We start from the raw sequence: 57,671 nt of genomic DNA, 5'->3' as shown, positions 1-57,671 counted from the left end.
CGTTGTTAATCGGCAATGTGTTTTACTTTCTGCCAGGGACAGCTTCAGCTGCATCGGCGATCACCGTTGCACAAGCTATTGCGAAGAACAACAGCGGCGAGACGGCCACGGTGGAAGGTTTTATCGTAGGTGAAGTGTATAATTCAAAGCCCATTTTTTCTAATTTTCAAGATGATCTCAACTTTTTGATTGCGGATACAGCAAGTGAGACAGACAAAACGAAGCTCATCGATGTTCAGATTACGGCTAGTTACCGGAGCCAATACGGTCTGAAGAGCAACCCGACACATGTCGGCAAAAAAGTTCAGGTCACTGGCACACTAACAGCATACAGCGGCATGAACGGCGTGAAAAATCCAACGGGCTTCGTCTTGGATGGGACGCCTGGCGGAGGCGAAAATCCAAATCCGACAGACCCAGGAAGCGAGAACATTGGCATTCCCACAACCCTTCCTGACGGCACTGGCAAAAAAGTTCTGTTCGATCAGTCCCACGCCCAGACTGCCGGAGCATCGGATTGGGTCATTGATGGAGCATTCTCGGATTTCGCAGACGGGCTGAAGGCCGCAGGTTTCCAAGTTGATGCGTTAGAAAGAACGATCCCCTATAGCTCTCAAGCGTATGATACTCCTACAATTACACTAAGCAAGTTGAAAGCGTACAACGTATTTGTCATTGGGGAGGCGAATATTCCTTTCAAATCATCCGAGCAAGAGGCGATGCTACAGTATGTGAAGGAAGGCGGTAGTATCTTCTTTATTTCGGATCACTATAATGCCGATCGTAACCTGAACCGTTGGGATTCATCGGAAGTGATGAACGGATACCGTCGTGGTGCTTATAATAATCCTTCGAAAGGGATGGCTGCTGCGGAAGTTGCCTCCGGAGCGATGCAAGGCGTAACCAGCACCGATTGGCTGGGGCAGAATTTCGGTGTTCGATTCCGCTATAATGCGTTAGGAGATTTTACGAAGACCGATACGGTGAAATACGACCAATCCTTCGGCATTACGGCTGGCGTGAATGATGTCGAAATGCATGCGGGTTCGACGATGGTGGTGCTTGATCCGACACGTGTCAAAGGGCTTGTCTATATTCCGAAGACGACTTCAGGATGGAACAACGCCGTTGAGAAAAGCGATCCAGCGAATTTCCCGAACGGCGGCGTGTATAAAGGCGGCGGGGTAGACGAAGGTCCATTCGCAGCTATTGCCAAGTTACAGAAGGGTAAAGCAGCTTTCATCGGGGATTCTTCTCCCGTTGAAGATGTTACGCCGAGATATGTTCGTGAAGATAACGGTTCGAAGAAGACGACGTATGATGGATTCAAGAGCGAAGGACAGAATAATGTCTTCCTCGTACAGACGGTCAAGTGGTTAGCAGTTCAAGAAGATTATACAACCTTCGAAAATAAAGGCATCACGCTTGATTCCACGACGCCATTACTAGCAAGCGGGTTGGAGAATCCAGCGACTTCGGTAGAAATTGCGGGCACTGAACCTTGGGGGAATCCAGCAGCCGGATACAAGTGGTACGATCCTGCTACATACAAACCGGGTTCTTATGGTACCGGTAAAGGAACGCCCGAAGTACCGATCCCGGATCTGACAACCATCGGTGAAGCTAGAAAAGTCAGCGACAACACGTATGTGACGGTTCAGGGCATTGTCACATCCGAGCCAGGAATCTTCGGTGGTTCGGGGTTCTACATGCAGGATGGGACGGCCGGAATTTATATTTATCCGAGTCAACCAACAGGTTTTCATGCGGGGGACAAAGTAAAAATCACAGCACAGAAGACCGTATTTAATACAGAAATCGAGCTAATAAACGATGCGAAGGTAGAGAAGCTGGATGCGAATGCGAATATCCCGGCTGCTGTTCCTGTCGTCCAGACAACATTAAATGACGACAATCAAGGTACACTCATTACGCTTAAAGATGTCACGATACAAAATTATGCAACGGTGACGAATTCTCTAGAATTCGATTTGGTGAGAGATGGGGTAACAAGCCGTGTCAGGGTAGACAGCAGAACGAATATCATTGCTGACACGTTCAAGCAGTCATTCCCAGCTGGTACGAAGGTGGACATATCAGGGATTTCATCAATTTTTATAGGCACTTATCAATTGAAATTATTAAAGAGCGGGGATGTTCAGCTTGCTTCCCAAGCCAATCAACCGCCGGTATTTAAGGCGATTGAGGCCCAAAGTGTGGTAGAAGGTCAACCGTTAACCTTCCAAGTCGAGGCAACTGATGCGGATGGCGATAATCTAACCTATACAGCACCTACACTCCCAGGGAATGCCACTTTTGATGCGATTAGCCGCCAATTCTCCTGGACACCGCAAACGTCTGGGGATTATACAGCGTCTTTCTACGTAACGGACGGGAAAGGCGGGGAAGCGACAATTAACGTTTCGATTACCGTTACGCCAGCAGCGCATGGCACGAGTAATGCGGCCACGTTGACAGGACCGGCTTCGTCGTATGCAGGCAGTGCTGCGAACTTGACAGTTGGCATGAAGAACGTCACGGATGGCTTTACGGTAGGGAGCATTGTCGTTCAATATGATCCGAACGTATGGGAGTTTGCGACAAAATCGAATGCAGATGGCACCTTAGCGTTAGCTGACATAGCATTAAGTTCAGACTTGGATAATTCAGGAGTGCTGGCTACGGGTGTCAAACCGGATCAAGGCCAAATTCTTGTCATCGTAGGAAGTACGGGAGCGGATCATGTCATAAAAGGTTCAGGCCCGCTCGTCACATTACATGGCACAGTCAAATCGAATGCACCGACAGGTACGACAGCACTTTCAATATCAAGCTTTGATGTATCAAGGGACGGTATAGCCAGTGTGCTGGAAACAACCCAAGCTTCTTGGCATGTCGAAGTGAAGTCAGCTGACAGAGCTGCTTTGATTACAGCGATACATGATGCACAGCAACTCCATGACAACACTGTCGTCGGATCGGCTCCAGGCCAATATCCAGCATCAGCCAAAGCAGCCCTGAAGGATGCAATTACAGCAGCAAGTACGGTTCGAGATAATACATCTTCGACGCAGGAACAGATCAATGCAGCACTTGCAGCCCTGAATACAGCAGTAAACACGTTCAGAAATGTAGTAAATCCATCGACACCAGTGGATAAAGCATCATTAACAGCAGCCATTGCGAATGCGCAAAATCTATTGAACAAAGCTATCACAGGCAATAAAGTCGGTAAGTATCCGGCAGACGCTAAGGTAGCGCTACAAGCAGCAATCACAGCAGCAACAAATGTGTTGAACAATATTTCTGCATCACAGGCCCAAGTGGATACGGCGGTATCGGTATTAAACGGAGCAGCCGTAACATTCCAATCCAAACTCATCACTTTGGTTCCTGGCGCGACGAAGATTACGATCAATGATCTCTCAATTGTTGCGAAATATTTCGGCGTGAAATCGACGGATCCGAATTGGAACAGCATTGCTATCGCAGATGTGTTAGATGAAGGTGAGATTACGATTCGAACGCTGGCAGCCATTGCGCAGCTAGTCGTTGGTGATTGGTACACGAAGAACTAATACGTAAACATACGACCTAGGTTTTCTTTTTCTCAAACCGCCATGCTTCCTTTACGGGACGCCGATGGCGGTTTGTTTTTTTATTTAACATATCATGATGGTTACGCCTATTGTCTTAAAATGCGTTGGTGATATGATGGGAATTGTCGTTATTCGTTAGTAGTGTTAAATCGATTCTGTAACCAAAATGAGACTTCCTCGTATTAAGTGAACAACACCAACGAATTAGCATTAACATAATATACTTTAAATAAAAGATGAGGGAATCCATCATATGAATGTGGCATTTAAAGATCATGCCGATCTAGGGTATCGGCAAGCTGAGGAGAAGGCAGCTCAATATTTTGCATCACTGAAACTGCAGGTTAAGGAAAAGACTTATGTGCCTACCCTCACAGAAGATTTTCACTTGTGGAAGAAGAATCATATTCATCCTGCTTGGCTATCTTTTTTTTCCAAGGGAAAGAAAAAGCCGGATACACGGGATTATAACAGATATATTCAATGGCTGAACGCAACAGGGAAACTAGAAGATTATTTGGATCGAAGTGTTTCATACATGTATATGCGGGATATGGGCAAGTCTTTGAATTCACCCGCGACACAGACTCGTATTCAGCACGTTGTTACCGACATTAAGAATCATTTAATTCATTCTACTTCATCGAATAAGAACAAGGAAGCAGGACTAGAAACGATGAGTCTCGCTGGGTTGTATCGGTGGGGACAGAAGAAAGGGATCGAAACCGATATCATCTGGTTGATTAATAAACTTCGCATGGTCTCTATTCATGTACCTGAGGAAATCAGTGCTGAGCATGCTCAGCGCAAATTAATCAAGATCATTATCGGAGTAGTGCTGCATGTCGTGGAAGACATGGACGATACGCTATCCGCTGCGGAACGTGCCAAGAGGCTGGGTGAAGCCATTCGACTAGGTTATTCTTACGGTCTAACCTATCCTTTCATTGATGATCTACTCGATTCTACGGTCTTAACTCCAACGGAGAAGGAACAGTATTCGCGGATGATCCGCACCTCGTTGCTCACGGGGACCGTACCGAAGCTTAGCGAGTGGTCTGGCAGTAATCAGGAATTGATTCAATATATCCACGCGGAGCTCCGGGAAGCGTTCGAATATATTCGAGACTATCAACGTCCGGACACACAGCGAATATTCTTCGAGCAATCTTATGTATTCTTTCATTCGCAGGAAATCGACCGTGCAAAGGTATTATCGGATTCGACCTATACGAACGAAGAACTCTATATTCCTGTCATTCTCAAATCATCTTCTTCGCGATTGATCGTTCGTTCCATCATTAGTGCGCCTGTCGATGAAGGCTTTGATGATCGAACCTTCTATAACGGCATTTATAATCAGTTGGCTGACGATTTTGCAGATATGTTCGACGATATGAAAGATGGGGCGGTTACACCTTATACCTATTATTTGAAATATCGTGATCAACGTCCCGATCTCATTAACCCTTTTGAAATGTATTGGTCTGTTATCTCTCATTTGATCCATCACGTGCATCACTCGGATCCCAAGACGCGTGAAGTCATCTTAGATCGGGCAATCAATGGGCTCAAACGCTGTAAAGTGCGTGTAGGAACGGAGAAGTACAACGAAATAATGGATATCTTTGCTTCCGGTCATCCTGAATTCAATCGTCTCGTCCAGCATATGGTTCGTAAAGCGGATAACGTAGATTTCTTCGACAAGCTGCTTCGGGACCAGATGGTAACGACGCTCAAAAATGATCGTCAGGAAAAAGACGACTTTCATCAGGCAATCGAAACGATCCGTCAACAGATTAATGACATATTGTCTATTACCAAGCCAAATGATATTTCTCCAATGCAAGAGCCGCTTATTGATGCAGCGAACTATAGTCTTGAAGGGGATGGGAAGCGGATCCGCCCCATCTTGACTTGGATGATGGGTGTGAACGAATACGGGCTAGAAGCATCAGCAATTGTGCCGTTACTCAGATCATTGGAATATATGCACACCGCTTCCTTGATCTTCGATGATCTGCCGTCGCAGGATAATGCTTCGACGCGAAGAGGACGTCCGACCCTGCATCAGGTGCATAACGTTGCCACAGCGGAATTAACCGGCCTGTTCTTGATCCTTCGGGCCATCAATGAACAATCCTCATTGGGGCAATTCAATGCCAAAACGGTTTTAGACTTGATCCATTACTCTGCTCAGAAAACAGAAGAAATGTGTATGGGGCAGGCGATGGATCTTCAGTCGAAAGGAAAAGTGCTAACCCTTGAACAGTTGAACATGATTTGTTTCTACAAAACCGGCATTGCCTTCGAAGCTTCTCTTGTGATGCCGGCGATACTCGCCGAGGCGAATGAATCCGAAATTGCGGCGCTTAAGAAATTCGCTTATCATGCGGGTATTGCTTTTCAGATCAAAGATGATCTGTTGGATTTGGAAGGAGATCTGTTCCTACTCGGCAAACCGACGGGCCAAGATGCAGAGAACAACACTTCGACATTTGTCTCGATCCTAGGTCAGGATAACGCGAAAAAAGAAATGTGGGAACACTATTGCCTAGCCGTGGAAGCACTAAAAGAAATGCCTCGCGATATCGCTTTTCTGAAGCATTTATTGAATTATTTCGTAAGTCGAGATCATTAATAGAACGACAGGAGTCTTCCATTAGGAAGACTTCTTCTTTTTCCAGGGCTTGATAACGGATATGGCGATAATAAAGAGGGTAATTCCGATCTGAACAATGACCGCATATTGTCTAATCTCATGGTTCTGAATAAATGCGGGATTGGTCAATGCTTGAGCATGTAGTGTTTCTATCATCTCCATGTTCGCTACCATGAGCTTATCAACAATAAAGATGCCAATGAGTGTCTGGATGAGGAATAAAACCCATTTCACCGTAATCCAGCGATGCTTGAAGAACCCCCAACTCGTAAATATCCCATATACGAATCCTACAAGCAACGTACCGACGGCCCCAATCCTTACAATTTGATCGCTAATAAGAACCATAGCCTGATAGGAATCTAGCGTCTCCTCGTATTCATGTAGGCTCATTCCGAAGTTTAATGCAACGGAGCTCATAATCCCCCCAAAAAATAATGCGACTAGAATCAGATGGACAATTTTGAGCCATTTCATCGTGGTAGGGTTCCATTTGTTCAAAATTCAATGCCTCCTATGCGTTGTAAGATGCTACCTATGCATTCATCATAACGATCAAATGTTGTAAACTTATGACGATGATGCACGGGTTCTATGAAATTTGCGCTAAATCCTATAAAAGGCTGATGGCTGTGGCATAATGTTGGAGGAGGAGGGGGCGTATGGCGCATAATCTATTAATTGTGGATGATGAACAAAAGGTATTGGATTTCGTGAAGCCTTTTCTAGAGGAAGAGGGATATATCGTATGGACGGCTCGTAATGGGCAGGACGCCTTGCGTATCGTTCAAGATCGTCATCCGAGTCTTGTCGTATTAGATTGGATGATGCCGCAAATGAGTGGAATCGAGGTATGTACGGCACTTCGTAAATCTAGTGATATTGGTATTATTATGTTAACGGCAAGGACCGAAGAGTCGGATACTTTGGTAGGGCTCGAGGTGGGGGCGGATGATTACATCACGAAGCCTTTCTCCTTACGGGAACTCGCCGCCCGAATCCGTTCAGTCCTACGTAGAATCGATATGAAGCACGGCACGGAACAAGCGCAGCCAATTCGTCGAGGAGAACTGACGATTTCACATGCTGAGTACCGTGTCTGGAAACGTGATCAAGAAGTGTTATTAACGCCTACGGAGTTCAAGTTGCTCACGACACTGGCTGACAAGCCTGGCGTCGTATATAGCCGATTGCAGCTGCTCCAATGGGCTTTGCCTGATGATGTACTGAATGATGAGCGTACCGTAGATGCTCATATCAGCCGTCTAAGAAAAAAGATTGAAGATGATCCGGGTCACCCCATTTATATTCATACGGTATATGGTTTTGGGTACCGATTTGCTCTGAAAGAAGAGAAGCCGATATGCGTGTAAGACAGAAAATATTTGTTAGTTATTCCGCGCTCATTCTTCTGATGGGGGGGCTGTTCTTAAGCGGCACTTATGTCGTGGTAAACCAACTGATTCGACATATGGCTGAAGTGAAGCAAGAAGATCGATTGATTGAAGTTAGCCGAGATTTAGACGCAATGTATTCCTTGATCTCCGGATGGCAAGGGCTCGATACGGATGATATTGCTAAGAATTTTGGTCAAGACAGCAGTATCCTCATCAAGGACGAACATCACGATCTTGTAACATCGTGGGGGGAGATGGAAGCGCCGTTAATTGAGAAATTCGGCATCAAGAGAGAGCTGGTAACGGAAGACCGCAAAGTCTGGACCTTGTACTATGCGAACGATGTTATCTATTTCGTGGGTCTGTTCCAATATGCCTTTAGAGATTCACTCATCCTGTTTCTCAGCTTGGCCCTGGTCGTGTTCGGCATATTGAGTATTTTTCTCTCGTATTATTTGGCTAGACATCTGACATCGCCTATTCGACGTATAATTCCCGTAATTGATGCGCTAGCAAAAGGTAATTTTCATATGAAGGTTCCTGTGAATTCAGCGGATGAGTATGGGAAGATCGGTAATGCAATAAATCGTATGTCTGATGATTTAGAACAAGCCGAACAAGTCAGGAAGAACATGACTGCGGATGTCGCACACGAACTGCGTAGCCCCCTCGCGATTGTATCTGGGAAGATGGAATATTTACAACAGCGGAACCAGTCTATAGCACCTGAAGAACTGCTTCCACTTCAAGATGAGCTCATTCGACTACAACGGCTTGTAAATGATCTTCGGGAATTGTCACAAGCGGAAGCGGGGCAATTAAAGCTTCATCAGGAACGTGTGAATATCCATCATCTACTTGCACGCATTGTAGACAAGGTCACCTTTGAAGCAGAGGAACGGGGGGTCACTGTCCATTATAGCGAGCCGCTTCAACCAATTGAAGTGATGCTGGATAAGCACCGGTTGACGCAAGTATGCTTAAATATCCTCATGAATAGCATTCAGTATACGCCTCCAGGCGGTGAAATTCGGGTAGAGGCAAAGATTGAGAACAAGCATATGCTAATAACCGTTAAAGATAATGGGGTAGGCATCGAGCCTGAGCACATACCATTCTTATTCCAACGATTCTACCGAACAGATCAAGCAAGAGACCGGGACCGTGGAGGAACCGGGTTAGGACTTGCCATCGCTGCGGAATACGTACGAGCACACGGTGGAGAAATTACAGTAGAGAGTGAGAAAGATAAGGGGACGATATTTCAATTTCATATCCCAATCGTGAGAGAAGGAAGCTCGTAAGTTCACATTATGATACCGTACGGTAGCTATCGACTTGACTATGATTCATAGCAGCTTCCCAATGCGAACTGGAATAAATTGTTGTTATCTGGTTCAAGCTAGTAATAAAAACACGGGGGAATCCTGCACATGTTTACATTGGAATCAAGACTTGAAAATGTACAAGGTACCTATTGCGACTTAAGCGAATCCTTTTGTAAAATGAATTTTTGTTTAGGCGGCAATTGGGAGTACAAGCAGGGGATATTCGACAAGCATTTGGACGCGGAACGTAAGGTGTGGCTGCGGATTCCGTTTTATGTAATAAGTGGGCATTTGGATGGAGAATGTGACGGCTGCGACGCCATTGTGAAGTTAGGAAAGCCTTTTGTATTAAATCACCTATACAATGAGGGATTGGATGAAGAGGCACATATCTCACTCACCGGTGGGCTGTTCAATCAATTTCAAGCGCCCGTGGATCCGGATGCTAGTGTGAAGTCGAGATGGGTGGATCAAGCCCAGGAAGTACTTCATCAGTTAGAACAATCGATGGTACATTAACATTAATACCCCTTAGAATATTGGATTACCTTTTGGCTCATCCGATGAAATCTAAGGGGTCTTTTATTGAAGGTATGTTATGTGAAGTATTCAATCGTTGCTTCTGGGAAATACGTGTTTATTAGACTTCCGAGCGTATGTTTTATCTCCACTTGCTCGCTATCGGTATAGACATATTTGCCAATCCCATAACGTCCCCACTTCCATTTTCGCTTGGATTCTTCGAGTTCCAATTTGGTCATTGGATAATTCTGTTGGATCACGCGTTTAGCCGGTTTGGTAAATCGATGCTGGATCATTTCGAAAGTTAGATCCTTCCTCGCGGAATCGGCAAGCAATCCTGCGAGATTCTGGAACATTTCTGTATAACCTTCTTGCCAGCCCTCGTGGAGGTAGATCGGAGCGATAATGAAGCCTAGCGGATATCCTGCATTTGCGACCTTAACCGCTGCTTCGATTCTTTCCCCCAGACTAGACGTTCCTGGCTCAAAATTCTTAATTATAAAATCCGCATTAACACTAAACCGAAATCGAGTTCGACCTTGATGCTTGGCGTCGAGTAAATGGTCCACATGAGCGAATTTCGTCACGAATCGCAGCTTACCGAACTCAGATTTGCCAAAATGCTCGATTGTTTTCTTGAGTGTATGGGTTAAATGATCAACACCGACTATATCAGAAGTACATGATGCTTCAAACCGAGTAAATTCTGGTGCCCGTTCTTGCATATATTTATCTGCCGCATCGAAGATATCCTCAAGATTGACATAGGTCCGAATATAAGGTTTGCTTCCCATTGTCGTCTGCAAATAGCAATAATGACAATGCCCCATGCACCCTGTTACGAGTGGAATGGCATATTCCGCAGATGGCTTGGAGGTATCGAACTTAAGCGTTTTACGGACACCTAATACGAATGTGGATTTCGCTATACGATATCGCTGAAAATCATTGTCTCCCGGCAAATTACGAATCTGATTGTGTGAAGTGGTCTGCCGGATTTCAATGCCCATCTGCTCGAATTTATGTACTAACTCTTGACCGAGTGGATATTCCAGTGCACCGGGTTCAACATATACGAGTTGAGGGATGAACGGTTTAACCATAAAAGTCCTCAATTTCAGCAAGACCAAAAGCATCTTGATAAGCCGCTTCGGCTTCATCCCTGGATGCATATACCGCGAACTCTTCGGTTAGAGGGTAATACGTTTCATACAAGAAAAGCGCCATCTGATTTAGATTCTCCGGATGATGGACGACGGCGGCTTGCTGTACGTTCGCGACACTCTGAGAATGTGGGTTGCGAATGATGACGTAGACAATTTGTCCCGGTAAAAAAAGTTCATTATACCCCATGGTTCATCTACCCTTCCCTATTAAAGATAAGCTTCGAGTGAGGAGGGGAAGGGAAATGTCCCCTTCCCTGTCTTCCAACCATCTACCGATGTTCGACTAAGTCTATAGCACCCAAAACCATGTGAGCTAATCCAAACCCTAGGACACCCGTAGCAGCAAGTTTATACTTGCCCCCAAGTAGTGACGCAGCAGAAGCAGTTACCAAAGTTCCAAGAACCACGGGAATCAAACCTTCACGCATCGTTATCACTCCTATAGAATTGTTATGGAAGACACGGGTTATTGTGATCAAGTCTATTTGTATTTATTCACATGAATCGGGCATCATACGGTTTCTATCATGCCAGCAGCTCGTCACCTCATCTTCGATATCCCACCACTGACCAGATTCACCTTAACATCGATCTTTTCGATACTTTCGGGATCAAGTGGGAATTTTCCCTTAGTAGTCAACAACTTGTTCCATTGTTTTGGCATGCTGCGATAAAAAATGCCTGAAAGTCCAAAAACATCCGCATTCATTTCTATACCCTTCCGGTAGGTTGTCATGATTTGATTCTTAATTTCTTTTATCGCCTGCTGTTCCAGCTTTCTCTTATGAAAACTGGTACTTAACTGAGTAATGGAGGCCTGCATAGACACTTTAATATCGAAGACGGGTTGGCCATGGCTCAGCTTTGGATGGATGGAGGATTTGATTTTATTCATAACCAGTATAGCCTTTGCGGTCTTGTTATCTCGGATAACTAGAGGGGTTCTCTTCGTCTTTTTTTCCAGCCATCGAAGTCCTAATAAATCCGGGGTTTGCAGGCAGCCTCTAAATTTCTGATTGTCCAAAAAACAAGCGCCTTCCATGCTGAGGTTGGGAGAAGGCTTGTTATTATCGGTCCAACCATGCACAATATTCAGCGATGGTAACAGAACTGTTTGCCCTTTTTCTTTCCATTTCCATATAAATTTGTAGAGGTACAACGGTGCAATGATTGAACTTTGTTCATACGCTCTCAACGGGCTGTTAAGTTGCGAATAAAGTACCGATAAGTCGAAGATCGAAGGAGTACTGAGCACTTCTTCCATTGGTTCATGCGTAGCCATTGCCCAAACCGTATATCGGAATTCATAATAACGATCCCATACATCCATTACCTGTTGGATAATATTATTTTTGAGAGCCTTGTCGCTAAATACGATGGTTTTCACACTGCTCCAGACAACCCTCTGCGGGCTTGATGCGTACAGGTTGAATATAGCCGTATCGAATGAATCCCCTTTGGCCTTACCGATGAATGTTTTCTGCTCCTGTGCCTGTCCTGATTCCCTCTTTGCAATACCGCTAAAATTAACCATCTGGACATAAATAACGACCTGATCATCCTCATAATCGATCCCCATGGTATTGACGTAAATCATATGTTCAATTTCCCTGGCTCCCCAACACCCCGTAAGCATTGTCGAAAACAGCATGACGACAAGGATGCATCGTATGCATTTCATTGTGGTTTCACCCCTTTTATACCGTGTTCTGTCAAATGACAGGTCGTTATTTTTTCTTTCCCCATGGCATTCTAAAGATAACTTTATACAAGTCCTTGAAATGCTGTGGGGCTAAGGGGGTTAGGTAGTAGGTCCCGAATGAACGCAAATTCACCAGATAGAGAATCATGGCCAACAGACATATTAATGTACCAAACAATCCAAGAAGCCCGCTAATCATGAGCACGGCAATCCGAATCAAGCTGACGACGCTGACCAAGGACTGATTCACTAAAGTAAAGGTGGAAAGTACTGAAATCGCAATAACGACAATCGTTCCTGGACTTGCAATGCCGGCGCTAATGGCTGCCTGTCCGATGATTAACCCGCCCACTACGGATAATGTCTGACCAAATGCGGAAGGCATTCTCATACCCGCTTCCCGGAAAATCTCAAACAAAAACAGCAACACGATTGCTTCCAGCGGAGCGGGAAGAGGCACACCCTGTCTCGAATTCACTAAGGTTGCAAGCAATGTAAAGGGGATTTGATCCGAATGATAAGTAGTAAGCGAGATCCAGAACCCCGGCAAAAACAAGGTAAGCATCACGCCACAAACCCTTAACAGCCTTGTAAAAGCAACGAAGATATTCACCAGATGCGCATCCTCTGAAGTGTTTAGCAAATAATTAAAGCTCACGGGTGCAATGATCACGGTAGGAGAACCTCCTATATTAATGACAAATTTACCATGAAGCAGTGAATTCACGGCGAAATCCGGTCTGCCGGTGTAAGACATCAACGGAAAAAATGAGAAGCCGGTTAGAATTTCTTCTAGCTGCGAGCTGCTCACAAGCCCCTCGATCTGAATATTCGTCAGTTTCGCCTTAATTTCGTTGAGAACATCAGGGTCGATCATGTCCTTGTGGTATAAGAGATGCACTTTAGTTGCCGTTTGAGATCCAATCGTGAATTCTTCGACCGCCAACAAATCGGTCTTGAGCCTCTTTCGAATTAGAGCGATATTGGTAAAGGGTTCTTCCGTAAAACCATCTTTTGGGCCTCTCGTTGATACTTCCGTATTGGGCTCCTCCGGTTGTCTTTTGGGGGGATCTGCCAGAGCCACAGCGAAAAAATGATTCGAAGGCGTAAATAGAAGTAGTAGATCACCATTCAGAACGGTTTCTCGTATCGCATTTTCCATTTGATCTGATTGAATAGGAGTCATGTGAAATGGGACTTTCTGCGGAAGATCCAGTTCATATGATCGGAGGATATTTTCCGGGATATTTTTTAGCTCGGGTATAATGTTTTGCTCCACTTTGTTCACATCGCACAATCCTTGGCAATAAACCAGATGGACTGCACGGTCCGATTTAGACAAAGTAACCGTCATCTTAATGACGTCTGAGCTCGAACCGAATAGTTTCGATAGCGCATCCTCAAACGGGTGAGATTCCTTCTGACCATACCCATTCATGATGTTACTTTCCCCTTTCGATAGGCCAAGCTAATCAGCCCCGTTATTACGACAGAAAAAATCACAATTCCCCAAATAGAGAAGGGGAGAACATAAGAAGAAATCATTTTCAGAAAGAACTGGTCGCTAATAGGAAAGGCTGTGAACAGTACAGCACCTAAAAAAATACATCCGAGCACCCAACCCTTCACCTTTGGGCTCTGAATTTGGAATACATCGAGAAACAGGAACATGGTCAGAGATATTCTTAGAAAGGCCCCACTGAACCACTGGTATACGCTTAAAAAGTCCAAATGCTCTATGTAACGACCAATCGTTAATAATCTCCATTCTTCAAATGCGGGATATCGAAGCTTACCAGCCTCGTCCGCACCAAACTCAGCAATTGCGCCAATGATCGGACCCATGGTGAGACCCAAGATAATCAGGATCATAATCATAAACGACAGATAAGACAGTTGCGACTTGATGTGGTGTTGCAAAAAGAAAAGCATAATGACCTCTACAAAGCCGACTCCTGCATACATGGCCCCTCCCCAAACTGGCTGCATTCCATGCTCAAGTATTGGTTTTAATAAGGAATAATCCTTATGAGGCGTGTTGGATATCATGATAAAAAAGCCCAAAACAACGACAAAGGGCAGCAATATGCTGGCGGTATTGGCGAGAGAATAAATACCCATGTAAGCATTTAGTGCAGAAATCAATAGAAATATGCTGGAAAGTACTAAAATGGGTGTCTCCGGAGCGAAGGTGAGATGGATCCAATAGACGGTGTCTCTGGTCGTAAACAGACATATAACAAGCAGATATACCCCGGCTGCTGCCGCAAGCATGCGGCCCACGAAGGGATGATAAGCTTTGGCCAGCCATTCGAAAAGATGCTGTTTATTGATTTTGGTGATGCCGATGTGCAGAATAAAAATCCAAATCAACGCACATGCGCCTGCCAGCAGCACCGAAATCCAGGCGTCACGTTTAGCTGCGTCCAATATGATAGGAATAATAATGACATGATTTAGAAGGCCTGTACTCAGCATAATGATCATAATGGACTGTATAAATGAAATTTTTGTTTTTATTTTCCTCAACCTCCTAAATAAACCGTGTCGCTTCTCCACATTTATCATGGCATTTTATAGAAGATTTATTCTCCAGCTTTTGTCATATTATCAATGCCATACCGAATGAGAGAGCAACATTTCGAAAATCGCCTTGTGATATAACTGAAATGAAATTCACACAAGGAGATGAGAGAATGAGTAGGTTGAAAGGTAAAGTTGCTTTAGTAACAGGTGCGAGCAGGGGGATAGGAAGAGGTATCGCGCTTCGATTAGCAGAAGAAGGTGCAGTCGTGGCGGTACACTACGGAAGAAGACATTATGAGGCAGCGGAAGTCGTCCAACAAATCGAGCAAAACGGAGGTTCGGCATTCACGATTGGTGCTGATTTGAGCTCAATTAATGGTGTTAATGATTTATATGATAAATTAGATGATGTCCTACGGGAAAGAACAGGTGAACATCGATTTGATATTCTAGTGAATAACGCTGGCATCGGGCAGATTTTAACCATGGAAGAGGCAACGGAAAATTCTTTTGACGAGGTGATGAACATGAATGTCAAAGGGCCGTTTTTTATTACGAAGCAAGCTTTGCCTCGTCTGAAGGATGGTGGGCGTATTATCAATATTTCATCTTTCGTTACACGCGTGGCATCACCGAGTGTTTTCACCTATAGCATGTCCAAAGCTGCAATTGACACGTTAACACTTGCCTTGGCTAAGCAGCTTGGGAGCCGCAAGATTACAGTGAATGCCATTCAACCAGGCATTATCAATACAGAGATGAATGCCGGAACCTTGCAGGATCTAGGCGGTCAGAAATATGCCGCTGGCTTGTCAACCTTCAACAGATGGGGAGAGCCAGAAGATATCGCAGATATCGCAGCCTTTCTTGCATCTGAAGACAGTCGTTGGGTAACCGGTCAATGCATTGATGCAAGTGGTGGATCTCATCTATAATACGGAGGGCTCTATAACCTAGCGTAGACGCTAGGCTTTAGAGCCCTTTGTTTTTTTATTTCCGATGATCAATTCAGCCTGCAGCCCAGACATCCAATTCAATCTTCAACGCTGGTAATCCTAATCCTTGAACGTAAGCAATGGTCATAGAAGGGGGAGTGGGGCCAAATACACGGTTCCAAATGTCATAGAAATGATCCCAATCGATTTGTTCCGTGGCCCAGATGTTAACCTTAACGACGTGATCAGGCGTTAATTGTTGCGAGGCAAGAATATCAACAATATTGTTCATTGTATTGGTGACTTGTAAATTGAACGTCTCGGGGATCTGACCGTCTTTATCGATCCCGATTTGACCGGAAAATACATAGATCTCCGCATTTCGGCTTATTTTCGTTACATGGCTGTAGCTGCCTACAGGTTTGGCAATATTGTCAGGGTTCGAACGTTGTATGATAGGTTGACGATTGTTCATCATGTGAATGTTCTCCTTTTCGCTAGGAAGTAAGCAATGAAGTGACAATCAATCAACCATTCTAGAAAAAGACAGCTGTAGAATACCCAATACCCAAAGACAAGCTTTTAATGGATCTCTTTTTCATTGGGTAACCCTCCTATATCGATAAGAAATTTATAGTAGAACAGGATCATTATACCATAGAACGCTGGTTTTTTAACGCCGTTGTAGTACAATGGTAGCCATGAAAGTATCGGAGGTTATGTTGCCATGATAAATTCCTACATACCAGCATCCATTGATAAGCTTACCATCATGAATGAGCCGGCACATTGGCGTGTTACGAATGATTCTCTACTCATCCAATCGAAACCCGAGACGGATTTCTGGTTAAAAACCCATTACGGCTTTGAGGTGATGAACGGGCATGTCTTGTACGAGTCCGTTACGACGGATTTCATCGCCGAGGTTTCGCTTAGCATGGAGCCTGTGTCAACCTATGATCAAGCGGGACTGTTCGTGATGGTATCGGATTCCTGCTGGTTGAAGACGTCACTTGAGTACATCCCAGATGGTCCGTCACATCTAGGGGCTGTCGTTACCAATCACGGTTATTCGGACTGGTCTACGAGGAACTATGACAATGCACTTGTGAAGCAGCCTTTGGCATTTCGTGTTGAACGGAAAGGTAGCGATTATACCCTATTAACCAAAACCCCAGGTAACCCTGAGGCGTGGGAGCAGATCAGAATCGCTCATTTACACGAAGATCCACATCGTAATCCTGTAAAAGTGGGGATCTACTGCTGCAGCCCAACCGCACAAGGCGGTGGTTTCGAGACGCGCTTCCACTCCTTTACCATTGAAGAGAAATAGGTGAGAAGCTAGCAAGCCGCAACGGGATCAGTAAGCTCCGATATGTTTTTATATGGTATTGAAGCTGCTTAAAGGAGATCATGATGATGGTACAAGAAGATCAAAAGTTTCACACATTAGTTCATCGAATGAATGCAGCGTGGCAGTTGCTACGTACATGGGTGTTAAAAGGCGGGATTTCCGCACAGGTAACGGGGCTTGAAATCTTGCAATCTGATGGACACATCATCAAGTTGATCGTTCGTGAGCATGGCGATCTCGATTTACAACGCAATCCTCATATCGCTGCAGATGAATTCAAGCTCTTGAACCTATTGCATTCCGAGAACGTATCTGTACCAAAGCCTTATCACTTGGTTCCAGATGGAGAGCTATTCCTCAAACCCGCTCTAGTTATAGAATACATTGAGGGTAAGGCGAACTTCGCACCTTCCAATATGAACGAATATACATATCAACTCGCAGTCGCTTTATCACAACTTCATCGTATCGATTGCTCCTGCGTGGACGTATCTTTTCTGCCGCTGCAAATTGAGAATTATAATAAATTGTTAGTAAAAGACTTATTACGCTTGGATAGCTTACTGAATAATTCGGATACGCTCGAAAAGATCCATTCCTTTTTACGATTACCATCATGCAATAAAGTTGCCATCCTCCATGGAGATTTTTGGCCAGGCAATTTATTGTGGAACAATGGCCAGCTAATCTCGTTAATTGACTGGGAAGATGCAGCAGTAGGTGATCCGTTAGCGGATCTAGCCAATGGTCGTCTAGAATTTCTTTTCCATTTCGGAGAGGATGCTATGAATTGCTTCACGAATCATTATCAAGCCATGATGCCGACAGTTGATTATTCGCATTTAGCCTATTGGGATGTATTCGCTGCATTACGGCTATGTAGATTTTCCGAATGGGGCTTAGATGAAGAGACCGTTAAAATGATGCATGATAAACATAGATTTTTTGTTACCCAGGCTATTAATAGGTTAATATCCTAAGAAGAGCTGCCTCCATGGCTGACATGGAGGTGTTTTTATGTAGATTTAGAAAAGTGTGAAATTGGACCTTAGACAATTCAGACTATTCGGGTATACAATATAAGGAATGAAAGAAGCAGGGAGAGAATGCCATATGTACTCGATTCAATCGGATCCATTTGTAAGGAACGAACGTGAACATGCGATAGCTTTAAGATCTGATAAGCTTGCCGAGATATTGGAACAACACGCTTCCTTGCATGATCGTGAAGGGTCATTTCCTTTTGAAAATTTTGAACATTTGAAGGAAGCAGGTTATTTAGCACTAACCGTGCCGCAGGAATTCGGTGGTGAAGAAGCGTCCTTGTATGAGATGATCCTTGCCCAAGAACGGCTTGCCAAGGGGGACGGATCAACGGCGCTCGCTGTAGGCTGGCATGTGAGTCAGGTACTCCAGTTACGTATTAAACAGTCGTGGCCGCGGGAATTGTACGCGGATTTTTGCAGAAGAGCTGTCGAAGACGGGGCGATGATCAACCAGTTTGCGAGTGAACCTGCTACAGGCAGCCCGAGCCGTGGGGGGCGACCGCTGACCACCGCTGTACGAACGGAAAACGGCTATTTATTGTCCGGCCGTAAAACATTCAGTTCACTGATTCCGATTTTGGATCAATTTACTGTCACTGCATTTGTAGAAGATGAAGAACGGACTGGCACGTTTTACGTACGAAAAGGCCCGAGGGTAAGCATCGATGAGACCTGGGATACGTTAGGTATGCGTGGGACTGGAAGTCATGATCTGGTGCTTGATGCCGTATTTGTACCAGTAGAGCATAGAATCGATATCTGTGAGAACGAAGGAGCGGTAGGTGCGGTTATGTCTGATCACGGCGGCGGGCTCCTGCATGTCCCTGCTTGTTATCTTGGGATTGCCTGGTCTGCACGGGATTTTGCGGTGAAGTTTGCAACGGAATATCGTCCCAACAGCTTACCCGGCCCGATTGCGGACCTGCCTCATATCCTGCAGAAAATTGGAGAAATGGAATCTGAACGCATTACAGCGCGCACATTGCTCTATAGTGTTGCCGACCGCTGGGATCAACTACCATCGGAGCGGGCAGCGATGAAACCGGAACTTGGGCTTGCCAAGACAATTGCGACGAACTCCGCTATGCGGATTGTTGATCTAGCGATGCGTATTGTGGGTGGATCAAGTCTATCGCGCAGTTTACCACTGGAACGTATGTACCGCGATGTCCGCGCTGGACTTCATAATCCCCCGATGGATGATACTGTCATAGCGATGTTAGCGCAGCGAGCGATACGCGAAGCGTCGTCTTAACAAAATCGTATCGAAATTGAAACAATAGTAAAGACCCGTCGGTTCAATCCGAAGGGTCTTCTTATTCTAAGTGCTATTCTGCTCTTTCATCAAGATCTTCCGTGTAAGCCAAAATCCCTCGTTTAAAATAATGAAGCTTTTCATCCGTGGTGGTCTCCATTAAATTCGTAATCAGCAGCTCAATACTTTCCTTGTAGCTCTGACTGTTGTAGAGTGCCATGGCGAGAAATACTTGAATGGCTCGGTTCTCTGGGAATTCCTTAGCACCTCTGCGTAGCGTCTCTACCGCTTGTTCGTAGAATCCCCAATAGCGATATGTACTTCCCAAGCCCATGAGACATCTCTCCAAATCCGGTCCCGATAAGCCCAGCTCCAGCGCTCGCTCATAATAGGGTATAGCCTCACGCCCCAAGCCAGAATTGTCATGTGCGATCCCGGTTTGATAGTTGATTTCCGCATCATCGGGATGATCGACAAGAAGTTCTAACAAATCCCTCCGGACCTCACTTAAAATCTCTTGATCTTGCTTAGATCGTCCTTCTTCGCGCCGTTCAATAAGCTTCTTCAAATTGTCTCTAGACATATACTTCCCCCATTCTATTGTTTGGAAGTTAGTTAAGATGAGATCATCTTACCATAGATGGGCATAACCGAGGATATTGACTATCCCAACAACATACTCAACTCGTCTAATGAATATAATGCATCAAATCCTTGTGCGACGAATGAGAAGAGCCATAAATGAGGGTAGAAAGAGCTGGCAGATTGTGTAGAAAATAATCATAAACGATATTAAACCTAGTTATATCATTTGCACCGCTTTAGAATTGAATTAATGCGTGACGGACAATAATATCAACGAACTGATCGAAGGGGGAGGCAGAAATGCAAGAATATCAACATATAACAGAACAACTGGACTTATTGCTGAGTGACTATATGAAACGTGACAGCGCCACTGCTGGCATGGCCGTAGGCATCGTATATCATGGGCAACCGATCTATGTGAAAGGCTTCGGGGTGAAGAGCAAAGAAACAGGGGAACCTGTTGACGGGAACACCTTGTTCCATATGGCTTCAATATCCAAAACATACGTGGCTACTGCTATCATGCAGTTGGTAGAGCAAGGAAAAGTAGATCTTGATGAGAAGGTTCTAACGTACTTGTCTTATTTCTCATTGCAGGACGAGCGTTATCGCGATATTACAGTGAGGGATCTGCTCAGCCACACATCAGGAATGCCGGATGAGGATGATTATGAATGGGATCGCCCGCAGTTCGATGATGGAGCGCTCGAACGTTATGTTCGCGGCATTTCCAACCATCAATTGATGTGGGAACCGGGCATCGGCAAATATGCTTATAGTAATATCGCATTTGAGATCCTTGGCGATCTGATTGCCAAAGTATCCGGCGTCTCTTTTGAGCAATACATGAAAGAGAATATTCTAAATCCACTAGGGATGAACAGCAGCAGCTTTTTCAAGCCAAGTGTCGACGAGCAGTTATTGGCAACGCCGCATATTATGGGGATGAGTCCGCAGTTCGGGGCCAAGGTCAGCCGTGTATTCCCATATAATCGTGCCCATGGTCCAAGCTCAACGCTGTTGACTAGTGCTGCAGAATCCTGCAACTATGCGATGGCTTACTTGAACGGAGGCTGTGCGGACGAGGCGAGGATTTTGCAAGAGTCCAGCGTGAAGAAGGTATGGGAAGAAATTGCACCGGCTGGTGACTTTGGTTACTTCCGTCATATCGGTCTGGGTTGGTTCATGGGGCAGTATAGAGGGTTTGATGCCAAAGCTCATTCAGGGATGGATACTGGTTTTTGCTCCAATTTGGTTATTTTACCTGAGAAGGGGATAGCGGTTACCATCATGTTTAATACGGACTACCTCGGACTCGATTCGGTCAACAATGCGATCCTGGATATATTGTTAGGAGAGCAGATTCGGGTCATTCCACGTTCACTCACCATGCATGTGACTGGTATTTTGGCTGTAGAAGGCATTGCGGCTGCTGTGAACGAGCACAAGTCTAGTATGGATCAACGGACAACTCTGGGGTTTGTCCCAGCGGAAAATGATTATAGCTACCGTTACATCGCTCAGAGCCTCCTTAATCATGGTGACCCAATTCATGCAGCGAAGGTCTTGGAATTAGCTATCCAAATTGATCCGGATGCAGAGGACCTACGGTTGATGTTGAATCAATTGGTTAATCCATCTACGAATACTGCAATGGAACGTAATAAAGGAGTTTAAATCTCCAATTGCACAATACCTAATGAAATCAGAAGGACATCCTTTCTCGTAAGCGGGGAGGTCCTTCTTTTTGCTATTGTTATATCCCTCGAACTAAAGCAACTAACATATTGTATATGGCCAGATCTAACATTTTCGATATCTTCTAATCTTTTATCCATTGATTCATGGAAGCGTTATCATATATCTTGTGAGTGTCCTAATCCAATTCAACAACATAAAAGGAGGTGAGTTTCATGAGAAATCAGCCCGCTGCTGTGACAAGTGAGCTTCAAGTAGAACCGCATGGATCTAAGAATCAAAGTCCATTCCTCCAATCCTTTTGGAGACAAAAGTACTTATATCTCATGGTACTGCCAGGGTTCCTCATCGTGCTCATATTCGCATATTTCCCGATGTACGGCGTGTTAATCGCCTTCAAGGATTATAATGTGGCAAAAGGCATATGGGGAAGCGAATGGGTAGGGTTCAAATATTTTTATGAATTTATTAACAATCCCATTGCAGTACGGACCGTCAAAAATACGTTAATCCTTGGCGTATACAGTCTTTTGTTCGGTTTTCCAGCTCCCATCGTACTCGCACTGCTACTGAATGAAATTCGGGTGCTTGCATTCAAGAAATTCGTACAAACAGTATCGTACTTTCCTCATTTCATTTCGACCGTGATTATTGTAGGCATGCTCAAGGAATTCACCTCGTTGGACGGTATGTTCAACACGATCGCAGGCTGGTTCGGGAAGGAACCCGTCAACTTTATTACGGAATCGCAATATTTCCGCACATTGTTCGTAGGGTCTGGGATTTGGCAGGGCATCGGCTGGGGCACGATTCTGTATCTGGCTGCACTCAGTAATGCCGATCCAACATTGTACGACGTTGCTTCGATCGATGGGGCGAATCGTTGGCAGAAAATGAAACACATCTCACTTCCCGCCATTATGCCGACCACGATTATCTTGTTCATCCTATCCATTGGCGGCATTCTGGGTACCGACTTCATGAAGGTCATGCTGATGTACAACCCAGGGACCTATGAGACGGCCGATGTCATTGGTACATACGTGTACAGAGTTGGTCTAGAGGGAGGACGCTTCGAATACAGCGCTGCCGTCGGATTGATGCTGTCCGTTGTCTCCTTTCTGTTCGTCCTGGCTACGAACCGATTGTCACGCAAATTTTCAGAAACAAGCTTATGGTAGGTGAATGTAGATGGGGTATAAACATAGCTTAGGTTCCCGCTTGTTCGACGTATTCAACTATGGACTCATGCTGCTGCTGATCATCATCACGGTATACCCGCTGTTGCATGTCATATCGATTTCGCTCAGCCATGCGGATTTTATTGCGCTCGGTCAAGTGAGTTTTTTCCCGAAAGGCTTCAATATCAAGGGCTACCAGATCATATTTGAGAAGCGGCTTCTGTATACGAGTTACGCCAATACCATCATGTATGCGACCGTAGGCACGCTGTTGACGCTACTGCTGACTTCGCTCATGGCTTATCCCCTTACGGTATCGAAGTTCCGAATCAAAAAGCCGATTACGATCTTCCTCGCGGTAACGATGTTCTTCAGCGGCGGCATGATTCCGACGTATTTGTTAATGAAAGAGCTGCACCTGCTTAATACGTTTTGGGTGATGGTACTGCCGGGCTGCATCAGTGCTTATAATGTCATCATTTTTCGTACCTTCTTCCAGAACATCCCGAGCGAGCTGCGTGAATCGGCGTATATGGATGGCGCGAATGACCTGACGGTTCTATTTCGAATCTATCTGCCGCTGTCTAAGGCGCTGCTCGCTACATTCGCCTTGTTCACGATTGTCGGGCATTGGAATGAATGGTTCAGCGCACTCATCTATTTGCGGGACGAGAATCGTTATCCGCTCCAAATGTTCTTGCGCAGCATTATTTTCACGCAGCAGGGATATGGCAGCAGCGAACAGGCAACAGAGATGATCCAAAATCGGCAAATCAACCCGAAGAACATTCAAATGGCTGCCGTCGTCATCACAATGGCTCCGATTCTGTGTATTTATCCGTTCGTTCAGAAATATTTCGTTAAAGGCGTTATGGTAGGTTCAATCAAAGGATAGGGGAGAGTTGACATGAAAAAAACGTTAATGGGCATGTTGATGACACTGCTGCTAATTACGACGTATCTTAGCGGCTGCAGCGGAGAATCAGGCACAAGTGAATCGAAATCCGAAGACAAGGGGAGTTCCGACAAGGCCAATGCATTGCATTTGAAGGTTGTGATTCCGCATTTCGGAGGCGATCCGACGGGAACGATTGTTCAGCAGGAATATGAGAAGGAAATCCAGAATTATCTAGGGACTGAAGTTAAAATTGATTGGACGCGTATTCCGTGGGCCGAATATACGGAGAAGACGAAGGTCATGCTGACGAGCGGCGATATTCCAGACGTCATGCTGGTGCGGGGTCAAGATAATATAATCAAATTCGGAGAACAAGGGTTGTTCGTAGACTTGTCACAGCATATAGATAAGATGCCGAATTATAAAACATATATCGATGCGACAGGCAACAACGAGCAATATTTGATGAACGAAAATAAACAGCTGTTCGCATTCTATGACGGCTATACGAATCCGACAGACATTGAGCCAAGCCAATATGCCGCTGCCTATCGCCTCGACGTCTTCCAGAAGCATAATATCAAGGTGCCGACGACACTCGATGAATTGTATGATGCAGCCAAACAGTTGAAAGCATTGTATCCGGATGCCTATCCCGTAGGACAGAGCGAGCAATATTTAGAGTATGACGGCATCCTGAGCGCGAATCATACCGCAGGGAACATTTATTGGAACGGCGAGAAATATGTATACGGTCCAACGGAAGAGGCTTATAAGGAGGCTCTGATATTCCTGAATATGCTGTATAAGGAGAAGCTGCTGGATCCGGCCTATTGGTCCGACAATATGGATGAGGCCAAGACCAAAGCCACCTCAGGCAAATCATTTATCTATCCTCTGCTATGGTCAGGGTATGTAGCTGATTTCAATGCGAACAAGCAGGCTGGCGTGACATGGACGTTAGCCATGGGTGCTGACAATCCGAAATACGGTAAGGCTTGGAAATATGGCAGTGAGCCAAAAGGCAAGGGATTAAGCAACGGCTCGGGTCTAGTGATCTCTGCGAAATCCGAGAATGTGGAGCAGATTGTGAAGCTGCTTGATTATCAGTACAGCGACAAGATGGTCGATTTGCTCATGTGGGGGATGGAGGGCAAATCTTATGAGGTGAAGGACGGGAAGAAGCAGTTCCTGCCCGCTCTGATTCAATCAGATGATTTTGTTGGTGAACTCGCAAAATTAGGCGTATCCGCATCGATGCGCACGAGACCGGGTATCGTATTTACACCACAGGAGCGTATTGCCAAATACACGTCGATCCCGGATGTGATGTTCTACCATGATGGGAAAGCACAGATGGAGAACTACTGGTTCGCCTCAGACAAATACGGGGGCAAAGAATCGATTGCGCCTATGGATCATGCGCCAAAAATGATGTTCACGAAGGATGAAAGCGACCTGAAAGCCAATACGATGACACCGATCGAGACGTATGTCAAAGAAAGCGCCGTAAAATTCATTAAAGGCGAAATGGACTTCTCCGAGTGGGGCAAATTCCAGGATACGATCAAAAAGATGGGCGATTATGAGTCAATTCTTAAATTGTATAACGATAAAGTACAGCAGTAACAGGCTGGCAGATAGAACAATGACAAGCTTCATGGGCGCCGTCTGATCTGATACAGACTGTTTGCCCTATCTGCTAGTAAGACGGATGGGGAGGCTCTATTAAGTGAACAAGTATGATCTTCTATTCGAACAACCGATCGCAAGGTGGGATGAGGCGCTGCCGCTTGGCAATGGATTAACGGGATGTCTCCTATGGGGGAACGGCGCACCGCTCAGATTCAGTCTGGATCGAGGGGATCTATGGGATCTCCGGCTGGCTCCGGAAGTGCATGAGGCGGGGTTCACGTATGCTGAAATGATTGATTGCGTGAAGCGAGGCGATCAAGAGGGGCTATTGAACCGATTCGATCGTATTTATGAAAAATATCCGTATCCGACGAAGCTTCCGGCCGGGCGCTTGGAGCTGAATTTCAGACAACCCGCTGATCAGATCAAAAGTAACCTAGCTCTACAGGAAGCATGCGCGAACATCGAGATGACCTTCGGGGATCGCACCGTTACGGTGTCCAGTTACTTGCATGCCGTGAATGGCCTTGGCTATATTCGAATTGTCGGTGATCCGGAAGCAGCAGGAAGATTGGACATCGTTCCACCGGATTATGTTGGCGCCCAGCAGGATGACAATGCGAACCTCGTATTTCATTCAAGCCTGACTCGGCTTGGTTACCCGGCTGCTTCACAGCATGCGGAAGGTCATATGCGTTGGTTCCATCAACAAACCGCGCATGAACTCGAATACGCTATTGTCGTAGCAGAAGGCCATTCAGCTGCAGGGGAGCGTATAGCTGTATATACGGTTGCGACGAACAACGATGGCGTGGATTGGTTGGAGATAGCGAAACGGAAGACCGCATCCGCTCTGGAGACCGGGTATGATGCCGCGTTCGTCGAGCATGTCGAATGGTGGGCTCGATACTGGGCTCAGAGCTCCATCGCTTTGCCGGATGTGGAAGCGGAGAGGATGTGGGTGCTGAACAATTATCTGTTCGGTTCCTGTTCCCGAAAAGGAGCGCCGCCGATGCCTCTGCAAGGGGTATGGACTGCCGATGAAGGAAAGCTTCCCCCGTGGAAAGGCGATTACCATCATGATCTCAATACGCAGCTTAGCTATTGGCATTATCTGAAGGCTAACCATCTTGAAGAAGGAGAGAGCTTCATCGATTTTCTGTGGAACTTGCGGCCGGAAGCCAGAAGTTTCGCGGAGCGCTTCTATGATGCGCCTGGCATCAATCTCCCTTCGGTGATGACCCTGACTGGCGGGGCGATGGGCGGATGGCCGATGTACAGCTTGAGCATTACGAACCAGATCTGGTTGTGCCAGGCCTTCGATCATTATTGGCTGAGCACGGGGAATCAAGAATTTCTGCGCGATAAAGCTTATGTGTACTTCCGAGAAACGGCGGAATGCGTCCAGCGCTGGCTCGTGCCAGGCGAAGATGGCAAGCTGAGGCTGCCGTTATCAAGCTCGCCGGAGTTCCATGATAACCGGTTAGAGGCATGGCTCGATCCCGTGAGTAACTATGACTTGTCCCTATTAATCTATCTGTTCCGACGGCTGAGAGATATGGCCGGACAGTTAGATTACGACGATGACGCCGAAAAATGGGCAGATGTTCTCGTAAATCTGCCAGAGCTTGCTGTTAACAAGGACGGCGTACTGATGATCAACCCGAAGGAATCATTGACGGAGAGCCATCGTCACTTTTCACATATGATGTCCATATTCCCATTGAAACTGCTCAATCGGAACGCATCGACGCGCGATCGCGACATTATCGATAAGACGATCTCTCATTTGGAAGTGCTAGGCAAAGGCCAATGGGTCGGTTATTCATTTGCATGGGCGGCAGCGATGTATGCATGGCAAGGGAATGGAGAAGCCGCACTCTATCATTTGCAGCAAATGTGGCGTTATACATGCTCACCGAATGGATTCCATTTGAACGGCGATTACAAGCATGCGGGGGTATGCATGTTCCATTACCGCCCTTTTACGTTGGAAGGCAACTTCGCGGCAGTAAGTGCCCTGCAGGATATGCTGCTGCAGGTGGATGAAGGAACGATCCGCGTATTCCCGGCAATTCCAGCAGCATGGGCTGATCGCTCAGCCGGGTTCCGCGATTTCAGGGGCGAAATGGGTGTACTCCTATCGGCAAGGTTAAGTGGAGGTAAGCTAGATTATATCAAGCTGCGTGCAGAACGAGGCGGCTCCTTCCGAGTCCAGAACGATTTTGGCTGTGAAGGTCTGTTGATTATCATCGGGGATCGATCTAATGAGATCAATTGTACGGCTGGTGAAGCGTTCCGTGTTGATCTGCAAGCGGGAGATGAATGTAGGATTACAGGCATCGGATCTCTAATTCCTGTACGGTAATCCTTCATCAATACCAACCATTGAATAAGGCAGTGAAGCTTCAATCGGAGTCTTTACTGCCTTTTTGTATATCCATTTTTTGTAGTACATGTTTCAATACCTGTGTTATATTATTACAACTAGATGTATGCGCATTCATTTCCAGGTGGGAGGGTCCCTATGAAGCATTGGGTCACATCGGTTCCCCGCAAGGCGACAGCCCAAATGAAGAAAAGAACGCTGATTGCCATCTTTATGCGTTTCTTCGTGCTGATTGTGTTGCTCCTCATTTCGTCCAGTATCATTGCCGTTTATTCAAATTATCGAATGGTCGATGACGCACGTGAAGCAAACAGTAACTATTTACGCGCGGCCTCGTCTTCACTCGACGGCTTACTCGACAAAATGAAGGACCAGGGGTACAGCATTTCGTCTGATCCGAGCTATTTGAATTTATTATCCATGAGAGACAAGTCACAAATCCAATACGCTTCAACGGCGTATTTGCTAAGTAGCAAGCTGTATGACCTTTTCGTAAGCGATAGCGCCGTGGACGATTCCTATATTTATTTTTCCAACCTGAACACGATCCTAGCAGGATCCGGCTCCTATGAACCCGCGTTCTACTTAAGTAAGCACTACCGATTCAAGGAATATCCATTAGCGTTCTGGGACGAGCAGTTCAAGCGCGGCATCGTATCAACCATTCTGCCGGCGACGGATGTGTATAGAGAGAGCGGTTCGGGAAGCGAGAAAAAATACAAGACCATTATCCCGCTAGTGCTTAACATAGAGAGCGTGGTCGGATCACGTAGCTATATGGTTGTTAATATTGACGAACAGAAGATCTATCAAATGATCAACAATATGAACATCACCAAAAAAGGCGACATCTATCTAATTGATACGCTCCACAATCGCATCATTAGTGCAACCGATCGCGATAAGCTCGGCGATACGTTCGACATCGGGAAGCTTCAACTCAATGCGACAGGCGGGTTGTCCGAATCAGAAATATCGATTCATGGCGATGATTACATTTTAACTTATCTTCCATCTTCGTGGGACAACCTCGGCTTTCTCGTCGTTACGCCCGAGAAGGTGTTGACGGCTCCGGTCTATCAGTTCCTGTATATGACGATAGGGATCATCGCTTTATTCATGTTGGTTGGGATCGTTGCTTCCGTTGTATTCTCACGTGGCATATATTCGCCGCTCGCTGAGATGGTTCATGTTGTCAAACGCTTTGCCATAGCTCCCTTTGAGAACAACAAATCCGAATACGATTATATCAAAGAGAGCATTACGACATTGCATCAATCCCATCAGGAGTCGATGCCATCTCTGCTGCAGATTTTTTTGTATCGAGCACTTCATCAGCAATTGAACAAGGAAGACATTGAGCGACTGTCGCAGAAATATGAATTTTTTCGCGGAGGCGGCAGCTTTGCGATTGCTGTCGTTAGGTCTGATTTCGCAAGAGATAATCAACTGCAAGCGGCTGAGCTTCATACGCGTATGACTCTACTTCACAAACCCGTCCTGGATTTAACCAGTAATGAGATGGTGTTGTTCTTGCAAGAGCAGGATGATGAATCAATCGATCTTTTCGTGTCACAACAGATGCACCCACTCTTATCCATTTATGAAGAAGAATTGACAGGTGAGATCAGTCTTACGGTTGGCATAAGTAGAGTCTTCGATAAGCTAGAGAATATTCAGCAAGCATATAAGGAAGCGATTGATATACTCGATATGCGCAGCGTGGGGGAGAACCGAATGATTTACCACGCTTCAACCAGTACGCCCGGCGTGATTGGTGCTATTGTCACCTCGGATGTGAAGGAGACAGTGCGCAAATATTTAGAGAATGGCTATGTGGATGGCGCTTCAGAGCTGCTGGATCAGCTGTTCGAAGGTGCGAGAAGCCAGCATATGCGATTTGCGGTATTCCGGCAATTCGTAAGTGATCTGCTCTATTTCGCTGCTGAAACGGTGTATAACCGTCGAATCGACGAGGAAGCAATGTTCGGTATGCCTGCTGGTGAGATGATTGCATATGTCAATGCGCTCAATCAACCACGCCGAATTGAAGAAGCCTGTCGTGCCGTATATGAGCATGTAACCGCTCAGGTCCATTCTCAGCAGCAATCATCTCAGGCCATAACCGGCATGCTGGAGTACATATCCTCTAATCTGGCTGAAGCGAATTTAACGTCAATCTCCGAACGGTTTCATATGAATACGAACTATGTATCGCAATACTTCAAGAAGCATCAGGGCGTCACGTTTACCGATTATATCAACCGCCTACGTATTGACAAGGCGAAGGAACTGCTCCTTAGCACCGATTATACAGCGTCTGATATCGGCAAACTCGTCGGATTCAATAATGCGAATGCGTTCATTCGTATGTTCAAGAAGCTTGAAGGCACCACACCGAATGAATACCGCAAGAGCGCCTTCACCATAAATAACAATTCGTCGTTAGAGGGGGAGTAGAGGGTGTGGATTCGCCGTAGAAAACTGGTTATATGGATCTGTGCCGGCATTCTAGCTGTCTTGTCTGCCGTATGTATGCCTTATGATGAACTCGTGTCTGGCACAACCCCGATAAGCCCGGTCGTTATTCATGCTGCGGTTCCTGCGTTTGATCGCGACCGGAATACGCCAATCGATAAGGAATTCGAACGGAGGATGAATCTGACATTCGATTGGCTGCAGTTTCCTGTCAATGAATATATGAAGCGAATCAATCAAGTACTAACCTCGGCTGGTCAGAAACCGAATATATTTATCGTTAATAAAGATATGGTCCAGCGGTTCGGTCCGATGGGACTGTTGCTAGATTTACGGCCTTACCTCGACGAAATGCCCCATTTAAAGCACTGGATTGAACGGTATCCCCAGATTGTTGAGGATATGATGACCGAAGATGGTAAGCTGTATGGCATAGATGGTCTGAACACGTACGGTCAAATGCCAATCGGTTATATCCTGCGTGAGGATATCTTCTACCGCAATGGCATGCTGCTGCCTAGGACATTCGATGAATTGTACGAGTCGTTGAAACGGCTCAAGCAGATTTATCCCGATTCCAAGCCGATCTCAAGCCGTTCGGGCCCGGCTGATTTGTTCCAGCAATTCTATATGGCTTACCATACCCAGAGTGGTGTTTATTTCGATAATGACGAGATGACGTATACATTCGGTCCCGCCAAGCCTAACTTTAAGAAGGCTGTCATGTTGGCCCGTAAATTTTATCAGGCGGGTCTAATCGATCCTGATTTCGCGACGGTTTCCGAAGCGCAGTTTTATGAAAATGTGATCGGAGGCAAGACGTTTGCCTTATTCGGCGAATATTTTATAGAGATGGATGGCTGGATAGAGAAAGGGGTAAAGAGAGATTCCTTCTATAGCTTGAAAGCAGTGCTGCCACCCATGACAGATCTATGCTTACAGGCGCTACAGCCCGTTCAGTATCCGAATTCTCGCGGTAATTGGGTCATTGCCATCCATGCGAAATCTCCGCATATTCGAGAGCTGATTGCACTGTTGGATGCGCAATATTCCGATGAAATTGTGGAATTGACGAACTGGGGAATCGAAGGCGATACATTCAATCGAGTCAACGGGGAGAATCGATACACGGCTCGATTGCAGACTAAGCTAAATCCATACGGCGAGGTTACGCCACAGGATGCGGGCGTAGACGGACGATCTGGGATATGGGTGCCCTATGATCAGGATGCGGAATACGCGAGAAGATGGGGAGCCGTTGGACTCGAATCCCAACAGTTGTATACCGCGAATGCAGACAAAATCGGGTTCTTCGCTGGCCCCTCCATCCCTTTTACGTCGGATGAATTCATTGAGATTACGAAAATCATGTCGCCAATCAAAAACTTCGTTACGTTGAAAGTGATCCAATTCGTAACGGGAGAACTCGGGATGAATCAAGACTGGGATGACTTTCAAGATGAGCTTACTAAGATGGGGGCAGGGCGCGTGCTTAAGCTCTACCAAGATAAATATGCCAAGCTGCCGGATGAGAGGAAGGTTCTTCATAAGTCGCTTCAGTAGATTTGATTTCACCGATGGCGCCAATGCCACTTGAGCGCCTCTTGTTCGATTTTTTTGACAAAATCATCTTTCCCAACACTATAACCATCAATATCTGTTGGATATTGTTCAGCTAATTTACTTTTCAATTCGCCATACGCTTTGCAGATGTCAGGATTGTGACGAAGATAATCTCAGAACGCGAGATGTCGCTCGATTTCTTGGTAGAAGTGTATTAGGAACTATGAAGGAAGTTACGTTTTTTATTGAAGATGATTTTAGCGACAATATTAAACGATTGAAGTGGTTGAATAGAATAATACATAAACCAATAGATTACAAGAAACCAATAGATTATTTTAAGGAATCAATTAAAGATCATAATAACTACAACACAGTGTGAATATAAACTCAGGAAGGCACTGGCATCGGATAACACCATGTTCGTGCTTCGGGGCATTCGCCCCTCGGTCCGGAAGGAGTTAGGTGTGGGTTCAGAGAAGTATTTGGCAGCAACTAAGAAGCGGACACAGCCGCACCACCTAACCGAATCGCGGCCAGTCGCTACGTTCCTTTAAGAAGGTGGGACGTCATGAACACAACAACGTTATCAGAAATCAATTGCAGGATTATGAGGAGGTTAAATGAAAAAAATTATTGCAATCATACTAATGGTTGGATTGATAATAAGTATGTACTTCAACTATCAAATGAAAGAGTACAAAGACAATCAAAAAGTTGATTATACTATTAAACTAAATCATGGAATTCAAATTGGTATAAAAGAATCAATTCAGAATTTAGATTTTGTGATAAAAAGCTTAGAGGACAATTCTCCGAAGGAAACAGTGATAAACACATTAGGAAATTTGGCAGTATCATTGAAAGTTGGTGAAGAATCATTTGTCTTTCTTGATTCCGATTTCAAGGAAGATAAATTATCATCAACTTATATAATCTATAGTGTATTTAGAGATATGTATTGGTATATAAAAGCAGATATCACAGACGACATTTTATCGAATAAGGTGTCGCTAGAAAAAGAATCGAGAAATCAACTTATTAAGGATATAGGAATTCTTAAACAAGATTTGGAGTATATTGATAGTCGATTTAACGAGGATATTTTGAAAGAACAAAGTCCTCAGTGGATTGAAAATAAATGGAAAGAGTTAATTGGAGAGATTGTAAGTAGAAATACGAATTTTAAGTTATATAAAAGAATTGGAATGAAGTACAATTTGTGAGTCGTGGAAGGCAATTGACTTCTGATAACACACTGTATCTCCTTTAAGCCTCTCAGGTTAGTAGAACAACATACGAAACCATCCACAAATCAATTAATCTAAAGGAGCAAACTGTATGGTCGATATTTCAAAGGTTGCAATAACTGAACCATTAAGGATCATTGTTGGAGCCTCATCACAATCATATCCTGGGTGGATACAGACACAAGAAAATGAGCTAAATTTACTGAATAGAGATGATTGGTATAGGAGCTTCGGAGACAGGAAAATAGATATTATTTTGTGTGAGCACGTATGGGAACATTTAACTTATGAAGAAGGTATAGAAGCCGCTAGGATTTGTTATGACTTTTTAAATTCCGGAGGATATGTTCGTTGCGCTGTTCCTGATGCATTTTTTCGTAATGAATGGTATCAGAACATAGTTAAGGTTGGGGGACCGGGACCATTAGATCATCCTGCTGCTAGCCATAAAATTGTACATAATTATAAGACTTTACGCAGTGTGTTCGAAGAGGCGGGGTTTGAAGTTAATTTATTGGAGTATTGTGATGAGGAAGGTAAGTTTCACTATAATGATTGGAATCCTGAAGGGGGATACATATACAGATCATTACGATTTGATCATAGAAATAAAGAAGAAGAATTGGGTTTCGTTTCACTAGTCATAGATGCAATTAAAAACGTTTTGTAAGTAAATCATAGAAGGTGGATGGCATCGTATAACACGGTATTCATGTTTCGGACTTACGACCTTAGTCTGCAAGATGCATTTCGAGGAAGTCAATTCAGGCAGACAACCCTGCGAGGCTAAGTTAGCTACCCGGAGCTGAAGCTCCTTAAGCCTCTCGGATTCATGAATACTAAAACGTTAGACGAAATCACCTGAAGAAAGAAAGGATGGGAGACAATGAAAAAATTAGAGATTCTAACCGTACCCTCGTTTTGGAAAACCGAAATGAAACAAAAATATTATCAACTTCATGAGGAAAATAGTAAGTTGGTTGTTCTGTTTCCAGGAAAAAACTATCCTTGTGATAAGCCAAGTCTACATTTTGCTGGAACTTCCGCAATTCAAAGTGGTTTTGACTTATTGGTTCTTGAATATGGATATCAATCTGCGAGAACGAATTTGGATATTAATGATCTGCCAAGAGTAATAGAAGATAGCCATGAATCTGTTCGACGAATAATTAACAAGTATAATGAAGTCATTTTTATTAGTAAGAGCATAGGCACTATAGTTGCGGGTGAAGTTCATGGAAAACTTGATATTCCAATAAGACATTTATTTTTGACACCAATTAAAGACACAGTATACTATATCAACAAGTATAATGGACTTGTGGTTTATGGGACAAAGGATGAAGTGTTTAATAATGAACTGGCAAACCAAATTAACATAGACAAAGTCAGAAGGGTAATAGAAATTCCTAATGCAAATCACTCTTTGGAAACCAACAATGTTGAGGAAAGTATCGAGATTCTAGGTAAACTTGTAAGGATATATATGGATTTTCTAAATAAGTAACGATTGTAGGTATAACAAGATGACTTCGTCTAACACATATTCACGCTTCGGGGCATTCGCTCCTCGGTCCGGCAGGAGTCCGATGTGATTCGATGTGGTATTTCACCAACACGGAAGCAGATTCTGCCGGACACACCCGCACCACCTAACTGCATCTCGACCGCTACTTCATGGCTTAAGGAGGTGGGGCATCGTGAATACAAGAACGTTATCTGAAAGTTCTGAAAAAAATAATAGGAGGTCGAAATCATGGTAGCACCAACAATAATTGATAACAAATTTATACCATTAATTACATATACAGAAGAAGCACAAGAAAAGTTTGGGTCTTCAGCTGCTTCTATTGTGATAATTCAGGACAACAAAATTTTAACAGAATGGTATTCTGGAAAGCATCATTTTAAGAATGGATCTCTCGTAGTAACAACTGATTCTATGTTTAACTTGTATTCACTAAGAAAGACGTATGTCGGACTCGCTACAGCAATTGCTGTTGTAGAAAGCAAATTGTCTGTTGATAGTAAAGTTTCTGATGTTCTCACAAAAATGCCTGAATATGAGTTGGGCAATACCACAATAAGAGATTTAGCAACAAAATCAGGTGCTAAATATTTTGGATCAAATCGTATTGAACGCGAGGAAGTAGCGTGTGAACTCATTAAAGAACTTACAGGATATAATATTGCTGAACTAATTACAGATCGAATATTTAAACCAATGAATTTAACTGATACTGAGTGGATTTCGGTACCTAAAGAAAAATTAGTTTGTGATTTTCAAGCTGCAGACGGTTATGCATCCGTTAGAATTGAGTCAAATGAAGGTCATGAAAGAAATTTGTATTCAAGTGCGAGAGACCTGGCAGAGTGGGGAAATTTACATCTAAATAGAGGTTTAATAAATCATAATCAGTTAGTAGTGCCAGTTGAAGTTTTTAAGCTCATTGAAGAATTACGAATTGATACCGAAGATAAGAACCGTATATTTGGATGGTACTATCAGGATAAGTGCTGTTATGCATCAGGTGCAGCAGGTTGTCACTGTGTAATTGTGCCTGAGTTTAATGCGGTAGGAGTTCGAATGTTAAATAAATATACAGAAAACTACACTGAAGATCAGAATTCTTTTAATGAAATATTCTATAACTGCCTTCAAGCATAAGTGAGTAATTCAAGAAGACGGTAACGCTCCTTTAAGCCACTCGGTTTCGTAGATACAAGAACGTTAGCTGAAAGACCGGCCCCAATGACTTATGAGCAGTTCAATCGCAACGTCCTGTTGCTTGATGAAATATTTTCGTCATTTGTGAAGAGTAGAATTCTAAAAACCTAGAATATACAAGAACACTTGTACGTAGATGTAAATAAAGGTAAAATATAACTACAATTGAATCTTAGGTGGGCATGGTTTCCCTTCGAAAGGAAGTGAAGCCATGGAAGTGAAAGATGCATTAACGATTATGTTCCTATTTGGATCATTTATTCTTGCTCTTTTAACTTACAACAATAATAACAACAAGAGAAAGTAAAAACCCACCCTAAGGTTGAGGCCAGAGGTGGGTTTTGTTCCTATACGACTTAGAAGGGAATAAACCATCCAAGCCAATTGTACTGACCAAGTGTTCGCAGCACTTGGTCTTTATTATCTATATAATAACACATGTAAAAACATGTATCAAAACAATATTGAAAAGCGATATGACAATATGTAAGTAATGCAATGGAGGCATCCCCACCATAAAACACTATTTTAACGCCGCGTCGCCACGCTCCTTTAAGCCATTCAAGTTCGTGGATACAAAACGTTAGGAGAAACCTATGCAAATGAAATGTTGCCAAAACTTTTGTGGGACCTCCTTTGTCGATATGGCAAGTTATTAGCAATAATTATGTTTTATTACACTAAATCTTTGATTGTACAGTACCGATGTACTGCTATTTTTGATTTTTACAGTTTCGTATACGCATCCTTCTGTGCAATGGTAGGCATATAAGATGCGAAAGGAGGGATAGCGTTATCAGACATGCTATATGCTTTTCAGTTTTAGTACGGGACAAGATAAGTCGCTTTTGAATGCGTTGATCGCAAGCGGTGAGAAAACGGACAAGAATCATGACGGGAAGTTGACATGATAGACCTTGCAATTGTGGCCAAAGCGCGATAGGAGGATATGTATGAACTTATTAAGAAGAATTGCTAGTCCAATATTAGCATTTACTCTGGTATATAGCCCGCTTTCAGATATGGGGTCCATATCCAAAGTACATGCTCTTGAAGCTACTGCCAAGGCATTCTATATAGCCAAAAACGGCAATGACGCAAATAGCGGTACAATGGATGCTCCTTTTGCAACGTTGGAAAAAGCAAGAGATGCGATCCGCGAGTTAAAGAGTACTTCCGGATTACCAGATGGGGGAGTTACCGTTTATCTCAAAGAAGGTGTATATAACCGTACGGCATCATTTGCGTTAACAGACCAGGATTCGGGCACATCAAGTTCTCCAATAACCTATAGGGCATATGGAAATGATAAGGTTTCTATCATGGGTGGATATAACATAGATACAGCAGCTTTTACACCTGTAACAGACCAAGCCATCTTGAGCAGGCTTCCGCAAGAAGCTAAAGATAAAGTCAGACAGATTGATTTAAAAGCGCAGGGCATTACGGAATATGGTCAAATATCAAAGGCTGGATACGGTTGGCCTAAAGCTGCACCAGCACCTGAACTATTTGTAAATGGTAAATCCATGACATTAGCACGTTATCCGAATACAGGCTTTTTAACGACAGGATCAGTAGTTCAGCAAGGATTTATCCCGCGTGATCATATGTCGGATATGCCGGCAGGAAATCCGAGCCATCCTGACTATGTCCCACCGGATCAATGGATTACCAAACCAGGGCCAATCTTTAAATACAGCGATTCTCATATCGACAACTGGGCACAGGAAAGCGATCCATGGCTCTTTGGTTACTGGAGATGGGACTGGGCAGATGATAATTTACATATTAAATCGATTGACACGGTCAATAAAACAATTGAGGCATCCCATCCAAGCATGTATGGTGCCATTAGCGGACAGCGTTATTATGCCTATAATTTGTTAAGTGAAATAGACATACCAGGTGAATGGTATCTAGATCGAACCAGCGGTATTCTCTATCTATATCCGGAAAAGGACGTAAACGATAGTGAAATGCAGCTTTCCGTTCTTGATACACCGTTAGTGGATATGAAAAAGACTGATTTTACAAACTTCATGGATATTACGTTTGAGGTTTCCCGCGGACACGGCATTAAGATGGTTGATAGTTCCAACAATCGTATCGTGCATTGTACGTTTAGACGTCTTGGGCAAAAGGCGATCATGATTGGGGACGAGGAGGCTTTAGCTAATGATCCGGGTAATGTTAAATTTAACAGCGGCTACACGGGAGGAAGCAATAACGGGGTTATAAGCTGTGACATTTATGATACCGGACAAGGCGGTATTTACATGCTCGGGGGCAACAGATCAACACTTACGCCTGGAGGACACTATGCGGAAAATAACCATATTTATCGATATGCTCGTATCCTAAGAACATATACGCCGGCTATTTCCTTAAATGGTGTAGGAATCAGGGCTACCAATAATCTGATCCATGACGCGCCCCATATGGCGATTCAATTTAAAGGAAATGACCATGTTATTGAATTCAATGAAATCTATGATGTATGTCAGGAAACCAGTGATGCCGGAGTAATCTACTCATTACGTGATTGGACCTACCGCGGCAATATGATTAAAAACAATTACATCCATGATATAACAAATCTTGGAGGGCTTGGTTCGTATGCTGTTTATCTTGACGATTTATTGAGCAGTGCAGAAATAACAGGAAATGTATTTTACAACGTTTCTAATAGCGCATTTTTGCTAGGCGGTGGCCGTGACAATACGGTTAAATACAATATTATGATTGACAGCGGCAAATTTATGAGCCTGGATAACCGTGGAGAAGGCTGGGCTGCTTACCATGCTGAAGCACCGAATGGAACAGCCTATAAAAATTTAATGAGTGTTCCCTATAAGCAGGAGCCTTGGGCAAGTAAATATCCGCAACTTGTAAATCTATGGGAAGATAGCCCTAAGATTCCTAAGGGGAATGTTGTAAAGGATAATGTGCTCTATAACACAGCAGAGGGGAGTATTGCAGACAGCGCAAAAACATATGGCACGATCGGAAATAATTTAAAACTGACAGCGAATGAGGATGCTGGGTTTGTAGATAAGGCAAACAGGAATTTTAAGCTGAAAGATAGTTCGATCATTTATCAGCAAATTCCTGACTTCCCCAAAATTCCATTCGATAAGATGGGGCTCAAGCTAGATGAATACCGTACAAGTATCGATGCAAATATTGGGGATTTCCATTTGACTACCCCTGCCAACCATTCAACTAATCTTGACCCCATGAATGTTGTCTTCGAATGGCAGAAGGCTGATGGCGGAGAGGGTTATGAACTGATTGTCGCAGAAGACGAAGCATTTACCAAGATAATAAGTGATGTTAAATTGAATGGGACTCGCAAGGCAATCGATGGGTTAGAGGCAAATAAAACGTATTATTGGAAAGTAAAAGCATATGTACTTGCGAATTCTGTTACCGGAGGCAAGTGGAGTTCTGAGGTATATACATTTACGACAGGGGCATCCAGTACTTTTACAGAAGACTTCGAGAATGGATTTGCAGGATGGACGGCAGAGAAAGGAACACCTAGTACAAGTAGTGCACAAGCACATAGCGGGACAAAGAGCTATGTAAAAGATGAAAATGTTGATGCTATTTCAAAAACATTTTCTAACTACTACAATGGTTTCGTTACCGTCTGGTATTATGACAACATGTCTGGCGCTACGAAGCAACTGGTAAATGTTGAAGGCGGAAAGTGGATCGCTCTAGGTGTCGATACAACGAAAACGGCAAGCAGCGGCGGAGCAAAGTATCAGATCCGTATCGATGGTGATTTCACTTCTTCGGGTGTCGATCGAACAAAAGGTTGGCATAAGTTTACCTGGGATTATACATCTGGAGACCATGTTGATTTGTATATTGACGACCAGAAAGTCGCAACGGCGGATTCCAAATCATTTAATAAAATCGCCATGGGAGACTTCTGGGGAGCGGCTGGCATTGGATATTTTGACGATATTAAAATAGAGAATTTAAGAGTAGCCGTGAAGGGTGTAGCGCTAAGCAAGCCAAGTATGGAATTGGAAGCAGGAGGCACGGAATCAATAACAGCAACAGTAACGCCTAATGCTGCTGCGAACAAAAATGTTACCTGGAAGTCTAGCAACGATGCCATCGTATCTGTAGATCAGAATGGCGTGATGACAGCCCATGCGGAAGGAACAGCTACCATTACGGTAACGACGGCTGACGGGGGATACACGGCAGACTGCACGGTTACAGTGAAACAATCGATGCCGAGAGCGGCATTAACCGGTCCTAAGACGGTGAACTCCGGCCAAACACTGGATGTCACGATGGGATTGAGCGGTGTTACCCAAAATGTATACCAGCAAATGTATGGCCAAGATTTGACGCTTACCTATGATCCGGTGAATCTGCAATTCGAATCCGTCACTTCGGTTAGAGACGGGTTTCAAGTCATCGATCACAAGGAGTCGGTGCCAGGACAAATCCGGATAGTGGCTGCCAGCGTGGGTACGAACGTGTCGGCTCAAGGCGATTTGTTGCTAATGAGGTTTAAGACAAAGTCTGTAACTCAGGCAACCTATACGACAATATCAATAGACCGTGCGGTGATTGCTAATGGACAGGGGGATGAACTGCAGGTCGGTGGAGCATCCCATGAGGTACAAATACAGATATCTAATATACCGGTAGATAAGTCGCTATTGAATGCGTTGATCGCAAGCGCTCAGGCGAAATATGCTGCAGCAGTGGAAGGCAGCGAGGACGGTCAGTATATAACAGGATCCAAAGGGCAATTGCAGTCGGCGATCGATACAGCCCGTGTGACAGCAAACGATCCGAATGCTACTCAGCAGCAGGTGGATCGTGCGAAAGAAGCATTGGAAGCAGCCATTCACGAGTTTGACACCAAGCGGATAACCGCAGATATCAATGGTGATGGAATTATCTCGATTGGTGACTTGGCTATCGTGGCAGGGGCCTATGGCAAACAACAAAGCCAGACGGGTTGGAATGCGAAAACGGATGTGAATCATGACGGGAAAGTTGACATTGTAGACCTTGCCATTGTGGCCAAGGCGATCTTGAAATAGAATAGCTGTGCAAAATGCTTGCAGGGAAGGAAAAAAGGGGAGAATCATTCTCCCCTTTTTTATTTTTACAGGCTTTTTGTCGTGTCCATTACTTTTTGCTTGAAAAATAGTACGAGTCAGCATATTGTAATCAATAATGATTTATATATGCTAAAATTTAGAAATGGGGTTGTAGTTCATGATGATTGATACACATCAGCACTACTGGAGACTAGATCGGGGAGATTATGGCTGGTTGACACCATCTTCTGGTCCCCTACTATTTCAGGACTATATGCCAGACCTGTTAAAAGATGAATTACACCATAACGGGTTTCAGGGGGCCATTGTTGTACAAGCGGCGCCGACGATGGAAGAGACGACATTTCTTCTTCAATTGTGTGATAAAGAAGATACCTTGATGGGTGTCGTGGGCTGGCTTGATATCAACGCTTCAGATTTTGAACAGCACTATCTTCGTTTTCGAAGCCATCCGCGTTTTGTAGGAATTCGTCCAACTTTTCCGGATATTTCGGATGGAGAGTGGGGGCATCACAAGCAGCTTATACATAATTTATCCATACTTGCTGAGGACGATTGTCCTGTTGACTTGTTGGTTCGTCCACCTGGTTTGGCAAAAATGGCAAAGCTACTCTCGTATGTGCCTAACCTGCCTGCCGTTGTCGATCACCTAGGTAAGCCGGATTTGTCAGGGAAAAGTGATCAACTATGGGCGGACGGATTACGCGCCATTGCGAAATTTGAACGTACCTCCTGTAAGGTGTCTGGACTCGCGACAGAGGGGGAGTTTGGTAATCGCACAGCCCAAGTGATACAGCCTTATATTCAGCATGCCATTCAGGTGTTCGGTTCTTCAAGGCTGATGTTTGGCAGCGACTGGCCGATTTGTCTGCAAGCAGGTCGTTTTACGGAGATGAGGTCTATGATTGAGGAGGCATTGTCCCATTATTTATCCACTGAAGAGATCGATCATGTATTTGGTCATAATGCCGTTAGGATATACGGTTTACAATAGGAGGGAACCATGAAGATTCTTCCGAAGTATAGATCTAGAAAATATCTTTTCCGATTGCTCCTCTCCATTTCGATCGTTACGGTAATTTTTCTGACGATTAGTTCTTCACTCCTGTACTATATATCCGAGAATAAGATGCTCCAAATGCAGCAGCAAGCAGATTTGAAAGTGCTTTCACAAATTAAATATAACATCGATAACTTGAATGAAACGGTTAAAAATATAACAGTTTCCACTTCTATGGATTCGGATGTTGTCTATTTATTGAATACGTCCGTGATGGATAAAGGTGAACTCGCACAAAAGCTGAACAGACTGGAAAAAATGGTCTCAGGGTCTATGTTCCTGCAAAGCGTTACGATTTATAACGCCAATACGGGATGCTACTATTCAACCCAGAGCAGCATAAATTGCGCGGACGATGGCATGAATGGTTCACTGTCCAAGTATATAAAGTCGCATAAAGATATCCCAAGGCTGAAGTTCATCCCTATTTCAGGCGTACAAGAAAAGTCACCGGTGTTCTCGATGTTTATCTATGACGAAGTAACTGACAGCAAGCTGATTGTAACATTAAAGCCGTCCTGGCTTTTTGATAATATCAGTAACTTGAATCATGTGGACAGTGAACAGCAGGGCACGATTTTTGTTACAGACAAGTCTGGTACGCCGCTTCTGGAAACTACGATGAATACTCAGGTTCCTTTGGATGAATACCGAGAGGTGATTCGAAATCGTGCCGAGGCCGGTGTAGATCAGGATTATCTCGTCTACGAGAGCGACAGCAACAAGTTTATACTTAGCTTCATGTCATCGAGTCAGAGTGACTGGATCATCGCGAGCGTACAGCCTTATCAAGTTGTTCTCGGGAAGCTCCACGAGATGCGCAAGATTTCCTTGATCATTATCAGCGTAGTTCTCGTGTTGTCCATAGCAGTTTCCTTTATTATTGCCTATCGACTCTATCGTCCGATTGAAAATATGCTGCAGCAGATGTTGGGGAAGCGGACTAGCAGTGGAGCGGAAAAACGTTCGGATCTCGATGAGCTTAAGCTTATTACCAACGAATATCAAGACGCGATGCACAAGTTAGTCAACCTGGAAAGGGAAGAATATTCCCAGAGGGATCAACTCAAAACCTTTGCACTACGTAGACTCATCTCCGACGCCAGCCTGTTAACGCCACAGGAGATCCAGCAAATTCAGTGGGATATCGATCTCCATCAAAAGCTGCGCCTTTGCGTGCTTCTCATTGATGATATAGAGGAATTCGAAGGGCAATCCAGCGATTCCGATAAACGTCTCTATAAATTTGCGATTGCCAATATTACGAAGGAAATATTAGCAAGAGATTTGCACTGTGAAATTGTACCGATGCAAAACGATCATTTTGTGCTGCTGCTTGGTGAAGCCCAGGAAGGTTCCAGCATGCGGTTAGAGAACCTGAAAGGAATCTTACAAGAACTGCAGCAAACGATCATTGCCTATTATCGAATTTCGCTATCCATTGCAATTGGAGATGAAACGCAGGAATACAGCCAGCTTTCTCGCCAATATGGTCAGGTTCTGGAGAATGCATCCTACCGCATCGTTCATGGGAAGTCTTGTATCATTACATCTGAGATTGTCGAACGGAATAAAGAAAATAATGGTCCCTTTCAGTTCCCAACAGAAGCGGAGAAAAAAATATTGGAATCCATCAAGTCTGGTCAAAGCACGAAATTCCGTGAACAGCTCGAAGGTTTGTTTCATCAATTGGAAAGCTTACATTTCAACAACATCATGTATTCTGTGTTTCATCTGCTCGCCATTCTGAATCAAGCAGTGGGGGAAATGAACAGTAACTCCGTTAGACAGGTGAATCTCGATTTCAAATATCAATACCAGCAGCTACTCAAACAAGAATCACTGCAGGCCATGTTCAACATGTTCTTGAATATTTTTGAAGAAATTCATGGGCAGCGCTCACAGGACTTCAAAACGCAATCCAATCGGATATTGATTGAGACGATTAAGGAAATCATTGAGGAGCAGTATGAAGATGCCAATCTAAGCCTGTCGAGTGTAGCGAGCACCATGAAATTATCATCCGCTCATGTCAGCAAGCAATTCAGGCAGCAAGAATCGATGTCGGTCAGTGAATATATCAATGAAGTTCGTCTGCGAAATGCGCTCGCTCTTCTTGAGAATAATGACTACAGTATCTCACGTATTATGGACATGGTAGGTTACAGTAACGAGAGTTATTTTTTCAAGCTCTTCAAGAAGAAGTTTGGCACAACGCCCAAAGAATATCGTTTTAAAAAAGTTCTTGATGAATAATTCACATGGTCAGCCGCTCCACAAGCCGTTTCAGAGTTTACACGCTGAAACGATGCTACCGGGGCGGTTTTTGTGTTATGGACGTAAAACTACAGTGTTTTAGCGTTTTTACCTGCAAAAAGTAGAGTGTTTTTTATTAATTACAGTATTCCTTTTGCTTGTTTTCACGGGATAATAGGGGCACAGCAGTCGCTTGCGGCAATGAAAAGGAGGAGCAGAAATGATTAAAAAAGAGTGGAGGCACTTTAAGCGAAACCGGGAATTGTTCGTCATGTCACTACCGGCGATCGTGTATAAGTTATTACTTAGCTATCTGCCGATGCTCGGTTTGGTTATCGCATTCAAACAGTATCGATACGATCTTGGTGTATTTGGAAGCGAATGGGTGGGATTTAAGAACTTCAAGTTTTTCTTCAATTCGGATACAGCACTCATCGTTACTCGCAACACCATACTTTATAATCTTGCTTTTATTGTACTCACCATCTTGATAGCGCTTACACTGGCTATTTTATTGAATGAACTCTCAAGAAAGTGGATCAAGGTACATCAAACGGTGCTATTTTTGCCTTATTTCCTATCTTGGGTTGTCGTCGGATATGTGGTATTGGCATTCCTCGATCATAAAAACGGCTTTTTAAATGTCATTTTAGGACTGTTCGGCCAAGATGCGATCAAATGGTATGAGCAGGCAAAGTATTGGCCGGTGATCATTGTCATTACTCAGCTCTGGAAGTCTGTGGGCTTTTCAACGCTCATCTATTATGCAGGAATGCTGTCCATAGACTCCAGTTATTATGAAGCGGCAAAAATTGATGGCGCTAACCGATGGCAAATGATTCGTAAAATTACGATACCGACTTTAATGCCATTGATCGTGATTCTGTTCATTATCGATGTAGGGAAAATATTCAGGGCGGACTTTGGATTGTTCTATTTTATTCCGAATGACTCGAGCTTTCTCTACAGTACGACGGATGTTATTGATACCTATGTATACCGATCACTTCGGGTTGTCGGGGATATTGGAATGTCCACCGCGATTGGATTATACCAGTCCGTCGTCGGGTTTATTCTGGTACTTCTGGCCAACTGGGTTGTTAAAAAAATAAACTCGGATAACGCGCTCTGGTAAGGAGGGATGCAAAATGTCTACGATACAAGTTACGATAAACAAGAAAGCTGCAAAAAACTCTTTGGCAAGTAAAAAATCGAGCTGGAGCTCCCGGATTATTAATCTTTTCTTCTGTGCGTTATCCATCCTGTTAATCATCCCTATGATTCTGGTCATCTCCATCTCGTTCACTGATGAGAAAACACTTCTACAACACGGTTACCATTTGCTCCCGGAGAAGTTTAGTCTTGAGGCGTATTCCTTAATATTTAAATCCCCTGGCGTATTATTGAATGCCTACGGTATTACCATTCTGGTGACCGTGATTGGGACGGTTATTGGATTATTTCTAACTAGTTTGACCGCATACACGATCTCACGCAAAGATTATCGGTATCGTAAACCGATGACCTTATATGTATTCTTTACCACCTTATTTAGCGGCGGGCTCGTCCCGTTTTATATTATGGTCACCCAGTATTTGCATCTAAAAGATACGATGTGGGCATTGATTGTCCCGTATTTGCTAAGTCCATTTTACATTCTGGTGATGAAAGGGTTTCTGGATAAAATTCCGATTGAAGTCATTGAGTCCGGCAAGATCGATGGAGCAAGCGAATGGCGTATTTTCTTTACCATCGTGCTGCCGCTCTCCTTGCCAGCGCTAGTTACCATCGGGCTGTTCATCTCGTTCCAGTATTGGAATGATTGGTGGCTGGGCTTACTGTTCATCGACGACCAGAAGTTGGTTCCACTTCAATTAATGTTGTATCGCGTAATGAGCACCATCGAATATTTGTCCAACAATATGTCAACCGTTAACGTGAGTATCGACATGACGCAATTTCCGAGCTTGTCAGCAAGAATGGCCATGGCGGTGCTTGCAGCGGGACCGATGATGATCGTTTTCCCGATGCTGCAACGATTTTTCATTAGCGGCCTAACCGTAGGTTCTGTCAAAGGCTAGTCGAATGAACGGCTATCAAATTGCTTGGTACAGCGGGTTCATCTTCCCGTTCGTACGAGCAGTTGATATAAATATCATAATATACTTAGGGGGAAAGATGGGATGAAGAAGCAATGGCTCAAATTGTTTGCAGGTGTGATCAGTTTCGTATTGGTATTGACGGCATGTGGAGGTGCCAAGGAAGAGCAGAAAGCCGCAGAGGGTAAGCAAAATGAAGAATTGCCACCCGTAGAGTTAGTATGGAATTTCCCATTAAGCGCAATTCCGCAAGACTTAGCAACCGTTCAGGAAGCGGTGAACAAGATTACCAAAGAGAAAATCAATGCAACGGTAAAGATGCAAGCGCACACATTTGCCGATTACAATCAAAAAATGAACACGATCGTTGCATCCGGTGAAAAGTATGATGTTGCTTGGGTGGCCAACTGGAACTGGGACTATCTGCAAAACCAATCGAAGGGTGCTTTTCTGGAGCTGGATGATTTGATTCAACAGAACGCGCCGGATTTACTCAAATCGATGCCTGACTTCGTCTGGGATGCAGCCAAAATCCAAGGTAAAATCTATGCCATTCCCAACTATCAGACGGTAACGAAAAAAGAAGGTTTTGTCATTCAAAAGCGTTTTGCAGACAAATACAAGCTGGATGTCAGCTCCATTAAGAAGTTTGAAGATATCGAACCATTTCTGAAACAAATTAAAGAAGGCGAATCACAGGACGTGGTTCCATTTCTGAATGATAAGAGTGGAAGATTCAGTCTAATGTACCAAAGTCAAGGGTTAGAAGCGATTAACAATGTCGTGGGTGTGGAGCTTCAGAATCCTGACAAACCTATTAATTTGTTCGAGACACCACAATATAAGCATTACCTGGATGTGATGAGAGACTGGTATACCAAAGGCTATATTAACGAAAATGCGGCAACGCTCAAGAACAAAAACGATATTATCAAAACGGGCAACGCAGCCGTTCAATTCCATAATGTGCTGAAGCCGGGCGGTGAAGTGGAAGCCAAAGCAGCCAACGGCGGAAATGATGTCATTTACGTGCCAATTACGGATGCGTACGCTTCCACAGGCACGGTTATTACAACGATGCAATCCATCAGCAAAAACTCCAAAAATCCTGAACGCGCAATGATGTTTATCAATCTGTTAAACACAGATAAAGAACTTTATAATACTATCAGTTACGGCGTTGAAGGTAAACATTACAAGAAAGTGTCCGATAACGTCGTTCAAATCAATAAAGATGGCGGTTATGCACCTAACGCGAACTGGGTATTCGGAAACACATTTAACGCTTATTTGGTTGAAGGGATGGATCCTTCCGTCATGGAGCAGACCAAGAAAGAGAATGAAACGGCGCAGAAGTCCCCATTAATGGGTTTCAAGTTCGATAACACGCCAGTTATGGCGGAAATAGCCAATTTGGTTACGGTGATCGATGAACATCTGCCGGGACTCGATACAGGTACGGTTGATCCAAATACGAATCTGAAAGTTTTCCAGGATAAGTTGAAGCAAGCTGGCATCGATAAGGTCATTGAAGAAATGGCAAAACAAATTGAGGCCTGGAAGCAGACGAAGTAATTGGTAGATACGTACCGTGACGGAGTGGGTCACGGTACGTATCTTTCCTATGGCGTTAAACGGCTATCATTTCACTAAGTCTTCACGATGGAGGTAACTGTATTGATCAATCAACTGACACTCAAGCAGTTTAAACAGGCCTTGGAGGAGACGGACTGTCCCTCACAGATTCTTTTCGCAGAAGCAGTCTCCCCCGAGTATTGGCATAGGATCAGAGAAGGGGCGAAATACGCAGAAATTTGGGAGCAGCTTGAGGCAAAAGCGGAAGAACTGCTCGCGATGACGCCGGCGCCCCCCTCATTCTCGGACTTTATTTTATTTGGCAGCACTGGTGATCGGACCATTTATCAGAGCAAGCGGGATCAGCTCTACTCAGGGTTGCATACATTCAGTCTGCTTGCCATGGCAGACAGCCGCCCGGAATGGATCACAGGGTTGGAAAATGCAATTTGGAACATTTGTAATGAGTTTACGTGGGTACTGCCTGCGCATGTGGGGCTCTACCATAACCAATATCCGAATCAAATTTGGGACCAGCCAAAGATGCCTCGCGAAACGGTTGATTTAGCGGCTGCACACATCGGATTTACACTGGCTGAAATCATTCATTTGATGGGGGATCGCATGCATCCGTGGGTTGTCGAACGTGCCAAGGCAGAGATACATCGGCGAATTTTTGAGGTGTATTTCCATGATCCGGTCCCTCAGAACTGGGAGCTCAAAACGAACAATTGGCCCGCAGTCTGCGCTTCTTCCATTGGAGCGGCAGCGATTTATCTGGAACAGGACAGTGAAAAGCTAAGCGGCATGCTGTGGCGAGTCATCAATGTCCTCCGCGCTTACCTATCCGGCTTTGATGAGCAAGGGGCCACGCCGGAGGGACCGGCCTACTGGCAGTATGGATTCTCGCATTTTGTCTATTTTGCGGAGTTGTTAAAGGAGAGAACGCAAGGGCGAATCTCCCTTCTGGAAGACAAGAAAATCGAGCAGATTTCCCTGTTTCCGCAATTTTGCATGCTGGGCGGTGGAAAAGTTGTCAATTTCTCCGATTCCGCCGAGCAGGTGAAATGGAATACGGGCGTGATTCATCGCTTGCAGAGCTATGCACCGGCCCTTCAAATGCCGGAATCAACGACCTGGCTGACGCCGACTTCGAACAGCTGGTTGGACAATGCAAGACTTATGCTGTGGTCTCCTGATCGGACTGAATCCCAGACAGAGACCCGGCGAGATTCGGGACGGATTGAAGAGAGGATTTTCGAAGGGAATCAGTGGGCCATTTCGAAGGTCACCGATGCCAAGGGCCGCATGATCGCTTTTGCAGCCAAAGGCGGTTATAACGAAGAGCCGCACAATCACAATGATTTAGGGCATTTTATTCTCCATGTTGATGGTAGAAGTGTGCTGGCAGATATGGGACTCGGCGTATATACAAGGCAATACTTTCAGCCAGAGTATCGTTATGCGCAGTTGAATGCAGGCTCGCATGGCCACTCGGTGCCGATCGTGGATGGCTGCACACAGGGCTTCGGTAGACAGTTTAACACCGAAATGACCGGGCACTATCAAACGAATGAAGAAATGGCTGTGACACTGGATCTGACGAAAGCGTATGCATGTACCTCATTGAGACAGCTTACACGCCAATTTGTATGGAAACGCACTTTGAACGAAACGCCGTATCTCGTCATTCGTGATCAGGTTTCTTTTTCCAATCAACCGACTTCCTTTCAAGAGGTATTCATTAGTAGTGTTCAGCCAATGAAGACGGTTCCAGGTCAATTAGAATTGAGCGATGTTACCCTTTTCTACGAAGAGAGTGAGTGGTCTGCTGAAATAGGGTCCGTGACGCTAGATTCCGATACGGAGAAGGGAAAGAGATTTTATCGGATCATCCTTCATCATCATCATCCGGTATCCGACATGGAGATAGCGTTTCGGTTCGTGATTAGCTAAGGTTAGCAGCATTGTGCTCGAAAAAGAATAAAGGAGCGGGCCACGATGGAATATGCCATATTAGGAAAAACAGGGTTTAAAGTATCCAAAATCGGCCTTGGCGGGGCACCACTTGGTGGTGATTACGGCGGGACAACGGATGAAATTGTGACTCGAGTCATTGATCATGCACTGGATTTAGGCATGAATTTCATAGATACAGCCCCTTTATACGGTCGCGGGGAAAGCGAACGAAGAATCGGAAAAGCGCTGAAAGGCAAACGCAGTGATGTGATTATCGCCTCCAAAGCAGTTATGCGAGGAGAGCCTTACACGTACGAGAATACGATAAAGTCAGTTGAAGACAGCTTGCGCAGACTACAAACGGATTATATTGATTTGATTCAGCTCCATGAATTGGAGCAGACCACCTTTGAACAGGCGATAAACGAAACGCTGCCTGCTTTCCGTAAGCTGAAGGAGCAGGGGAAAGTAAGAGCGATTGGTGTGAATGCAGGTCGTCTAGATTTGTTGATGCCATTCCTTCAGGAGGAATTGGTCGATACGATTCAGACTTATGCGAAATATACCTTGATAGACTATTCGGCAAAAGACGAGCTACTGCCCTTAGCGAAGGAGAAACAGATCGGCGTGATTCATGGCAGTCCGCTTGCGATGGGAATTTTGGCGGATCATCCGGCTCCTTTTTTGCAGAACAATGCGGTCCTGCTAGAAGAAGCCGCTCGAAGAATGACACAGCTTGATTTTCTAAGGAATACTGCACCAAATGGTCTTGTTGAGCCGGCGCTTCGTTTCAGTCTGACTTGCCCGGATATCGCCATAACACTCGTTGGAACAACCTCGATTCAATCACTAACGTTGAATGCCAGCTTTTGTGATGGTAGAGGCTTATCTGATGATGAGATGACAAAAGTGTTCAGCTTATTCCAAGGGCAGCGATTGTTATAAATGGTTCTGACGAACAGGAGGTTTCAAGATGGCCATCACAGAAAACCCGTTATCTTATTTGAATAAACTCGCAACAGCGGACCCTATTTCCGATCTGATAAAAATTTTTACATCTCGTAAAACACAGGTTTCTATAAAGCAAACTATGGTACGAAGAGAGCATTATCTGGATTTTGCCGAAGGTCGTGTACGTGCCTTTTTACCCTATATGAATGAGCAAGGGGCTATTCTCGATCCGACAGACGGTAAGGAACATGAATATGCAACGGCATCCTTTGTCAAGGCAGGCGCAGTACTTCTTCAATCGGGTCGATGCCGGGATTTGCAAGAATTCATTCTGAAGGCAATGGATTGGGCCAGTTATTGTCTGGGCGCAAATCAGGTGCCGGACGATCATGCTGACTTTACATCTCATATGCTGGTACTGGGGTATGAGCAATTGTCCAGCCTTGCTGATCCTGACAGAGTAGATTGCTGGCGCTCGAATTTGCAGCGGGTTGAGCCGGAGCTTACCTATTCGCAAACCGAGCGGAATTTCCCGGATATTCGGCAAATTCGCAATTGGGCAACGTATGCGATGCACGGAGAGATGATGAGGTTGCGCGCCGGGCTGACGGATTCCACTGCTTTTATCGATAAGTACCTGCCGTATCAGCTGACCCGGTTTACGCCGGAGGGGCTCTATCGAGACCCGAATTTGCCAGCTGCCTACGATTTGGCCGCAAGAGACCAGTTAAGCGGTGTGCTGGAGGCGGGCTACGAGGGAGCAGCCGCTGAACTGCTCAAGGTTCTTCTTCATCGGGGAGCCAAAACCATGCTGTTCACCCAATCGACAACTGGCGCCACGAGCTGCGGCGGTCGCAGTAATCAGCTGCTGTGGAATGAGCTCTCCTTCGTGCATATTTGTGAGAGAGAAGCTGCCTATTACCTGCGGCATGGGGAATTGTTGTGGGCAGGAACGTTCAAACGTGCCGCGCATCTAGCCTATCAATCGATTCTTCGATGGGTGGAGGATCCGACTGAATTTCGATTATTCAAAAATCGCTTTCCGATCGCGGATCGTGTGGGTTATGAGTTTTATGCCTATCATTCGACGTACAGCTTGTATGCCGCACAGATCGCCGTTTCATGCTATTTGGATGCAGATGATTCGATTGAAGAAACAGCTGCCCCCGCCGATGTTGGGGGATTTGTGCTGCATTTGCCTTCATTCCACCGCATTTATGCAACAACCGGTTTGATGCAGGGCGGCTATCATATGACAATCGATACTGCTGCCCAGATGGGTCAGGACGCAACCGGATTTGTTCGACTGCACCGGGCAGGGATCCCAGAAGAAACGGCATTGTCGACCGGAATCGCTGGTCTGGAGGGAGAGATTCCTTGGATATTTTATCGCCCAAAGCAGACGATTCCCGCACCGCTCTTTCCGGCAGCCATTGGTCCAATATGGCGGGATGAACATGGAACTTGGCATAGGCTGGCAAATTACGGCCGAAGACAGCATGAAGTTTTTCATGCTTTGGATGCGGAGGGACAACCGCTGAATGCCGAACAGCTATCGTGGTTATGTGAATTATCAATATCGGAGCCTGAAGGTCAAGAGAACAATATAAGTTTTGCCTTAACCTATGATGCAAATCCGCAGCCGAAGGCTTACCTTCTTGACCCGAAAACGCCCGGTGCCAACGTGAATGAAGTATACCGCAGGGCGGTAAGCGATGTTTTGCCGAGACCGGGGAATGGCAGTGCGGAGCGTATTGAGGAACATTATCGAATAGGCGTGGATGGAGTAACGGTTACCTGGAAGTTTGATGCAGCTGAAGCAGCTGAGTTGAATGGAGTTGGCGTGACGGTTCCGCTGCTGGTGACGAATGGGACGGATCAATCGTCGATCTCCTGTGAGGGGAATAAAGTTACGGTGAAATACGGTCATGCTACATATACCGTGTGGGCGGATGAAGCGGAGACAAATATTGAACTAGAATTGCTGCCGGGAAGAATGCCGAACCGGAATGGTCATTACCAGCTGGCACAATGGACGCGGAAGGATAAACAGGAAGTCAGACTGCACTTTTCACTGACGAATGAACAATAAGGCTTCGGGCCAGAAGGGGGTAGAGATGATGAATATTGAGCCACAGACTGAGTCGTCTAGTCTTCTTTGGTTAGATCAGACTTGGAGCAAGATTCAGAGAAAGGTCGAGAACATGTGCGAGTCGATCGGTGCTGACTTCCCATACGCCTCATATCATGGCAAATATAATCGGGAGGAGGCGGATTGGTGGACCAACGGTTTCTGGCCCGGACTTCTATGGCTGGTTTATCGTGAGACCAAGAATGATCGTTTAAGAGAAATTGCCGCGCTTACGGAAACGAAAATGGATCTGGTTCTGCATGACTTTTACCCGCTCCATCACGACGTAGGCTTTATGTGGAGCCCGTCTTCTGTTGCGCAATATAAACTCCTTGGCAGCGATGATTCCAGGCGGAGGGCTTTGACTGCAGCGAGTCACTTGGCAGGACGATTCAACCCGATGGGCCAGTTCATTCGGGCTTGGAATCAACCGGAGCGTGTCGGTTGGGCGATTATCGATTGTATGATGAATTTGCCTTTATTGTACTGGGCCAGTGAGGAAACAAATGATCCGCGTTTTCACCATATCGCCAAACTGCACGCAGATACCACGCTGCGCGAATTTCTTCGTGCTGACGGGTCGGCTCACCATATTGTCTGCTTTGATCCAGAGACGGGAGAACGCCAGGAAGCACTTGGCGGACAGGGCTATTCACCGGACTCCGCCTGGTCACGGGGTACTGCGTGGGCCATTTATGGCATGGCTTTGAGCGCTCGTTATACCGGTGATGTCCTTTATATCGATGCGGCAAAGCGTTCGACCCATTTTTTTCTCGCGAATCTTCCAGAGGATGGGCTGCCGCCATGGGATTTCCGTGCGCCCTGGGAAGAAGGAATGGCCATGGATTCCACGGCCTCAGCTTGTGCGGCAAGCGGCATGCTGGAGCTAAGTTTGCTAGTGCCGCCAAGTGAAGCTTCCTTATACAGAAATGCTGCTGAGAAGCTGCTTCAGAAGCTGGACGACAAATGTTCGACCTGGAATGACCCTCATGAAGAAGCGATTCTTCGGTTCGGTACAGCCAATAGTCCCCGAAAAACGCATGTCAACGTGCCCATTATTTATGGTGATTATTTTTTTGCGGAAGCCATTAGCAAGCTGCGCGGGATGAAAGACACGTTCTGGTAAGAGGGGATGTTTCCAATGAGACGTTTATTGTATTACTCCCAGCTTCGGCGGGACTCCGAAAGCGAGTTCCGCCGCACGGTGAGTGCAGAAATTGAGTCACTTCGAAGCGATTGGGCTGATCAGGGACTATCAGATGTATCTATCTTTGTATCACAATTATATGTGTTTATTTATGCGGAAACCGCTCATTCTTCGGCACAAACAGAGTGGTGCTGGCCTCTTCATTACAGCCGATTGTTGGAGTCGTGGCCAGCGGATCCGCTAAGCTCATTAGAGCTTGAGAACATGTCCAGGTTGGCGGTGCCAGTAATTGATATTTTTCATGATGGAGTTCCTGAGCGGTATGACTCGTGGAGAGAACATCGTCAAGTTGATGAGCGAATCGGATCGATCGCTTGTTTACGACCAGAAATGACAGCAAGTTATATCTATTACCACTTTCAAAAGCAGGAAGAATCGGCGTCCAGCTTCAATGAAACCTATATTATCGGATTGTTCGGCACGCTGATCTTCTCGTATCATGAATTGCCAAGCTTTATTAGCGAACACAAACGTCAGGGATGTCTGAATTCACGGCAAACACCAGCAAATTGGCATGAAGTGATGCAGCCGCATTTTAGGTCTTGGAAAGATGAAGCGGGTAAAGATTTACTATGGATGCGGATGGAGAGAATTCATGGAAGCATATGAACAAGGTATGGCTTACAATTGATCACTGGGTCTGACGACAAGAACATCAAGACATTGAATGCCGCATAAATTGCGGCTTTTTTGTTTTACGATTAGATTCCCTCGATTTTGTAGGGGAAAGCGATCAGCTCAAAATGCAGCCCGCCCCCTAAGAGAGAACGGACTGCATCTCAAATCGTACAGCATGTTTTAATGGTCACTTTTTTATTCAGAGGTGTCAGATTTCATGGCTTCTAACACTTGTGAACGGAATTCTTTTTCCTGGTTAATTACCGATTCTAGAAGCGGGAGCAACGATTCTCTTTGCTCATGAAGCTGTTTCCCGCTATTCAGGAGATACATATACATAAGCATCAAAGCGGAATAATTATCGACGTAGGTTATGGCTTTTCCACCGGCTCCACCTGCCCCACCCGTTGCAGAAGCGTTAATAGAATTAAGCTTCTCTTCCAGGGGACTGAGAGATTCTTTAATGTCGCTCATATATCATCATTCCTTTCTTAGTCATCTACGGCAATTGCACCACCATTTCCACCATTGCCCCCATTAGCTGATGCTGTGCTGCTCGCATTTCCGCCATTTCCGCCATTTGCACCGGTAATTGTAGCTGTAATAGTAACTCCAGCAAATACATTATTACTACCAACAGATAAAGTAAAAGCTGCAGCTCCTCCGGCGCCACCTGCCCCGCTGCTACTAACTGTGTTTGCGATCTGTCCAGCATTCCCACCATTCCCACCGTTACCGCCGGTGAAAGTTCCTCCATCGCTCATGCAGTTTCGCCTCCTATTTTATTAATATTGATTACGCTTTTTCCATCGATAGTAATGCTTGTCTTAATTTCGTTATTAGTGATAACAATATTACCAACAGTTAAGGTGCCGGTTGATTTATCGAAAACCACATCTAACGCTTTAGTGTTGATCTCGGCTAGATTGAGGTTGTCGGACCCATCCAAAGTATAATCTTGTTCTGCGTCACGACCATCCGTACCGTTTTCTCCTGTTACAATCATTATTTTTTTTTTTTTATTTACATCACTCATTTACATCACCTCCATTCACTGACTCTATATGCATATTCCTACTAACCAAAATTCGTAAAGGCCATTATATTAGTATATTTGTTGATTTTGTTTAAAAAAAAGATAGCTTGATAGACGCCTATTTTCCTTTCCGGCGAGAGTTTTTGGGCTGGTATGATGGTTATATATCATGAGTTCCAACTATAATTTATTCTAAATTTTTCCTTAATTATTAATAATTCACTCAACTTTTCTCTTCTTTTATGAGTTTATAAAGTATAGAACGATCGAAGGAGGGTTGATTGGAAGATAGGTTTTCTTAGCCGGGCGTGATCAAAATACACTTTTAATCATGAAAGGATGTTCACCAATGAAAAATAAAAACGTGCAAAAAACAGATTTTGTTGTTCTCGGTGGAGGTTTAGGGGGCTGTATGGCAGCCCTTGCAGCAGCGAAATCAGGATTAAGTGTCATCATGACGGAGGAAACAGATTGGATTGGCGGTCAGCTAACCAGTCAAGCGATTCCGCCGGATGAGCATCGTTGGATTGAGAAATTTGGCTGTACACGGACCTATCAAGAATTCCGCAACCGGGTAAGGGCTTATTATAAAATGAATTATCCACTGACGGACGAAGCATTCCAGAACGAAGTGTTAAATCCAGGGAATGGATGGGTTAGCCGACTCTGCCATGAACCTAAGGTAGCACTGCGTGTCATTGAGGATATGCTTGCACCTTATACGAGCAGCGGCCGCATTACGATCTTATATCAATATCGCGTCGTCGATGCTGTAACAGATGGCGATCTCGTTATATGTGTAAAGGTTCGGCAACATCATAGCAGTGAGGAAGCTATACTCCAAGGCACATTTTTTGCGGATGCTACCGAATGCGGAGATTTGCTGCCTTTGGCTGGTATTGAGCATGTGATGGGAGCCGAATCGAAAGAACAGACAGGAGAGCCACATGCTGCGGAAGTGGCGGATCCATTAGATATGCAGTCGATTACACACGTATTTGCCGTGGATTACGTGGAAGGTGGCAACTTTACGATAGACAAGCCCAAACAATATGATTATTGGCGTCAATATGTACCGCAGAACTATGAGCATTTGCCTCTGCTCGGTTGGCTCGTTCCTGAGATCAGCAAGAACAGTACCATCAAAGAGTACGCACTTTTTAAAGGCAAACTAGGTCAGTGGTGGGAGTCCTTATTCAATTATCGCCGTATTATCGATAAATCCCTATTTAAGAATCAATTATTTCCAAGTGACATTTCCTTGATTAATTGGCCGCAGAACGACTATCATCTGGGCGCCATTTACGGTGTGTCCGAGCATGAACGAAGCAAACATTTGGAAGGGGCGCGTCAATTAAGCTTATCTTTATTGTACTGGCTGCAGACCGAGGCGCCACGCTTAGATGGAGGAAAGGGATATCCCGGGCTTCGTTTACGTAAGGATGTGCTCGGAACGGAGGATGGATTCGCCAAACATCCATACATTCGCGAATCGAGACGTATCAAGGCTTTATATACGATAACGGAGCATGATGTGAGCAAGGAAATTCGTGGACAGCAAGGCATTCGCACATATGAGGACAGTGTAGGCGTCGGACACTATTATCTGGATTTGCATATGACAACAGCATCCCATCGCAGTCTATATATACCGTCTTATCCCTATGAAATTCCGCTAGCAGCGCTGCTTCCAATTCGTGTGAAAAATGTGCTCCCCGCTTGTAAAAATATTGGAACGACTCAAATTGCGAACGGATGTTATCGGCTTCATCCGACG

46 protein-coding genes and 1 pseudogene (2 of these 47 cut by a window edge) are annotated in these 57,671 nt (G+C 44.8%); 34 read left to right on the top strand and 13 right to left on the bottom strand.

Annotated features, from left to right (window positions below; translation table 11 throughout):
* Together ACFQZR_RS14860 and ACFQZR_RS14855 are read left to right on the top strand one after the other, a co-directional pair.
* Positions 1-3,578 carry the 3' portion of a DUF6359 domain-containing protein gene (locus ACFQZR_RS14860; RefSeq protein ID WP_379347121.1) on the top strand. 40 nt of this gene lie to the left of the window's left edge, so the window shows 3,578 of its 3,618 coding nt (coding positions 41-3,618); the start codon falls outside the window, past its left edge; its stop codon occupies positions 3,576-3,578.
* 274 nt (positions 3,579-3,852) lie between these two features.
* A complete protein-coding gene (locus ACFQZR_RS14855; protein WP_379347119.1) occupies positions 3,853-6,240 on the top strand; it encodes a polyprenyl synthetase family protein in 2,388 nt (795 codons plus the stop codon).
* A 21-nt stretch (positions 6,241-6,261) separates the two neighbouring features.
* Here the strand turns inward: ACFQZR_RS14855 and ACFQZR_RS14850 are convergent, their stop codons facing one another.
* Complete coding sequence (locus ACFQZR_RS14850; protein ID WP_379347117.1) at positions 6,262-6,762, bottom strand: DUF2269 family protein; 501 nt, start codon at positions 6,760-6,762, stop codon at positions 6,262-6,264.
* A 161-nt stretch (positions 6,763-6,923) separates the two neighbouring features.
* Between ACFQZR_RS14850 and ACFQZR_RS14845 the strand changes: the two genes are divergently transcribed.
* The 3 genes from ACFQZR_RS14845 (at position 6,924) to ACFQZR_RS14835 (ending at position 9,505) form a co-directional block, all read left to right on the top strand.
* Positions 6,924-7,634 carry a response regulator gene (locus ACFQZR_RS14845; protein WP_379347115.1) on the top strand — a complete coding sequence of 237 codons (711 nt, stop codon included), beginning with the start codon at positions 6,924-6,926 and terminating at the stop codon, positions 7,632-7,634.
* Complete coding sequence (locus tag ACFQZR_RS14840; RefSeq protein ID WP_379347113.1) at positions 7,625-8,962, top strand: sensor histidine kinase; 1,338 nt, start codon at positions 7,625-7,627, stop codon at positions 8,960-8,962. Before ACFQZR_RS14845 ends, ACFQZR_RS14840 begins: the two co-directional genes overlap by 10 nt.
* 129 nt (positions 8,963-9,091) lie before the next feature.
* A complete protein-coding gene (locus ACFQZR_RS14835; RefSeq protein WP_379347111.1) occupies positions 9,092-9,505 on the top strand; it encodes a YugN family protein in 414 nt (137 codons plus the stop codon).
* Between the two features lie 77 nt (positions 9,506-9,582).
* Here ACFQZR_RS14835 and splB read toward each other — a convergent pair whose 3' ends face one another.
* The 6 genes from splB to ACFQZR_RS14805 all read right to left on the bottom strand — a co-directional run bounded on the left by splB (position 9,583) and on the right by ACFQZR_RS14805 (position 14,905).
* Positions 9,583-10,611, bottom strand: a complete 1,029-nt coding sequence (splB, locus tag ACFQZR_RS14830; RefSeq protein WP_379347109.1) for a spore photoproduct lyase — start codon at positions 10,609-10,611, stop codon at positions 9,583-9,585.
* Positions 10,604-10,861, bottom strand: a complete 258-nt coding sequence (locus ACFQZR_RS14825) for a transcriptional regulator SplA domain-containing protein (RefSeq protein ID WP_018758314.1) — start codon at positions 10,859-10,861, stop codon at positions 10,604-10,606. Before ACFQZR_RS14825 ends, splB begins: the two co-directional genes overlap by 8 nt.
* An 82-nt stretch (positions 10,862-10,943) precedes the next feature.
* On the bottom strand, positions 10,944-11,102 hold the full coding sequence (locus ACFQZR_RS14820) for a hypothetical protein (RefSeq protein WP_018758315.1): 159 nt from the start codon (positions 11,100-11,102) through the stop codon (positions 10,944-10,946).
* A gap of 113 nt (positions 11,103-11,215) precedes the next feature.
* Positions 11,216-12,355, bottom strand: a complete 1,140-nt coding sequence (locus ACFQZR_RS14815) for a Ger(x)C family spore germination protein (protein WP_379347106.1) — start codon at positions 12,353-12,355, stop codon at positions 11,216-11,218.
* 46 nt (positions 12,356-12,401) lie between these two features.
* On the bottom strand, positions 12,402-13,814 hold the full coding sequence (locus tag ACFQZR_RS14810) for a spore germination protein (protein WP_379347104.1): 1,413 nt from the start codon (positions 13,812-13,814) through the stop codon (positions 12,402-12,404).
* Complete coding sequence (locus ACFQZR_RS14805) at positions 13,811-14,905, bottom strand: GerAB/ArcD/ProY family transporter (RefSeq protein WP_379347102.1); 1,095 nt, start codon at positions 14,903-14,905, stop codon at positions 13,811-13,813. Before ACFQZR_RS14805 ends, ACFQZR_RS14810 begins: the two co-directional genes overlap by 4 nt.
* Positions 14,906-15,072: 167 nt before the next feature.
* On the opposite strand from ACFQZR_RS14805, the gene ACFQZR_RS14800 reads away from it, so the two are divergent.
* Positions 15,073-15,837: an SDR family oxidoreductase gene (locus tag ACFQZR_RS14800; protein ID WP_379347100.1), complete on the top strand. Its 765-nt coding sequence runs from the start codon at positions 15,073-15,075 to the stop codon at positions 15,835-15,837.
* A 73-nt stretch (positions 15,838-15,910) separates the two neighbouring features.
* Here the strand turns inward: ACFQZR_RS14800 and ACFQZR_RS14795 are convergent, their stop codons facing one another.
* Positions 15,911-16,315, bottom strand: a complete 405-nt coding sequence (locus ACFQZR_RS14795; RefSeq protein ID WP_379347098.1) for a RidA family protein — start codon at positions 16,313-16,315, stop codon at positions 15,911-15,913.
* A gap of 249 nt (positions 16,316-16,564) precedes the next feature.
* Here ACFQZR_RS14795 and ACFQZR_RS14790 point away from each other — a divergent pair, with 249 nt between their 5' ends.
* The 3 genes from ACFQZR_RS14790 to ACFQZR_RS14780 all read left to right on the top strand — a co-directional run bounded on the left by ACFQZR_RS14790 (position 16,565) and on the right by ACFQZR_RS14780 (position 19,492).
* Positions 16,565-17,170 carry a DUF1349 domain-containing protein gene (locus tag ACFQZR_RS14790; RefSeq protein ID WP_379347096.1) on the top strand — a complete coding sequence of 202 codons (606 nt, stop codon included), beginning with the start codon at positions 16,565-16,567 and terminating at the stop codon, positions 17,168-17,170.
* A gap of 80 nt (positions 17,171-17,250) precedes the next feature.
* On the top strand, positions 17,251-18,171 hold the full coding sequence (locus ACFQZR_RS14785) for a phosphotransferase family protein (protein ID WP_379347094.1): 921 nt from the start codon (positions 17,251-17,253) through the stop codon (positions 18,169-18,171).
* A gap of 133 nt (positions 18,172-18,304) precedes the next feature.
* On the top strand, positions 18,305-19,492 hold the full coding sequence (locus ACFQZR_RS14780) for an acyl-CoA dehydrogenase family protein (protein ID WP_379347092.1): 1,188 nt from the start codon (positions 18,305-18,307) through the stop codon (positions 19,490-19,492).
* Positions 19,493-19,565: 73 nt separating this feature from the next.
* On the opposite strand, the gene ACFQZR_RS14775 is transcribed toward ACFQZR_RS14780, so the two are convergent.
* Positions 19,566-20,075 carry a tetratricopeptide repeat protein gene (locus ACFQZR_RS14775; protein WP_379347090.1) on the bottom strand — a complete coding sequence of 170 codons (510 nt, stop codon included), beginning with the start codon at positions 20,073-20,075 and terminating at the stop codon, positions 19,566-19,568.
* A 302-nt stretch (positions 20,076-20,377) separates the two neighbouring features.
* Between ACFQZR_RS14775 and ACFQZR_RS14770 the strand changes: the two genes are divergently transcribed.
* The 7 genes from ACFQZR_RS14770 (at position 20,378) to ACFQZR_RS14740 (ending at position 31,922) form a co-directional block, all read left to right on the top strand.
* Positions 20,378-21,757: a serine hydrolase gene (locus ACFQZR_RS14770; RefSeq protein WP_379347088.1), complete on the top strand. Its 1,380-nt coding sequence runs from the start codon at positions 20,378-20,380 to the stop codon at positions 21,755-21,757.
* Positions 21,758-21,993: 236 nt separating this feature from the next.
* A complete protein-coding gene (locus tag ACFQZR_RS14765; protein WP_379347086.1) occupies positions 21,994-22,959 on the top strand; it encodes an ABC transporter permease in 966 nt (321 codons plus the stop codon).
* A 10-nt stretch (positions 22,960-22,969) separates the two neighbouring features.
* Positions 22,970-23,854: a carbohydrate ABC transporter permease gene (locus tag ACFQZR_RS14760; protein WP_379347084.1), complete on the top strand. Its 885-nt coding sequence runs from the start codon at positions 22,970-22,972 to the stop codon at positions 23,852-23,854.
* 12 nt (positions 23,855-23,866) lie between these two features.
* A complete protein-coding gene (locus ACFQZR_RS14755; RefSeq protein WP_379347082.1) occupies positions 23,867-25,486 on the top strand; it encodes an extracellular solute-binding protein in 1,620 nt (539 codons plus the stop codon).
* A gap of 103 nt (positions 25,487-25,589) precedes the next feature.
* Positions 25,590-27,860, top strand: coding sequence for a glycosyl hydrolase family 95 catalytic domain-containing protein (locus tag ACFQZR_RS14750; protein WP_379347080.1), 2,271 nt, complete (start codon positions 25,590-25,592; stop codon positions 27,858-27,860).
* Positions 27,861-28,019: 159 nt separating this feature from the next.
* Positions 28,020-30,341 (top strand): helix-turn-helix domain-containing protein, encoded by a 2,322-nt coding sequence (locus ACFQZR_RS14745; RefSeq protein WP_379347078.1) that lies wholly within the window; start codon positions 28,020-28,022, stop codon positions 30,339-30,341.
* 3 nt (positions 30,342-30,344) lie between these two features.
* Positions 30,345-31,922 (top strand): extracellular solute-binding protein, encoded by a 1,578-nt coding sequence (locus tag ACFQZR_RS14740; protein WP_379347076.1) that lies wholly within the window; start codon positions 30,345-30,347, stop codon positions 31,920-31,922.
* An 8-nt stretch (positions 31,923-31,930) separates the two neighbouring features.
* Here the strand turns inward: ACFQZR_RS14740 and ACFQZR_RS14735 are convergent.
* Positions 31,931-32,083 (bottom strand): annotated as a pseudogene (locus ACFQZR_RS14735) (GrpB family protein); the annotation flags it as partial.
* 258 nt (positions 32,084-32,341) lie between these two features.
* Here ACFQZR_RS14735 and ACFQZR_RS14730 point away from each other — a divergent pair.
* From ACFQZR_RS14730 to ACFQZR_RS14650, 17 genes are all read left to right on the top strand, one after another.
* Positions 32,342-32,479: a hypothetical protein gene (locus ACFQZR_RS14730; RefSeq protein ID WP_379347074.1), complete on the top strand. Its 138-nt coding sequence runs from the start codon at positions 32,342-32,344 to the stop codon at positions 32,477-32,479.
* 66 nt (positions 32,480-32,545) lie between these two features.
* Positions 32,546-33,148 (top strand): oxidoreductase, encoded by a 603-nt coding sequence (locus ACFQZR_RS14725; protein ID WP_379347072.1) that lies wholly within the window; start codon positions 32,546-32,548, stop codon positions 33,146-33,148.
* 115 nt (positions 33,149-33,263) lie between these two features.
* Complete coding sequence (locus tag ACFQZR_RS14720; RefSeq protein WP_379347070.1) at positions 33,264-33,842, top strand: class I SAM-dependent methyltransferase; 579 nt, start codon at positions 33,264-33,266, stop codon at positions 33,840-33,842.
* A gap of 216 nt (positions 33,843-34,058) precedes the next feature.
* Entirely contained in the window at positions 34,059-34,679 is a 621-nt protein-coding gene (locus ACFQZR_RS14715) for an alpha/beta hydrolase (protein WP_379347068.1), read from the top strand.
* 249 nt (positions 34,680-34,928) lie between these two features.
* Positions 34,929-35,840, top strand: coding sequence for a serine hydrolase domain-containing protein (locus ACFQZR_RS14710; RefSeq protein WP_379347066.1), 912 nt, complete (start codon positions 34,929-34,931; stop codon positions 35,838-35,840).
* Between the two features lie 271 nt (positions 35,841-36,111).
* On the top strand, positions 36,112-36,207 hold the full coding sequence (gene comI, locus ACFQZR_RS14705) for a competence inhibitor ComI (RefSeq protein WP_379347064.1): 96 nt from the start codon (positions 36,112-36,114) through the stop codon (positions 36,205-36,207).
* Between the two features lie 646 nt (positions 36,208-36,853).
* Positions 36,854-40,981 (top strand): Ig-like domain-containing protein, encoded by a 4,128-nt coding sequence (locus ACFQZR_RS14700; RefSeq protein WP_379347061.1) that lies wholly within the window; start codon positions 36,854-36,856, stop codon positions 40,979-40,981.
* Positions 40,982-41,159: 178 nt separating this feature from the next.
* Positions 41,160-41,996 carry an amidohydrolase family protein gene (locus ACFQZR_RS14695; protein WP_379347059.1) on the top strand — a complete coding sequence of 279 codons (837 nt, stop codon included), beginning with the start codon at positions 41,160-41,162 and terminating at the stop codon, positions 41,994-41,996.
* A gap of 9 nt (positions 41,997-42,005) precedes the next feature.
* Positions 42,006-44,318 (top strand): helix-turn-helix domain-containing protein, encoded by a 2,313-nt coding sequence (locus ACFQZR_RS14690; RefSeq protein ID WP_379347057.1) that lies wholly within the window; start codon positions 42,006-42,008, stop codon positions 44,316-44,318.
* Between the two features lie 220 nt (positions 44,319-44,538).
* On the top strand, positions 44,539-45,453 hold the full coding sequence (locus ACFQZR_RS14685; RefSeq protein WP_379347055.1) for an ABC transporter permease: 915 nt from the start codon (positions 44,539-44,541) through the stop codon (positions 45,451-45,453).
* Positions 45,454-45,466: 13 nt separating this feature from the next.
* Positions 45,467-46,399, top strand: coding sequence for a carbohydrate ABC transporter permease (locus ACFQZR_RS14680; protein ID WP_379347053.1), 933 nt, complete (start codon positions 45,467-45,469; stop codon positions 46,397-46,399).
* Between the two features lie 102 nt (positions 46,400-46,501).
* The gene (locus ACFQZR_RS14675) at positions 46,502-47,992 is read left to right on the top strand and encodes an ABC transporter substrate-binding protein (protein ID WP_379347051.1); all 1,491 of its coding nucleotides are present in this window, start codon (positions 46,502-46,504) and stop codon (positions 47,990-47,992) included.
* 102 nt (positions 47,993-48,094) lie between these two features.
* A complete protein-coding gene (locus tag ACFQZR_RS14670; protein ID WP_379347049.1) occupies positions 48,095-49,948 on the top strand; it encodes a heparinase II/III domain-containing protein in 1,854 nt (617 codons plus the stop codon).
* 45 nt (positions 49,949-49,993) lie between these two features.
* On the top strand, positions 49,994-50,896 hold the full coding sequence (locus tag ACFQZR_RS14665; RefSeq protein ID WP_379347047.1) for an aldo/keto reductase: 903 nt from the start codon (positions 49,994-49,996) through the stop codon (positions 50,894-50,896).
* A gap of 28 nt (positions 50,897-50,924) precedes the next feature.
* Positions 50,925-52,994 (top strand): hypothetical protein, encoded by a 2,070-nt coding sequence (locus tag ACFQZR_RS14660; protein WP_379347045.1) that lies wholly within the window; start codon positions 50,925-50,927, stop codon positions 52,992-52,994.
* A 28-nt stretch (positions 52,995-53,022) separates the two neighbouring features.
* Entirely contained in the window at positions 53,023-54,159 is a 1,137-nt protein-coding gene (locus tag ACFQZR_RS14655; protein ID WP_379348851.1) for a glycoside hydrolase family 88 protein, read from the top strand.
* 15 nt (positions 54,160-54,174) lie between these two features.
* Positions 54,175-54,849: a hypothetical protein gene (locus ACFQZR_RS14650; protein ID WP_379347043.1), complete on the top strand. Its 675-nt coding sequence runs from the start codon at positions 54,175-54,177 to the stop codon at positions 54,847-54,849.
* Between the two features lie 204 nt (positions 54,850-55,053).
* On the opposite strand, the gene ACFQZR_RS14645 is transcribed toward ACFQZR_RS14650, so the two are convergent.
* Genes ACFQZR_RS14645 through ACFQZR_RS14635 form a run of 3 tightly spaced genes read right to left on the bottom strand, consistent with a single transcriptional unit; the run spans position 55,054 to position 55,894 of the window.
* Positions 55,054-55,332 (bottom strand): hypothetical protein, encoded by a 279-nt coding sequence (locus ACFQZR_RS14645; protein WP_379347041.1) that lies wholly within the window; start codon positions 55,330-55,332, stop codon positions 55,054-55,056.
* Between the two features lie 17 nt (positions 55,333-55,349).
* A complete protein-coding gene (locus tag ACFQZR_RS14640; protein ID WP_379347039.1) occupies positions 55,350-55,622 on the bottom strand; it encodes a hypothetical protein in 273 nt (90 codons plus the stop codon).
* Entirely contained in the window at positions 55,619-55,894 is a 276-nt protein-coding gene (locus tag ACFQZR_RS14635) for a hypothetical protein (RefSeq protein ID WP_379347037.1), read from the bottom strand. The genes ACFQZR_RS14640 and ACFQZR_RS14635 overlap by 4 nt, the downstream gene beginning before the upstream one ends.
* A 349-nt stretch (positions 55,895-56,243) precedes the next feature.
* Between ACFQZR_RS14635 and ACFQZR_RS14630 the strand changes: the two genes are divergently transcribed.
* Positions 56,244-57,671: the 5' portion of an FAD-dependent oxidoreductase gene (locus ACFQZR_RS14630; RefSeq protein WP_379347035.1), read on the top strand. 168 nt of this gene lie beyond the right edge of the window; only the first 1,428 of its 1,596 coding nucleotides appear in the window; its start codon is at positions 56,244-56,246; the stop codon falls past the right edge of the window.

This window comes from Paenibacillus sp. GCM10027629 (assembly GCF_042676425.1).
Lineage (GTDB): Bacteria > Bacillota > Bacilli > Paenibacillales > Paenibacillaceae > Paenibacillus_K > Paenibacillus_K terrigena.
This window is presented reverse-complemented; position numbering and strand designations above follow the sequence as displayed.

What these genes read in the sequence shown, in the direction of transcription:
- ACFQZR_RS14730 (WP_379347074.1), top strand. Translation starts at nt 32,342, where the DNA reads ATGTTCGTGCTTCGGGGCATTCGCCCCTCGGTCCGGAAGGAGTTAGGT.
- ACFQZR_RS14690 (WP_379347057.1), top strand. Translation starts at nt 42,006, where the DNA reads ATGAAGATTCTTCCGAAGTATAGATCTAGAAAATATCTTTTCCGATTG.
- ACFQZR_RS14645 (WP_379347041.1), bottom strand. Translation starts at nt 55,332, where the DNA reads ATGAGCGACATTAAAGAATCTCTCAGTCCCCTGGAAGAGAAGCTTAAT.
- ACFQZR_RS14780 (WP_379347092.1), top strand. Translation starts at nt 18,305, where the DNA reads ATGTACTCGATTCAATCGGATCCATTTGTAAGGAACGAACGTGAACAT.
- ACFQZR_RS14810 (WP_379347104.1), bottom strand. Translation starts at nt 13,814, where the DNA reads ATGAATGGGTATGGTCAGAAGGAATCTCACCCGTTTGAGGATGCGCTA.
- ACFQZR_RS14635 (WP_379347037.1), bottom strand. Translation starts at nt 55,894, where the DNA reads ATGAGTGATGTAAATAAAAAAAAAAAAATAATGATTGTAACAGGAGAA.
- ACFQZR_RS14685 (WP_379347055.1), top strand. Translation starts at nt 44,539, where the DNA reads ATGATTAAAAAAGAGTGGAGGCACTTTAAGCGAAACCGGGAATTGTTC.
- splB (WP_379347109.1), bottom strand. Translation starts at nt 10,611, where the DNA reads ATGGTTAAACCGTTCATCCCTCAACTCGTATATGTTGAACCCGGTGCA.
- ACFQZR_RS14675 (WP_379347051.1), top strand. Translation starts at nt 46,502, where the DNA reads ATGAAGAAGCAATGGCTCAAATTGTTTGCAGGTGTGATCAGTTTCGTA.
- ACFQZR_RS14710 (WP_379347066.1), top strand. Translation starts at nt 34,929, where the DNA reads ATGGTAGCACCAACAATAATTGATAACAAATTTATACCATTAATTACA.
- ACFQZR_RS14680 (WP_379347053.1), top strand. Translation starts at nt 45,467, where the DNA reads ATGTCTACGATACAAGTTACGATAAACAAGAAAGCTGCAAAAAACTCT.
- ACFQZR_RS14770 (WP_379347088.1), top strand. Translation starts at nt 20,378, where the DNA reads ATGCAAGAATATCAACATATAACAGAACAACTGGACTTATTGCTGAGT.
- ACFQZR_RS14835 (WP_379347111.1), top strand. Translation starts at nt 9,092, where the DNA reads ATGTTTACATTGGAATCAAGACTTGAAAATGTACAAGGTACCTATTGC.
- ACFQZR_RS14840 (WP_379347113.1), top strand. Translation starts at nt 7,625, where the DNA reads ATGCGTGTAAGACAGAAAATATTTGTTAGTTATTCCGCGCTCATTCTT.
- ACFQZR_RS14820 (WP_018758315.1), bottom strand. Translation starts at nt 11,102, where the DNA reads ATGCGTGAAGGTTTGATTCCCGTGGTTCTTGGAACTTTGGTAACTGCT.
- ACFQZR_RS14845 (WP_379347115.1), top strand. Translation starts at nt 6,924, where the DNA reads ATGGCGCATAATCTATTAATTGTGGATGATGAACAAAAGGTATTGGAT.
- ACFQZR_RS14720 (WP_379347070.1), top strand. Translation starts at nt 33,264, where the DNA reads ATGGTCGATATTTCAAAGGTTGCAATAACTGAACCATTAAGGATCATT.
- ACFQZR_RS14745 (WP_379347078.1), top strand. Translation starts at nt 28,020, where the DNA reads ATGAAGCATTGGGTCACATCGGTTCCCCGCAAGGCGACAGCCCAAATG.
- ACFQZR_RS14815 (WP_379347106.1), bottom strand. Translation starts at nt 12,355, where the DNA reads ATGAAATGCATACGATGCATCCTTGTCGTCATGCTGTTTTCGACAATG.
- ACFQZR_RS14760 (WP_379347084.1), top strand. Translation starts at nt 22,970, where the DNA reads ATGGGGTATAAACATAGCTTAGGTTCCCGCTTGTTCGACGTATTCAAC.
- ACFQZR_RS14755 (WP_379347082.1), top strand. Translation starts at nt 23,867, where the DNA reads ATGAAAAAAACGTTAATGGGCATGTTGATGACACTGCTGCTAATTACG.
- ACFQZR_RS14700 (WP_379347061.1), top strand. Translation starts at nt 36,854, where the DNA reads ATGAACTTATTAAGAAGAATTGCTAGTCCAATATTAGCATTTACTCTG.
- ACFQZR_RS14765 (WP_379347086.1), top strand. Translation starts at nt 21,994, where the DNA reads ATGAGAAATCAGCCCGCTGCTGTGACAAGTGAGCTTCAAGTAGAACCG.
- ACFQZR_RS14695 (WP_379347059.1), top strand. Translation starts at nt 41,160, where the DNA reads ATGATGATTGATACACATCAGCACTACTGGAGACTAGATCGGGGAGAT.
- ACFQZR_RS14785 (WP_379347094.1), top strand. Translation starts at nt 17,251, where the DNA reads ATGATGATGGTACAAGAAGATCAAAAGTTTCACACATTAGTTCATCGA.
- ACFQZR_RS14655 (WP_379348851.1), top strand. Translation starts at nt 53,023, where the DNA reads ATGAATATTGAGCCACAGACTGAGTCGTCTAGTCTTCTTTGGTTAGAT.
- ACFQZR_RS14800 (WP_379347100.1), top strand. Translation starts at nt 15,073, where the DNA reads ATGAGTAGGTTGAAAGGTAAAGTTGCTTTAGTAACAGGTGCGAGCAGG.
- ACFQZR_RS14725 (WP_379347072.1), top strand. Translation starts at nt 32,546, where the DNA reads ATGAAAAAAATTATTGCAATCATACTAATGGTTGGATTGATAATAAGT.
- ACFQZR_RS14855 (WP_379347119.1), top strand. Translation starts at nt 3,853, where the DNA reads ATGAATGTGGCATTTAAAGATCATGCCGATCTAGGGTATCGGCAAGCT.
- ACFQZR_RS14775 (WP_379347090.1), bottom strand. Translation starts at nt 20,075, where the DNA reads ATGTCTAGAGACAATTTGAAGAAGCTTATTGAACGGCGCGAAGAAGGA.
- comI (WP_379347064.1), top strand. Translation starts at nt 36,112, where the DNA reads ATGGAAGTGAAAGATGCATTAACGATTATGTTCCTATTTGGATCATTT.
- ACFQZR_RS14790 (WP_379347096.1), top strand. Translation starts at nt 16,565, where the DNA reads ATGATAAATTCCTACATACCAGCATCCATTGATAAGCTTACCATCATG.
- ACFQZR_RS14665 (WP_379347047.1), top strand. Translation starts at nt 49,994, where the DNA reads ATGGAATATGCCATATTAGGAAAAACAGGGTTTAAAGTATCCAAAATC.
- ACFQZR_RS14795 (WP_379347098.1), bottom strand. Translation starts at nt 16,315, where the DNA reads ATGATGAACAATCGTCAACCTATCATACAACGTTCGAACCCTGACAAT.
- ACFQZR_RS14650 (WP_379347043.1), top strand. Translation starts at nt 54,175, where the DNA reads ATGAGACGTTTATTGTATTACTCCCAGCTTCGGCGGGACTCCGAAAGC.
- ACFQZR_RS14825 (WP_018758314.1), bottom strand. Translation starts at nt 10,861, where the DNA reads ATGGGGTATAATGAACTTTTTTTACCGGGACAAATTGTCTACGTCATC.
- ACFQZR_RS14660 (WP_379347045.1), top strand. Translation starts at nt 50,925, where the DNA reads ATGGCCATCACAGAAAACCCGTTATCTTATTTGAATAAACTCGCAACA.
- ACFQZR_RS14640 (WP_379347039.1), bottom strand. Translation starts at nt 55,622, where the DNA reads ATGAGCGATGGAGGAACTTTCACCGGCGGTAACGGTGGGAATGGTGGG.
- ACFQZR_RS14715 (WP_379347068.1), top strand. Translation starts at nt 34,059, where the DNA reads ATGAAAAAATTAGAGATTCTAACCGTACCCTCGTTTTGGAAAACCGAA.